General features: G+C 47.9%; 54 protein-coding genes (1 of these 54 running past the window's edge). 20 read left to right on the forward strand and 34 right to left on the reverse strand.

What is annotated here, in order from left to right:
- The 5 genes from B8880_RS02880 to B8880_RS02900 form a co-directional block, all read right to left on the reverse strand.
- Positions 1–244, reverse strand: a 244-nt coding sequence (locus tag B8880_RS02880; RefSeq protein WP_159460710.1) for a helix-turn-helix domain-containing protein, incomplete at its 3' end; no start/stop codon positions are given.
- A gap of 93 nt (positions 245–337) precedes the next feature.
- Positions 338–1,153 carry a 4-hydroxy-tetrahydrodipicolinate reductase gene (gene dapB, locus B8880_RS02885; RefSeq protein ID WP_084255918.1) on the reverse strand — a complete coding sequence of 272 codons (816 nt, stop codon included), beginning with the start codon at positions 1,151–1,153 and terminating at the stop codon, positions 338–340.
- 38 nt (positions 1,154–1,191) lie between these two features.
- Positions 1,192–2,280 carry a 23S rRNA (cytidine(2498)-2'-O)-methyltransferase RlmM gene (gene rlmM / locus B8880_RS02890; RefSeq protein ID WP_084255919.1) on the reverse strand — a complete coding sequence of 363 codons (1,089 nt, stop codon included), beginning with the start codon at positions 2,278–2,280 and terminating at the stop codon, positions 1,192–1,194.
- A 4-nt stretch (positions 2,281–2,284) separates the two neighbouring features.
- Positions 2,285–2,695 carry a DUF423 domain-containing protein gene (locus tag B8880_RS02895; protein WP_084255920.1) on the reverse strand — a complete coding sequence of 137 codons (411 nt, stop codon included), beginning with the start codon at positions 2,693–2,695 and terminating at the stop codon, positions 2,285–2,287.
- A gap of 18 nt (positions 2,696–2,713) precedes the next feature.
- On the reverse strand, positions 2,714–3,601 hold the full coding sequence (locus tag B8880_RS02900) for a transcriptional regulator GcvA (protein ID WP_084255921.1): 888 nt from the start codon (positions 3,599–3,601) through the stop codon (positions 2,714–2,716).
- 360 nt (positions 3,602–3,961) lie between these two features.
- Here B8880_RS02900 and B8880_RS02905 point away from each other — a divergent pair, with 360 nt between their 5' ends.
- From B8880_RS02905 to B8880_RS02920, 4 genes are all read left to right on the forward strand, one after another.
- Positions 3,962–4,390, forward strand: a complete 429-nt coding sequence (locus tag B8880_RS02905; protein WP_084255922.1) for a MarR family winged helix-turn-helix transcriptional regulator — start codon at positions 3,962–3,964, stop codon at positions 4,388–4,390.
- A gap of 79 nt (positions 4,391–4,469) precedes the next feature.
- Positions 4,470–5,489, forward strand: coding sequence for a branched-chain amino acid aminotransferase (locus B8880_RS02910; RefSeq protein WP_084255923.1), 1,020 nt, complete (start codon positions 4,470–4,472; stop codon positions 5,487–5,489).
- 340 nt (positions 5,490–5,829) lie between these two features.
- On the forward strand, positions 5,830–8,472 hold the full coding sequence (gene ppc / locus B8880_RS02915) for a phosphoenolpyruvate carboxylase (protein WP_084255924.1): 2,643 nt from the start codon (positions 5,830–5,832) through the stop codon (positions 8,470–8,472).
- Between the two features lie 179 nt (positions 8,473–8,651).
- Positions 8,652–8,966 (forward strand): HI1450 family dsDNA-mimic protein, encoded by a 315-nt coding sequence (locus tag B8880_RS02920; protein WP_084255925.1) that lies wholly within the window; start codon positions 8,652–8,654, stop codon positions 8,964–8,966.
- Between the two features lie 86 nt (positions 8,967–9,052).
- Here B8880_RS02920 and bioD read toward each other — a convergent pair whose 3' ends face one another.
- Together bioD and B8880_RS02930 are read right to left on the reverse strand one after the other, a co-directional pair.
- A complete protein-coding gene (gene bioD / locus B8880_RS02925; protein WP_084255926.1) occupies positions 9,053–9,778 on the reverse strand; it encodes a dethiobiotin synthase in 726 nt (241 codons plus the stop codon).
- A 126-nt stretch (positions 9,779–9,904) separates the two neighbouring features.
- On the reverse strand, positions 9,905–11,110 hold the full coding sequence (locus B8880_RS02930; RefSeq protein ID WP_084255927.1) for an ROK family protein: 1,206 nt from the start codon (positions 11,108–11,110) through the stop codon (positions 9,905–9,907).
- Positions 11,111–11,370: 260 nt separating this feature from the next.
- Here B8880_RS02930 and asnS point away from each other — a divergent pair, with 260 nt between their 5' ends.
- The 6 genes from asnS (at position 11,371) to yfaE (ending at position 18,177) form a co-directional block, all read left to right on the forward strand.
- A complete protein-coding gene (gene asnS, locus B8880_RS02935) occupies positions 11,371–12,774 on the forward strand; it encodes an asparagine--tRNA ligase (protein WP_084255928.1) in 1,404 nt (467 codons plus the stop codon).
- A 62-nt stretch (positions 12,775–12,836) separates the two neighbouring features.
- A complete protein-coding gene (locus B8880_RS02940) occupies positions 12,837–13,343 on the forward strand; it encodes a DUF2301 domain-containing membrane protein (RefSeq protein ID WP_084255929.1) in 507 nt (168 codons plus the stop codon).
- Between the two features lie 11 nt (positions 13,344–13,354).
- Positions 13,355–14,152 carry an MOSC domain-containing protein gene (locus tag B8880_RS02945; protein ID WP_084255930.1) on the forward strand — a complete coding sequence of 266 codons (798 nt, stop codon included), beginning with the start codon at positions 13,355–13,357 and terminating at the stop codon, positions 14,150–14,152.
- Positions 14,153–14,430: 278 nt separating this feature from the next.
- A complete protein-coding gene (gene nrdA, locus B8880_RS02950; protein WP_084255931.1) occupies positions 14,431–16,701 on the forward strand; it encodes a class 1a ribonucleoside-diphosphate reductase subunit alpha in 2,271 nt (756 codons plus the stop codon).
- A 32-nt stretch (positions 16,702–16,733) separates the two neighbouring features.
- On the forward strand, positions 16,734–17,864 hold the full coding sequence (gene nrdB, locus B8880_RS02955) for a class Ia ribonucleoside-diphosphate reductase subunit beta (RefSeq protein WP_084255932.1): 1,131 nt from the start codon (positions 16,734–16,736) through the stop codon (positions 17,862–17,864).
- Between the two features lie 55 nt (positions 17,865–17,919).
- Positions 17,920–18,177: a class I ribonucleotide reductase maintenance protein YfaE gene (gene yfaE, locus B8880_RS02960; RefSeq protein ID WP_084255933.1), complete on the forward strand. Its 258-nt coding sequence runs from the start codon at positions 17,920–17,922 to the stop codon at positions 18,175–18,177.
- A 16-nt stretch (positions 18,178–18,193) separates the two neighbouring features.
- Here yfaE and B8880_RS02965 read toward each other — a convergent pair whose 3' ends face one another.
- From B8880_RS02965 to B8880_RS02975, 3 genes are all read right to left on the reverse strand, one after another.
- A complete protein-coding gene (locus B8880_RS02965; protein ID WP_084255934.1) occupies positions 18,194–18,850 on the reverse strand; it encodes a fumarylacetoacetate hydrolase family protein in 657 nt (218 codons plus the stop codon).
- A gap of 76 nt (positions 18,851–18,926) precedes the next feature.
- Positions 18,927–19,997: a lytic murein transglycosylase gene (locus tag B8880_RS02970; protein ID WP_084255935.1), complete on the reverse strand. Its 1,071-nt coding sequence runs from the start codon at positions 19,995–19,997 to the stop codon at positions 18,927–18,929.
- Positions 19,998–20,016: 19 nt separating this feature from the next.
- Positions 20,017–20,307 (reverse strand): YcgL domain-containing protein, encoded by a 291-nt coding sequence (locus tag B8880_RS02975; RefSeq protein ID WP_084255983.1) that lies wholly within the window; start codon positions 20,305–20,307, stop codon positions 20,017–20,019.
- Between the two features lie 237 nt (positions 20,308–20,544).
- Between B8880_RS02975 and minC the strand changes: the two genes are divergently transcribed.
- A complete protein-coding gene (gene minC, locus B8880_RS02980) occupies positions 20,545–21,222 on the forward strand; it encodes a septum site-determining protein MinC (protein ID WP_084255936.1) in 678 nt (225 codons plus the stop codon).
- A 70-nt stretch (positions 21,223–21,292) separates the two neighbouring features.
- Here minC and cysB read toward each other — a convergent pair whose 3' ends face one another.
- The 9 genes from cysB to rplY form a co-directional block, all read right to left on the reverse strand.
- Positions 21,293–22,264, reverse strand: coding sequence for an HTH-type transcriptional regulator CysB (gene cysB / locus B8880_RS02985; protein ID WP_084255937.1), 972 nt, complete (start codon positions 22,262–22,264; stop codon positions 21,293–21,295).
- Between the two features lie 36 nt (positions 22,265–22,300).
- On the reverse strand, positions 22,301–23,362 hold the full coding sequence (gene rluB, locus B8880_RS02990) for a 23S rRNA pseudouridine(2605) synthase RluB (RefSeq protein WP_084255938.1): 1,062 nt from the start codon (positions 23,360–23,362) through the stop codon (positions 22,301–22,303).
- An 88-nt stretch (positions 23,363–23,450) separates the two neighbouring features.
- On the reverse strand, positions 23,451–24,071 hold the full coding sequence (locus B8880_RS02995) for an L-threonylcarbamoyladenylate synthase (protein WP_084255939.1): 621 nt from the start codon (positions 24,069–24,071) through the stop codon (positions 23,451–23,453).
- A gap of 189 nt (positions 24,072–24,260) precedes the next feature.
- Positions 24,261–25,121 carry an RNase RNM gene (rnm, locus tag B8880_RS03000; RefSeq protein ID WP_084255940.1) on the reverse strand — a complete coding sequence of 287 codons (861 nt, stop codon included), beginning with the start codon at positions 25,119–25,121 and terminating at the stop codon, positions 24,261–24,263.
- Positions 25,122–25,179: 58 nt separating this feature from the next.
- The gene (locus B8880_RS03005) at positions 25,180–25,707 is read right to left on the reverse strand and encodes a cell division protein ZapC domain-containing protein (protein ID WP_208610882.1); all 528 of its coding nucleotides are present in this window, start codon (positions 25,705–25,707) and stop codon (positions 25,180–25,182) included.
- Between the two features lie 158 nt (positions 25,708–25,865).
- Positions 25,866–27,248: a bifunctional tetrahydrofolate synthase/dihydrofolate synthase gene (gene folC / locus B8880_RS03010; RefSeq protein WP_084255985.1), complete on the reverse strand. Its 1,383-nt coding sequence runs from the start codon at positions 27,246–27,248 to the stop codon at positions 25,866–25,868.
- Between the two features lie 6 nt (positions 27,249–27,254).
- Positions 27,255–28,175 carry an acetyl-CoA carboxylase, carboxyltransferase subunit beta gene (accD, locus tag B8880_RS03015; RefSeq protein ID WP_084255941.1) on the reverse strand — a complete coding sequence of 307 codons (921 nt, stop codon included), beginning with the start codon at positions 28,173–28,175 and terminating at the stop codon, positions 27,255–27,257.
- A 134-nt stretch (positions 28,176–28,309) separates the two neighbouring features.
- The gene (truA, locus tag B8880_RS03020; RefSeq protein ID WP_084255942.1) at positions 28,310–29,095 is read right to left on the reverse strand and encodes a tRNA pseudouridine(38-40) synthase TruA; all 786 of its coding nucleotides are present in this window, start codon (positions 29,093–29,095) and stop codon (positions 28,310–28,312) included.
- Positions 29,096–29,191: 96 nt separating this feature from the next.
- The gene (rplY, locus tag B8880_RS03025) at positions 29,192–29,476 is read right to left on the reverse strand and encodes a 50S ribosomal protein L25 (RefSeq protein ID WP_084255943.1); all 285 of its coding nucleotides are present in this window, start codon (positions 29,474–29,476) and stop codon (positions 29,192–29,194) included.
- 329 nt (positions 29,477–29,805) lie between these two features.
- On the opposite strand from rplY, the gene B8880_RS03030 reads away from it, so the two are divergent.
- Positions 29,806–30,420 carry a DedA family protein gene (locus B8880_RS03030; RefSeq protein WP_115306385.1) on the forward strand — a complete coding sequence of 205 codons (615 nt, stop codon included), beginning with the start codon at positions 29,806–29,808 and terminating at the stop codon, positions 30,418–30,420.
- Between the two features lie 135 nt (positions 30,421–30,555).
- On the opposite strand, the gene B8880_RS03035 is transcribed toward B8880_RS03030, so the two are convergent.
- Together B8880_RS03035 and B8880_RS03040 are read right to left on the reverse strand one after the other, a co-directional pair.
- Positions 30,556–31,017, reverse strand: a complete 462-nt coding sequence (locus tag B8880_RS03035; RefSeq protein WP_084255944.1) for an outer membrane lipoprotein — start codon at positions 31,015–31,017, stop codon at positions 30,556–30,558.
- A 35-nt stretch (positions 31,018–31,052) separates the two neighbouring features.
- The gene (locus tag B8880_RS03040) at positions 31,053–31,646 is read right to left on the reverse strand and encodes a VOC family protein (RefSeq protein ID WP_084255945.1); all 594 of its coding nucleotides are present in this window, start codon (positions 31,644–31,646) and stop codon (positions 31,053–31,055) included.
- Positions 31,647–31,740: 94 nt separating this feature from the next.
- On the opposite strand from B8880_RS03040, the gene argS reads away from it, so the two are divergent.
- Positions 31,741–33,471, forward strand: a complete 1,731-nt coding sequence (gene argS / locus B8880_RS03045) for an arginine--tRNA ligase (protein ID WP_084255987.1) — start codon at positions 31,741–31,743, stop codon at positions 33,469–33,471.
- Between the two features lie 83 nt (positions 33,472–33,554).
- On the opposite strand, the gene grpE is transcribed toward argS, so the two are convergent.
- On the reverse strand, positions 33,555–34,136 hold the full coding sequence (gene grpE / locus B8880_RS03050; RefSeq protein ID WP_084255946.1) for a nucleotide exchange factor GrpE: 582 nt from the start codon (positions 34,134–34,136) through the stop codon (positions 33,555–33,557).
- Positions 34,137–34,316: 180 nt separating this feature from the next.
- Between grpE and B8880_RS03055 the strand changes: the two genes are divergently transcribed.
- The 3 genes from B8880_RS03055 to B8880_RS03065 all read left to right on the forward strand — a co-directional run bounded on the left by B8880_RS03055 (position 34,317) and on the right by B8880_RS03065 (position 38,747).
- On the forward strand, positions 34,317–35,240 hold the full coding sequence (locus B8880_RS03055; RefSeq protein ID WP_084255947.1) for an NAD(+) kinase: 924 nt from the start codon (positions 34,317–34,319) through the stop codon (positions 35,238–35,240).
- A 92-nt stretch (positions 35,241–35,332) separates the two neighbouring features.
- The gene (gene recN / locus B8880_RS03060; RefSeq protein WP_084255948.1) at positions 35,333–37,012 is read left to right on the forward strand and encodes a DNA repair protein RecN; all 1,680 of its coding nucleotides are present in this window, start codon (positions 35,333–35,335) and stop codon (positions 37,010–37,012) included.
- A 76-nt stretch (positions 37,013–37,088) separates the two neighbouring features.
- On the forward strand, positions 37,089–38,747 hold the full coding sequence (locus tag B8880_RS03065) for a bifunctional metallophosphatase/5'-nucleotidase (protein ID WP_084255949.1): 1,659 nt from the start codon (positions 37,089–37,091) through the stop codon (positions 38,745–38,747).
- 87 nt (positions 38,748–38,834) lie between these two features.
- On the opposite strand, the gene B8880_RS03070 is transcribed toward B8880_RS03065, so the two are convergent.
- Positions 38,835–41,543, reverse strand: a complete 2,709-nt coding sequence (locus B8880_RS03070) for a cation transporter (RefSeq protein WP_084255950.1) — start codon at positions 41,541–41,543, stop codon at positions 38,835–38,837.
- 96 nt (positions 41,544–41,639) lie between these two features.
- Between B8880_RS03070 and cueR the strand changes: the two genes are divergently transcribed.
- On the forward strand, positions 41,640–42,044 hold the full coding sequence (cueR, locus tag B8880_RS03075; RefSeq protein WP_084255951.1) for a Cu(I)-responsive transcriptional regulator: 405 nt from the start codon (positions 41,640–41,642) through the stop codon (positions 42,042–42,044).
- A gap of 69 nt (positions 42,045–42,113) precedes the next feature.
- Here cueR and B8880_RS03080 read toward each other — a convergent pair whose 3' ends face one another.
- From B8880_RS03080 to rlmN, 10 genes are all read right to left on the reverse strand, one after another.
- Positions 42,114–42,587, reverse strand: a complete 474-nt coding sequence (locus B8880_RS03080) for a ClpXP protease specificity-enhancing factor (RefSeq protein ID WP_084255952.1) — start codon at positions 42,585–42,587, stop codon at positions 42,114–42,116.
- An 8-nt stretch (positions 42,588–42,595) separates the two neighbouring features.
- Positions 42,596–43,228 carry a glutathione S-transferase N-terminal domain-containing protein gene (locus tag B8880_RS03085; protein WP_084255953.1) on the reverse strand — a complete coding sequence of 211 codons (633 nt, stop codon included), beginning with the start codon at positions 43,226–43,228 and terminating at the stop codon, positions 42,596–42,598.
- A gap of 237 nt (positions 43,229–43,465) precedes the next feature.
- Complete coding sequence (locus B8880_RS03090) at positions 43,466–44,155, reverse strand: hypothetical protein (protein WP_084255954.1); 690 nt, start codon at positions 44,153–44,155, stop codon at positions 43,466–43,468.
- A 244-nt stretch (positions 44,156–44,399) separates the two neighbouring features.
- The gene (gene dapD, locus B8880_RS03095; RefSeq protein ID WP_084255955.1) at positions 44,400–45,227 is read right to left on the reverse strand and encodes a 2,3,4,5-tetrahydropyridine-2,6-dicarboxylate N-succinyltransferase; all 828 of its coding nucleotides are present in this window, start codon (positions 45,225–45,227) and stop codon (positions 44,400–44,402) included.
- A gap of 37 nt (positions 45,228–45,264) precedes the next feature.
- Positions 45,265–45,888, reverse strand: a complete 624-nt coding sequence (locus B8880_RS03100; protein WP_084255956.1) for a YfgM family protein — start codon at positions 45,886–45,888, stop codon at positions 45,265–45,267.
- An 18-nt stretch (positions 45,889–45,906) separates the two neighbouring features.
- Positions 45,907–47,181 carry a histidine--tRNA ligase gene (gene hisS, locus B8880_RS03105; protein WP_084255957.1) on the reverse strand — a complete coding sequence of 425 codons (1,275 nt, stop codon included), beginning with the start codon at positions 47,179–47,181 and terminating at the stop codon, positions 45,907–45,909.
- A gap of 19 nt (positions 47,182–47,200) precedes the next feature.
- Positions 47,201–48,322 (reverse strand): flavodoxin-dependent (E)-4-hydroxy-3-methylbut-2-enyl-diphosphate synthase, encoded by a 1,122-nt coding sequence (gene ispG, locus B8880_RS03110; RefSeq protein WP_084255958.1) that lies wholly within the window; start codon positions 48,320–48,322, stop codon positions 47,201–47,203.
- Positions 48,323–48,340: 18 nt separating this feature from the next.
- Positions 48,341–49,483 carry a RodZ domain-containing protein gene (locus tag B8880_RS03115; RefSeq protein WP_084255959.1) on the reverse strand — a complete coding sequence of 381 codons (1,143 nt, stop codon included), beginning with the start codon at positions 49,481–49,483 and terminating at the stop codon, positions 48,341–48,343.
- A gap of 107 nt (positions 49,484–49,590) precedes the next feature.
- Positions 49,591–50,142 carry a type IV pilus biogenesis/stability protein PilW gene (gene pilW, locus B8880_RS03120; RefSeq protein WP_084255960.1) on the reverse strand — a complete coding sequence of 184 codons (552 nt, stop codon included), beginning with the start codon at positions 50,140–50,142 and terminating at the stop codon, positions 49,591–49,593.
- A 50-nt stretch (positions 50,143–50,192) separates the two neighbouring features.
- Positions 50,193–51,308, reverse strand: a complete 1,116-nt coding sequence (gene rlmN, locus B8880_RS03125; protein ID WP_084255961.1) for a dual-specificity RNA methyltransferase RlmN — start codon at positions 51,306–51,308, stop codon at positions 50,193–50,195.
- 324 nt (positions 51,309–51,632) lie between these two features.
- Between rlmN and htpX the strand changes: the two genes are divergently transcribed.
- Positions 51,633–52,487, forward strand: a complete 855-nt coding sequence (htpX, locus tag B8880_RS03130) for a protease HtpX (RefSeq protein WP_084255962.1) — start codon at positions 51,633–51,635, stop codon at positions 52,485–52,487.
- Positions 52,488–52,559: 72 nt separating this feature from the next.
- On the forward strand, positions 52,560–53,096 hold the full coding sequence (locus B8880_RS03135; RefSeq protein ID WP_084255963.1) for an elongation factor P hydroxylase: 537 nt from the start codon (positions 52,560–52,562) through the stop codon (positions 53,094–53,096).
- Positions 53,097–53,180: 84 nt separating this feature from the next.
- Here the strand turns inward: B8880_RS03135 and B8880_RS03140 are convergent, their stop codons facing one another.
- Positions 53,181–54,590, reverse strand: coding sequence for a cytochrome c peroxidase (locus B8880_RS03140; protein ID WP_084255964.1), 1,410 nt, complete (start codon positions 54,588–54,590; stop codon positions 53,181–53,183).
- Positions 54,591–54,920: 330 nt separating this feature from the next.
- On the opposite strand from B8880_RS03140, the gene B8880_RS03145 reads away from it, so the two are divergent.
- Positions 54,921–57,671: the 5' portion of a S6 family peptidase gene (locus tag B8880_RS03145; protein WP_084255965.1), read on the forward strand. 1,170 nt of this gene lie beyond the right edge of the window; 2,751 of the gene's 3,921 nt are visible here — the first part of the coding sequence; the start codon lies at positions 54,921–54,923; its stop codon lies off the right edge, out of view.

Genomic DNA, 57,671 nt, shown 5'->3' on the forward strand with positions numbered 1-57,671 from the left:
GGTCTAGTGTCAATCGGTTTTGATTGGCGTATTCAATGGCGTTGAGCTTGTCTTGCAATGTATATTTTTGCGTAATATGCAACACGGCCAGACCATTTAAGCCGGAATGCCTGTATTGTAAAACCCATCGGCGGATACAGCTTTCCGGTGTTTGAAAAACGCGTGATGTGTTACTGATAGATTGGGGCTGTTGAAGGTAATATTCAACGACGTGTTGTTTAAATGCTTGGGTATATTTAGTCATAAAAATCTGCACCTTAGTTCGTTGGTTTTGGAGTCCAACTTTTGGGGTGCAGATCATAGCGGAAAACCGCACTTTGACTATGTTGTACTGGAATTAGAGATTATTCAAATCCAACACATCGGTCATATCAAACAAGCCGTTTTGCTTAGTTTGCAGCCATTTGGCGGCACGCACGGCGCCGTTGGCGAAGGTCATGCGGCTGGAGGCTTTGTGGGCGATTTCGACCCGTTCGCCCTCGTCGGCAAACCAGACGCTGTGTTCACCGACCACGTCACCGGCACGAATAGTGGCAAAACCGATTTCATCACGTTTACGTTCGCCGGTGATGCCTTCACGGGCAAACACGCCGTGGGTTTTCAGATCACGCCCTAAGGTTTTGGCGATATGCTCGCCCATTGAAAGTGCGGTACCGGACGGCGCATCGACTTTGTGGCGGTGGTGAGCTTCGATCACTTCGATATCGCAATAGTCGCCCATCACTTTGGCGGCTTTTTCGAGCAGTTTAAACACCAAATTCACGCCGACGCTGTAGTTTGAGGCAAACACAATGCCGATTTTTTCTGCGGCTTGCGCAATCGCTTGCTTGCCGGCGTCGTCAAAACCGGTGGTGCCGATCACCATTTTTTTCTGATGGTCAACACAAAAATCAATGTAACCTAAGCTGGCTTCGGGACGGGTGAAATCAATCAGTAAATCAAATTGATCTTTTACGCTGTCTAAATTGTCGCTGACCGCTACGCCGATGTTACCGATTCCGGCTAACTCGCCTGCGTCTGCGCCGACCAAAGTGGAACCGTTGCGTTCCAACGCCACACCCAAAACGACACCCTCGGCATTATTCACCGCTTGGATTAATTGACGCCCCATGCGCCCACCTGCGCCGGCAACGGCAATGCGTAAATCTGTCATGTTGTACCTCTGTCTATCTCGTTATGCTGTTGATTTAATTACTTGATTCTGACATGAACCGTGATTTCTTCACGATCATGATATAAATGTTTGGCTTGCATTTCAAACCCCAAACCCTGTTTGTTTAAATCGTCACTCAGTTTTTGCAGGCATAACCGCACTTCCTGATACCGTTTTTTCATCGGTAATTTCAGGTTGAAAATCATCTCGCGACACCAACCGTTGACCAGCCATTTACTCATCAGCGCGGTGATCCGCATCGGTTGTTCCACCATATCGCACACCAGCCAGTCAATCTTGGTGCGCTTCGGCGGTTGGAATTTAAAACCGTCTTCCGGACAGTGATCAACCCGTCCGCTATCCATCAGCGACGGCGCAATTTTGCCGTGATCGACCGCATAAACAAACATACCGCGCTTGACTAACTGATAGATCCAACCGCCGGGACACGCGCCCAAATCGGCAGCCTTCATCTGATCGTTCATGCGTTGCTTTTCTTCTTTTTCACTGAGAAAGGTCAAAATCGCCTCTTCCAGTTTTAGGGTTGAACGGCTCGGTGCGTCGTTTGGGAATTTCAGGCGCGGAATGCCCATAAAGTGCGGTGCATGGTTGTTATTGTAGGAATAACCGACATAGCAGCTGTCGTTGCTGATAAATAAAATATGCAAGGTCACGCCGCTGCCGTAAATTTCACGGTAGTTCAAAAAACCGCACTTTTTCAGCTGTTGGCGCAATGGCACGGTGAATTTGCGGCAAAAAGTGGACAGCGATTTGGCTTCGTTGGTGTCGGCGGTTTCAACCCAAAGTTCGGTGCTCTGCTTGAAATCCACCGTACTGTTGTTTTGTTGGTATTTCGCCACAATCGGACTGATACGGTCATCGAGCGGCAAATCGCTTAACAAATCGGAAACCACCATCAGTTGACGGGCAAAGATCAGTTGGCTGAACCGAATCTCTTTTGCCAAACGGTCGGCTTCGTCTGCTTGGTAACACTCAAAAATCACATAGCCGCTGTTTTCCTGCACGCGCGCAAAACCGTACACGCCTAAATCCGCCGCTTTTTCCGTGATTTCCGCCGCCAACTCTTTTTCAAAGCCGATACGGCAATATAACGCTAATTTATTCAAAATATTAATCTCTTGCTTTTAAGCTGCCGGCAATGCTGATAAAGGTCAGCGCGCCCCAGCCGATTAAGAACGCCATGCCGCCGATCGGTGTGATCCACACCAACGTTTTGACGCCGGTTAACGCCAAGCCGTATAAACTGAAAGAAAAACAGAGAATACCGATCGCCCAACTGTAGCCGATCCAGTTTAATGCGCGGTTGCGGCACGCCGGTGCGGGTTGATTGCGGGTAGCGCTGGCAAACAAGCCCAATGCCAGTAACGCCAGCGTGTGAAAAACCTGATATTTTAGCCCTTTATCAATCCAGTCCAATTGTAAAAACGTCAAGTGCGGTTCTAAACCGTGCGCCGCAAAAGCGCCGAACGCCACGCAGAAAAAGCCGCTAATCGCAGCGAAGATCAAAAAACGGTTGCCCATAAGGATTCCTTAAATAAGTCAATGGTGTCGTTGGATATGCTCGATAATCCAATTGATAAAGGAGACGGTTTGCATTTTATCCGAATAATTGGGGTGATACACCACATAAAATGACTTTGGATCGGTCACATCGGTAGAAAACACCTCTTGCAGAGAACCGTCGCTGATATATTGTTGTGCCAGAATTTTATTCGCCAGCACCACGCCCTGCCCGTGCAGCGCCGCCTGCAACGCCATAAAGGTATGGCTGAACACCGCCCCGTGCTGAATATTCAGCTTGTCCAATTGCAAATGCGCCGCCATACGCTGCCAATTTTCCCTCGTATGAATATGCAACAAATTATGCTGCGCCAAATCCGCCAATTGATTCAGCGGTTTTTGGCGCAACAATTTCGGCGAAGCAAAAATCGACAAGCGTCCTTCGAGCAAACGCTGGCTCTTCAGCCCTTTCCAATCGCCTTTGCCGTAGAAAATCGCCACGTCCGCATCAGCCAGAATATCGCTTTCGTCATAATCGAAACCGTGGATATTCACCTCGATTTGCGGATAAAGCCGGTTAAATTCGCTTAACTGCGGCACCAACCACGCCAAACCGAAAGTTTGCGGCACTTTGATGGTCAATTCCAGATCGTGCTGATGGCTACGCAATTGATCGGTGACCTCCGCCAAGCGGCGTAAAATCACTTTAATTTCATGGAAATAGGCACAGCCCTGTTCGGTCAAATCCAAAGCACGGTTTTTACGGATAAAAAGTGCGGTGCCCAAAAACGCTTCCAACAGCTTGATCTGATGGCTGACGGCAGCTTGCGTGACAAACAATTCGTCGGCTGCCTTGGTGAAACTTAAATGACGTGCCGCCGATTCAAAGGCTTTCAGGGCATTTAACGGAGGTAAACGCTTGTGCATGACATATCCTGTCCTGTCGTAAACAAAAATCGCATAACTTTTATTTATGCGAACGATAAAAAAATATAAATTGTTACTCGTGCCGGCAAAACCTAAAATGACTACATTGCTTAAACAATATGGTGTTTTTTAACCCGTTGTTTTTAAGTATGATGTTGTGTTTTATCTAGTTTACTAGATTTGAGTTTACTGGTTAACTTCCTGTATTTTTTAAAACCCGTTTGGTTTACCGGCCACCCAATCCTTGGGTGGCTTTTTTATGCCGCTTATTCTAACATAAACCACCCTGTTTTCGCCTATCTTACAGTCGCTTGTTATGTTAAATTTTATCTAATCCATTTTGGCACGGGAAATTAATCTATGAATTCGGCAAATCAATGTCAATCTCTTATTTGGCAATTAAAAAATCTGACATTAAACATCAATAAATCCCTTGATCAGCTGTTGCAACAAGAAGGATTGACCCTGTCGCAGGCGCGCGTATTGTTATTGCTCTTCAACGAAAACGGGCAAAGCCAAAGCAACCTGATGAAACAGCTACAAATTGAATCCTCATCGATGACCAAAGTGATTGATTTGCTGGAGCGGAAAAATTTTATCGTGCGCAAAGACAACCACCGTGACGCGCGGCGTAAACATATTTTCCTGACCAAACAGGGACAACATAAAGAAGCCGCCATCACCCAATTATTACAACAATTTGAAAACGAACTGCTAAACGGGTTGTCAGTGGCGGAGACGGCACAACTGCGCCGTTTGTTACAAAAAATGCAGCCTGACAACAATTAATGATTGATTTGGGGTAAAAATAGGATAAAAATGTCAGACATTCCGTTTGAATCAAATAAAAAAAGAGTAAGGAAAAATAATGAGTGAAGTTTCATTAGACTGGGAAAATTTAGGCTTCGGCTATATCAAAACCGATTTTCGTTATATTGCGCACTGGAAAGACGGCAAATGGGACGGCGGCAAGCTGACCACCGATAACGTGTTGCATATCAGCGAAGGCTCAACCGCACTTCACTACGGGCAGCAATGTTTTGAAGGCTTAAAAGCCTATCGTTGTAAAGACGGCAGCATTAATCTGTTCCGCCCCGATGAAAACGCCAAACGTATGCAACGCAGCTGCCAACGCTTGTTAATGCCGGAAGTGCCGGTCGAGATGTTCGTCGATGCCTGTAAACAAGTGGTTAAAACCAATGAAAAATTCGTCGGCCCTTACGGCAGCGGCGCAACGCTGTATTTGCGCCCGTTCCTGATCGGGGTCGGTGATAACGTCGGTGTACACGCCGCACCGGAATACATTTTCTCGATTTTTTGCTGCCCGGTCGGTGCTTATTTCAAAGGCGGCATGAAACCGACCAATTTTATCATTTCCGAATACGATCGCGCCGCGCCGCAAGGCACCGGTGCCGCCAAAGTCGGCGGTAACTATGCCGCCAGCCTGCTACCGGGCAAAGAGGCCAAAGCGCGCAATTTCGGCGATTGTATCTATCTTGATCCGAAAACCCATACCAAAATCGAAGAAGTCGGTTCAGCCAATTTCTTCGGCATCACCAAAGACAATCAATTCGTTACGCCGCTCTCGCCGTCGATTTTGCCAAGTATCACCAAATATTCCCTGCTCTATCTGGCAGAACAGCGTTTAGGTTTGAAAGCAATCGAGGGTGATGTCTATATCGACAAACTGGACGAGTTCGTTGAAGCCGGTGCTTGCGGTACGGCGGCGGTGATCACGCCGATCGGCGGCATTCAAAACGGCGATGATTTCCATGTGTTTTATTCGGAAACCGAGGTCGGCCCGGTCACGCAAAAACTCTACGCTGAGTTGACCGGTATTCAATTCGGCGATGTCGCAGCGCCTGAAGGCTGGATTGTGAAGGTTTAATCCGCTTAGCTATCGTTCAACCAATACCGCACTTGGCAATCTATCGCTAAGTGCGGTTTTTTGATCGTTCCCATATTGAATATATTTTTAATTAAAAATTAAACCTCTTATGACTAATATTTATCACACTAAAAACACTTATTTGTTTCAAAGATGTTTAAGAAGATAGCGATTTTCTCACACCATTCGCAGTAAGTTTTATTGATTGTTAAAAAATTTGCAATATTTGGCAAGAAATACCAAATTGGAGTTAATTTCGATTGACCAGCTTTCCTGTTTTTTGTTATATCTATCACAGATTTTAAATTTTCAAATTGACTTTCTGACTAAGGAATAAACTATGATTCAGCAATACAGCGAAATGCGTAACAACATCAGTATGCTAGGCCGTTTCTTGGGGGAAACCATCAGCGATGCGCAAGGCAGCGATATTCTTGATTTAATCGAAAATATTCGCGTGCTGTCGCGCAACTCTCGTGCCGGCAACGACAAAGCACGACAAGAACTGCTCGATACCCTCGCCACCATTTCCAACGATAACATTATTCCGGTGGCGCGCGCTTTCAGCCATTTTCTGAATCTGACCAATATTGCCGAGCAGTACCAAACCATCTCGCGCCACCATGATGACGCAGATTCCAGCCAGCGCTCGATTGGCAGCCTGTTCAGTAAACTCAAACAGCACGGTATCAAACAAGAACAAGTGTTAAGTGCGGTCGATAATCTCTTGATCGAGCTGGTTTTGACCGCGCACCCGACCGAAGTCACCCGCCGCTCCTTAACCCATAAACATGTTGAAATCAATAAATGTTTGAGCAAATTGGAACACTCCGATCTAACCGTGAAAGAACGCACCGCAATCGAGCGCCGTTTGCTGCAACTGATCGCCGAAGCCTGGCACACCAATGAGATCCGCACCCAACGCCCGACCCCGTTTGAAGAGGCGAAATGGGGCTATTCGGTGATCGAAAACAGCCTGTGGAAAGCCGTACCGATGTTCTTGCGCCAACTGAACGACAGCAGTCGCGAGCACCTGAATTTCACCCTGCCGGTGGATTTTACACCGGTCAAATTCTCTTCCTGGATGGGCGGCGACCGTGACGGCAATCCGTTTGTCACCAGTGTGGTTACGCGCAATGTGTTAAATTTAGCGCGCGCTAAAGCTGCCGAGTTGTTTTTGGAAGACATCAAATTGCTGTCCGACGAACTTTCAATGGTCGAAGCCACCGATGAATTCAAAGCCAAATACGGTGAACACCAAGAGCCGTACCGCTATATTGTCAAGGATCTGCGCGCCAAATTAAAACTGACCCAAAATCACTACAATGATTTATTGGCAGACAGACAACCAAGAACCACAACCGAACAAATCATCACCAAAAACGAACAACTGTGGCAACCGCTCTTTGACTGTTACACCTCACTTTCCCAGTGCGGTATGCGTATTATCGCCAACGGCTTATTGCTGGATACGTTGCGCCGTATCCGCTGCTTTGGCGTGACCCTGTCACAGTTAGACATTCGCCAAGAAAGTACCCGCCACGCGATGGCGATTGCCGAAGTGACCCGTTATATCGGCTTAGGCGACTATGCGCAATGGAATGAAGCGGACAAACAAGCCTTTTTGATCCGCGAACTGAACTCACGCCGGCCGTTGATTCCGATTGAGTGGTCGCCTAGCGAAGAAACCAAAGAGATTTTAGATACCTGTAAAGTGGTTGCCGAGCAAAACGAAGGGGTGATTTCCGCTTATGTGATCTCAATGGCAAAATCCGCTTCCGATGTGCTGGCGGTACATTTATTGCTGAAAGAAGCCGGCTGTACTAAGAATATTCCGGTCGTGCCGCTGTTTGAAACGCTGGAAGATTTGGATAATTCCGAAGCGGTGATGGAAGAGCTGTTTAACGTCGGTTGGTATCGTGGCTTTATCAAAAACAAACAAATGGTGATGATCGGCTACTCCGATTCCGCCAAAGACGCCGGTATGATGGCGGCTTCATGGGCGCAATACCGCGCGCAAGAAGCATTGGTCAATCTGTGTGAAAAACTGCATATCGAACTGACGTTGTTCCATGGTCGCGGCGGTACAATCGGACGTGGCGGCGCACCGGCGCACGCGGCGTTATTGTCACAACCGCCAAAATCGCTGAAAAACGGTTTGCGCGTGACCGAACAGGGTGAGATGATCCGCTTTAAACTCGGCTTGCCGCAAGTGGCGGTCAACAGTTTGGAACTGTACGCCAGTGCGATTCTGGAAGCCAATCTGCTGCCGCCGCCGGAACCAAAACAGGAATGGCGCGGTATCATGGACGAGCTGTCACACATTTCTTGCGATATTTATCGCGGAATCGTGCGCGAACAAGCGGATTTCGTCCCCTATTTCCGCTCTGCCACACCGGAACAAGAACTGTCTCGCCTGCCGTTAGGTTCTCGTCCGGCGAAACGTAATCCGAAAGGCGGCGTAGAAAGCCTGCGTGCGATTCCATGGATTTTTGCCTGGATGCAAAACCGTTTGATGTTGCCGGCATGGTTGGGCGCAGGCGCGTCGATTCAAACCTTGCTGAATAACGGCAAAAGTGCGGTTGTAGAAGATATGTGCCAACGCTGGCCGTTCTTCTCTACCCGTATCGGTATGTTGGAAATGGTGTTCAGCAAAACCGACTTGTGGCTGGCGGAATATTACGATCAACGTTTGGTTGAACCGAGTTTATGGAAACTGGGTGAAGACTTGCGCCGACAACTGCAAGCCGATGTCAAAACCCTGCTTGAGTTATCACACAAAGATCAACTGATGGACGATCTGCCTTGGGTTGCGCAATCCATCGCGTTGCGTAACGTGTACACCGATCCGCTGAACCTGTTGCAAGTCGAACTACTGCAACGCCTACGCCAGCAGGCGGAGGAACAGCAAGACTCGCAATTAAACCAAGCCTTGATGATCACCATCACCGGTATCGCCGCCGGTATGCGTAACACCGGTTAGGTTTGTCACTTAACCGCTGCCGGCATAGCCTGCCCTGACAAATAGCCCTGTTGCAACAAATGGTATACAGGGCTGTTTTCGGCTTAAAAGTGCGGTTTGCACCGCTAAAGCATTTGGTTTTGCATGCCGAAAAAGGTATGCTAACCGCACTTTAACTGTTTGTGAGAAAGGAACCCGATATGGTCAATAAACTCGATCCCGATAGCGCCATTGATATTGCTTACGATATTTTTCTGGAAATGGCGGAAGAAAATCTCGATCCGGCGGATATTTTGTTGTTTAACCTGCAATTTGAAGAGCGCGGCGCGGTGGAGATGGTGGAAACGGCGGAGAATTGGGACGAAGAAATCGGCGTATTAATCGATCCGGACGCCTATGCCGAAGTGTGGGTCGGGTTGGTGAATGACAGTGACGAAATGGACGATGTGTTTGCCAAACTGTTGATTTCGCACGATCAGGAAAATCCTGAATATCACATTGTTTGGAAAGAATAGGTTTGGAAAGAATAGACTTGGAAGGAATGGGTTAATTCCGAAAGAGGATAAAAACAGGACGGAAAACCGTCCTTGCTTTATCGGATTTACCGGATAGTCTGCAAATAGCTCAAACGGTCAATATTACTCATAAAACCGGATAAATCCTGCTTTTCCGGATGATACAAATACGGAATCTGCCCCAATAACGGCGCTTCAATTTTACTGCTTAGCAACTCAATAATCGCAGTATAATTATTCAATCCCGGGTTGATTCGATTGGCAACCCAACCGATCAACGGCACACCGCTCTTTTCAACCGCCTGCACGGTCAACAGCGCATGGTTGATACAGCCCTCTTTAATGCCGACCACCAACACTACCGGCATTTTATGCTCAGCAACCCAGTCGGAAAAATCCAAAGTGCGGTTAATCGGTGTCAACCAGCCGAATGTGCCTTCAACCAACACGGACTGATAATGGTTGGATAAGCGTTTTAAATCATGATTCAGCCGTTCGATCTTAATCACCTGCGGCTGTTCCAGAAACTCATTCAAGCCCGGTTCTTGTTCCAGCGGCATGGTATAACTGTTAATGTCTTGATATTGAAGCGGTTCGCCGCTACTTTCCAATAACGTCAAGACATCAATATTTTGCTGGCTTTGTTGCTCCGGCGCAGATTCCAAATAGGGATGATACCCACCATCACCGCAGGCGATCGGTTTGTAACCGACAATTTGGCAGCCTTGTTTGCGCAAAGCCTGAATAATGGCTCTGCTGGCGACGGTTTTACCGACGCCGGTATCGGTGCCGGTGACAAAAAAACAACTCATAATCTTCCCTCTACATATAAACTGCACAATATGAAACTGTACAGGGAGGATTCTAAGTAAAAACGACAATCAATTTATTGAGCTAACACAAGTTTTTATCAATTAAACCAATAATTAGCAGAGATATCAGCGAATATGGTGGCGAAATAACGCACCGTTATACAATTGCTGTTTGATTGCAGACGACGCAATCGTCGGATCGTTCCAACTGAATTTGGAAGTAATAATCTCCACCTGTTGCTCATCCGACAGTAACGCATCTTGTAATTTCAATGCCAAACGCTGCAAAAACAGGTCTTTAACCGACAACAATCGAGTATTGATCATGATTTTTTCCGACGCAAAAATATTGGTCAAATACATCAACAAATAAGACACATTGTCTGCCAAATGGTGAATGATCTTAATTGCCGCCGGATTTTCAAGTTGTGCCTGATCGCATAAAAATTGAATTTTGTTTTCATCGTTGGGCAAATCATTCGGCAACAGCAAATCAACCAGTTGGTAGATCGCTTTATTGCTCACTTGATTATACAAATAGTGACGTTCCAGCTCCGGCACGTCTTGTGCGATTTTATCACTCAATTCGCTCAGTTTCGGCAAGGTGACGTTGTCAATGTTCATGCGCTTTTGTTTTTCGTTCTTGATCATCTTGCCTTCGCTTAACACGCTGATATTAATCGCATCGTCAAACTGCAGGAAAATCACATTATCACTGTTAATCGCATTGCCCAAATGGCTTTCGGCAAAGGTCCACATCGCAAAATGCTCTGCAACGATAATCGGAAATTTGAAATCGGCCTGTAGGATCTCCTGCAATTCAGGGTTCAATTCTTCCGCTCCCAGATAAACCCGTTTTTCAAACTTATCAATCCGCCCCAAAATACACAAGGAACAAGCCAAAATATGGTTGGTGATCTCATGGTGTTGCGCCAGAAAATCACTGATGACCCGACTGATAAACGCCTCCAGCGCCACCGTTTTGTCCAGTGTATAAAGCTGTTGTTGCACCTGTTTACCGTTAAGCTCGCACAAACTGATGTCCAAACTCTTTTCGCTCAGCGTAACCGCCAAATAGTGCCAATAAAACGGCGACAGGCAAATGCCGACAGCCGGCCGGCCGCGCACGATGGTGTTTTGCACCGCTCTTTCGATCACAAAATGCGAGTTGATCAGCTCTCTGGTCAGATTGGTGATACTCGCCGGCGCAAATCCTGAAATTTTAGACAGATCAATCCGTGAGATGAGTTCAAATTGTTCAATCAAGCGATAAACTGCGCCCAAGTGCTGTAGATTTACGCGGTTTGAACCGTCATGTTTTATTTTTGGCATAATTTCTTCTTCTTTTTACAAATTTATTGTCAAATAACCGTTTAGCGATAGGCTTCTTTATACGCATTTATTTATTTAATTACAATAAGATAATCTAAATTATGCTAATCAGCTCACGATTCTGAAATAATTTCATGCAAAATAAATATTATCTAACCCATCGGGCTCAAGATCGCTTATTTCTGCTCAAATCGTTGTATTTTAGGCAGGAATCAGTAAACTAGAGCGCACTTTTTATATTTGTTTAATTTGAGGAAAAAATGGCTAAAATCTCATCAATTAACGATGTTTTGCAAGGCAAAATCGCCGTTGGCGAAACGATCACCGTGCGTGGCTGGATCAGAACCCGCCGTGATTCCAAAGCCGGCTTCTCTTTTTTGGCGGTGTATGACGGTTCTTGCTTCGATCCGATTCAAGCGGTGGTCGGCAACGGGGTTGCGAATTATCAAGATGAAGTGCTGAATTTAACCACAGGCTGCTCGGTGATCGTCACCGGTAAAGTGGTGGCATCGCAAGGACAAGGACAAGCGGTTGAACTGCAAGCCGACGATGTGGTCATCACCGGCTGGGTAGAGGATCCGGAAACCTATCCGATGGCGGCAAAGCGCCACAGTGTCGAATATCTGCGTGAAGTGGCGCATCTTCGCCCGCGCACCAACTTAATCGGTGCGGTTGCCCGTGTGCGCCACTGCTTGGCGCAAGCGATTCACCGTTTCTTCCATGAGCAAGGGTTTTATTGGGTTGCCACGCCGGTGATCACCGCCTCCGACACCGAAGGTGCCGGCGAAATGTTCCGTGTTTCGACACTGGATTTGGAAAATCTACCGCGCGGCGACAACGGTTTGGTCGATTTCAAACAAGACTTTTTCGGTAAAGAAGCCTTTCTGACGGTTTCCGGTCAGTTAAACGGCGAAACCTATGCTTGCGCGTTAAGCAAAATCTATACTTTCGGACCGACTTTCCGCGCCGAAAATTCCAACACCACGCGCCATTTGGCCGAATTCTGGATGGTCGAGCCGGAAGTGGCGTTTGCCGATTTAGCCGACAATGCCGCGCTAGCCGAAGCGATGTTGAAATATGTGTTTAAAGCGGTGTTGGAAGAGCGCGCCGATGATCTGAAATTCTTTGCAGAGCGCGTGGATAAAGATGTGATCAACCGTCTGCAAAAATTCATCGCCTCTGATTTCGCTCAAATCGACTATACCGATGCGATCGACGTGTTGCTGAAATCCGGTAAACAGTTTGAATTCCCTGTGGAATGGGGCATTGATTTATCCTCTGAACACGAACGTTATTTGGCAGAAGAGTATTTCAACTCGCCGGTGGTGGTGAAAAACTATCCGAAAGACATCAAAGCGTTTTATATGCGCCTGAACGACGACGGCAAAACCGTGGCTGCGATGGACGTGTTGGCTCCGGGCATCGGTGAAATCATCGGCGGTTCGCAACGGGAAGAGCGTTTAGAGGTATTGGATCAGCGCTTGGCCGAAATGGGCTTGAATAAAGAAGATTACAGCTGGTATCGCGATTTGCGCCGCTACGGCAGCGTACCGCACGCCGGCTTCGGGTTGGGCTTCGAACGTTTGATCGTCTACGTCACCGGCGTACAAAATATCCGTGACGTAATTCCTTTCCCACGCTATCCGCGCAACGCGTCATTCTAATTTTTGCTTTTCAATCCCTGCCGCGGCAGGGATTATTTTTATCTACTCAAGACGAGGTGGTTATGGCTGATCCGCATATTCAATCCCCCATGGATTTTTGGGACTATTTAACCGTAATACTGTATCGCAGTGGTTTTGTGCTTGCCGTGCCGTCGGTCGCCCTGCTGCCCTATCAGCCCGAATGGGCGGCAAAAGGCGTGCTGTTGGCGGCGGTGCTGTGCGCTTCTTCCTTACACATTTATCTGAAACATTTCCGCTTGCTGCTACAATTTGCGACTTGGGTGGCCGCACTTTGCTTTGTCTACGGCTCGCCGTTAATCGGGCTGGGCGCGGCGTTTTTCACGTTGGGCGGCTTATGCTTTAAAGAATATTTCTGTTTTCGGGTGATCGGCTTGAATTTGCAACCGCTCTTTTTTGCGCTGTTCTGGTTTGCGTTAGCTTTTCAGGCAACGTTCGTCAGTCAGATTTTTGCCTTGATCATCGCCTTGCTGTTAGCGGTGTTAAGTGTTAAAAAATGGCTGATGCCGCTGCATTTTGATATCGGCGATAAAACAAAATATCAGATTTAAAAGGAGACAATGTGACACAAGGCAGCCTTCAACAAATTCATCTTTACCCGATCAAATCGACCCAAGAGGTCAGCGTTGGCAAAGCGCTGGTGCAGCCTTACGGCTTGGAGTTTGACCGCACTTTTATGTTGAGCGAAGCGGACGGCACGTTTATCAGCGCGCGCAAAGACGGCGAATTGTTTGCCTTTAGCGCCCTGCCAACGGCGCAAGGGTTATGGGTACAACATGCCGACGGCAGCACGCTTGACGTGCGCTACACCGACTTCCGCCGGCAACACAGTTGCGAAGTCTGGGGCAACCATTTTGCTTCATTGATTGCCGATGAGGACACCAACCGCTGGTTCAGCGACAAACTGCAAAGAGCGGTGCAGCTGCGTTGGCTCGGTTTTCAATCACAACGGCGGATTAAACGTTATCCGCAACAAGCACTGTCTTTTGCCGACGGCTATCCGCTGCTGCTGACCAATTTGCAATCCTTCGCCGCTGTGCAGCAGCAATGTCCGACGGCAATCGAGATGGCGCAATTCCGTGCCAATCTGGTGATCGACCATGCGCCGGCGTTCAGTGAAAACCGGTGGAAACAAATTCAAATCGGTGAAGTGCGGTTTATCAACGCCAAACCTTGTATCCGCTGCGTGTTAACCGCCCGCAATGCGCAAACCGCCGAACTGCACGCCAAAATGGAACCGTTCCGCACCTTAAAAAAACACTTTGCCGACGACAACGGGCAGCCGGTTTTCGGCACGAATTTAGTCCCGTTGAACAGCGGCATTATCAAAGTCGGCGATCCCTTGTTGGTGTTGGAATAAACCCATTTAAAGTGCGGTTTGCCAACCGCACTTGATATTTTTCTGTGCGCCTTTTCACAAAACCGACAATAAATTTTTTTCGCCTGAACTTGTCCGATCCGCTCAGCGCAAAGCCGGCTTGATATTGTGTGCTGTCAATACTTTTTAATGAAAATTTTATACTTGATATTTCTTCTCAAGCACATTATCTTGTAGTTCGTTTTTAACTGAATACCATATATAGTGTTCAAATAATCATCTTCAACTCCACTCCAACATGGTTGGATATAGGTAATCAAATGAATAAAGCATTGATGGTGACTAAGCGTGACGGGCGTTTGGAACCGATTGATTTAGATAAAATTCACCGCGTTATTACATGGGCTGCCGAAGGGCTGGATAATGTTTCCGTTTCCCAAGTCGAATTGCGTTCGCACATTCAATTCTATGAAGGGATCCGCACATCGGATATTCATGAAACCATCATTAAAGCCGCCGCCGACTTAATCACCAAAGACTCGCCGGATTACCAATATTTAGCTGCCCGTTTGGCGGTGTTCCACTTGCGTAAAAAAGCCTACGGGCATTTTGATCCGCCGCGTTTATACGACCATGTGAAAAAACTGGTGCGCATGGGCAAATATGACGAAGCGTTGCTGACCGATTACAGTCGCGAAGAGTGGGACGAAATGGACGGTTTCCTCGATCACTGGCGCGATATGAACTTCTCTTATGCCGCCGTGAAACAGCTAGAAGGCAAATATTTGGTGCAAAACCGCGTCACCGGTGAGATTTACGAATCGGCGCAGTTTTTGTATCTGTTGGTTGCCGCCTGTTTATTCAGCCAATATCCGCAAGAAACCCGTCTGGATTTTGTCCGCCGTTTCTATGATGCGACTTCAACGTTTAAAATTTCATTGCCGACCCCGATCATGTCCGGCGTACGCACCCCGACCCGTCAATTCAGCTCTTGCGTGTTGATCGAGTGCGGTGACAGCTTGGATTCGATCAACGCTACCGCCGCCTCTATCGTTAAATACGTTTCGCAGCGTGCCGGAATCGGCATCAACGCCGGTGCAATCCGAGCGCTGGGCAGCCCGATTCGCGGCGGCGAGGCGTTCCATACCGGTTGTATTCCGTTCTATAAACATTTCCAAACCGCGGTCAAATCCTGCTCGCAAGGCGGCGTGCGCGGCGGTGCGGCAACGGTGTATTATCCATTCTGGCATTTGGAAGTGGAAAGCCTGTTGGTATTGAAAAACAACCGCGGTGTGGAAGACAACCGCGTGCGTCATATGGATTACGGCGTGCAGTTGAACAAACTGATGTATCAACGTTTAATCAAAAACGGCAATATCACCCTGTTCAGCCCTTCGGACGTGCCGGGCTTGTACGAAGCGTTTTTTGCCGATCAGGACCGTTTTGACGCGCTGTATGAAAAATACGAAGCCGACGAATCGATTCGCAAACGTACGGTGAAAGCCAGCGAACTGTTCTCGCTGCTGATGCAGGAACGGGCGTCTACCGGTCGGATTTACATTCAAAACGTCGATCACTGCAACACGCATTCGCCGTTTGATCCGGCGGTGGCGCCGGTGCGCCAGTCCAATCTGTGCTTGGAAATTGCCTTGCCGACCAAACCGTTAGAACATTTCCATGATGAAAACGGCGAAATCGCACTCTGTACCCTTTCCGCCTTTAACTTGGGCAAAATCGACGATTTGGACGAATTGGAAGATCTGGCGGAGCTGGCGGTGCGGGCGTTAGACGCGCTGTTGGATTATCAGGATTATCCGATCAAAGCCGCCGAAATCGGCTCAATGGGACGGCGTTCGTTGGGAATCGGCGTGATCAACTACGCCTATTATCTGGCGAAAAACGGCGTGCGCTACTCCGACGGCAGCGCCAATGACCTGACGCACCGCACTTTTGAAGCGATTCAATACTATTTGTTAAAAGCCTCGAATAAACTGGCGCAAGAGTTGGGGCCGTGCAATTACTTCCACGAAACCACCTATGCGCAAGGCATTCTGCCGATCGATACCTATAAAAAAGATATCGACGGTTTGACCAAAGAGCCGCTGCATTACGACTGGGAAAGCTTGCGCGAAGCGATCAAAGAGTCCGGCTTGCGCAACTCCACCCTGACCGCCCTGATGCCGTCGGAAACCTCGTCGCAAATTTCCAATGCCACCAACGGCATCGAACCGCCGCGCGGCCATGTCAGCATCAAGGCATCGAAAGACGGAATCTTGCGCCAAGTCGTGCCGGATTATGAAAATTTAAGTGAAAATTACGAATTATTGTGGGATATTCCAAGCAACGACGGGTATTTGCAATTAGTCGGCATTATGCAGAAATTCGTGGATCAAGCGATTTCCGCCAATACCAACTACGACCCGAAACGCTTTGGAGACGGAAAAGTGCCGATGAAACGTTTGTTGGGCGATTTGCTGACGGCATACAAATATGGATTAAAAACCTTGTATTATCAAAACACCCGTGACGGTGCCGACGATAATCAAGAAGATATTGACGACGGCTGCTCCGGCGGCGCGTGCAAGATTTAATCCGGTATAACTTTAATAATTAGAGGCTAAAAATGGCATACACCACTTTCTCTCAAAACAAAAACGACCAATTGAAAGAACCGATGTTTTTCGGGCAAAACGTCAACGTGGCGCGTTACGATCAACAAAAATACGAAACCTTTGAAAAGCTGATCGAAAAACAATTGTCCTTTTTCTGGCGGCCGGAAGAGATCGACGTGTCGCAAGACCGTATCGACTATCAGGCCCTGCCGGAGCATGAAAAACATATTTTCATCAGTAACTTGAAATATCAAACCTTACTGGACTCGATCCAAGGCCGCAGCCCGAACGTGGCGCTGCTGCCGGTGGTGTCGCTGCCGGAACTGGAAACTTGGATTGAGACTTGGACGTTTTCGGAAACCATTCACTCGCGCTCTTATACGCATATTATCCGTAATATCGTCAACGATCCGTCGGTGGTGTTCGATGACATCGTCACCAATGAGGAAATTATCAAACGGGCAAAAGATATTTCAATCTACTACGATGATTTTATCCGTGATACCCAGCTTTACACCTTATACGGCGCCGGCACTTACACCGTGGACGGCAAAGAGTGCGAGGTCAGCCTGCGCAGCTTGAAAAAGCAACTGTATCTGTGCCTGATGAGCGTCAATGCGTTGGAAGCGATCCGTTTTTATGTGTCGTTTGCCTGCTCTTTCGCCTTTGCCGAGCGCAATCTGATGGAAGGTAACGCCAAAATCATCAAATTTATCGCCCGTGACGAAGCGCTGCATTTAACTGGAACCCAGCATATCCTGAATATCATGGCATCGGGACAGGACGATCCGGAAATGGGCGAAATTATCGAAGAGTGCAAACAAGAAGCCTACGATCTGTTTGTCGCCGCGGCGGAACAAGAGAAAGAGTGGGCGGATTACCTGTTTAAAGACGGTTCGATGATCGGTCTGAACAAAGATATTTTGTGTCAATATGTGGAATACATCACCAATATCCGTATGCAGGCGGTCGGTTTACCGTTGCCGTTCCAAGCCCGTTCCAATCCGATTCCGTGGATCAATGCGTGGTTGGTTTCCGACAACGTACAGGTTGCGCCGCAAGAGGTGGAAGTCAGCTCCTATTTGGTCGGTCAGATCGACTCAAAAATCGATGCTGACGATTTCGGCGACTTCAACCTGTAATCCGCACACCATACCGCTCTTTTATTGAGAAACCGAAAGAGCGGTCTTATTTCCCATGAAAATCTATAAAGTCAGCCTGCCGCAGTGCCAATGCAGCGTCGAACACGACAACCGCACTTCGCTGTTGGAAACCTTGGAAAATCACGGCATTTCGCATGAATACCAATGCCGCAGCGGCTATTGCGGATCCTGCCGAGTCAAACTGTTAACCGGTAACGTGAGTTACCGCGAAACACCGCTGGCATTTTTACAACCCGGTGAAATTCTGCTCTGCTGCTGCACGGTGGAAAGCGATTTGGAGATTGAGTTTTAGGCGGTTGTTACTGAATTTAAATCACCACCGTCTTCACCCGATAGTCCTCCAAGGTCAGTTCTAAGCGATCGCCCTCTTGCAGTGATGAAACGCCCTGTGGCGTGCCGGTTAGAACGACGTCGCCTTTTTGCAGGGTGAAAAAACGGCTGGCGTAACTGATTAATTGGACGATCGGCGTCATCATTTGCGCCGATTTGCCTTTTTGCCGCAGTTCGCCGTTTACGCTGAGACTGAAGCGGATTTTGTCCCAATCCGGAAATTGCGCGGCAGGGATAAAATGGGAGATCGGACAGGAATTATCAAAGCCTTTGGCTTTTGCCCACGGCCAGCCTTTTTCCTTGCACTCCTGCTGCATATCGCGCAACGTCAAATCCAAGGCAACCGCAAAACCAACAACTGCACTTTTCACCTGCCCGGGCGAAGCGTTGGACAGGGTTGAGCCGATCAATACGGCGATTTCCAGTTCATGATCCACCCTGCCCCATTTTTTCGGAATATCTAACGGTTTGTGTAACGGACAAAGTGCGGTATTCGGCTTGAGAAACAGCAACGGTTCTTGAATCACAGGGTTGTTCATTTCCTTGATGTGCCCGACATAATTGCGCCCGACGCAAACCACTTTATTGACCGGTAGATCCAAGGTGCTGCCTTTAATATCCCGATGCTGATACATACTCGCCTCCTTCCGTCGCTAACGCTCCATTTGTAACATATTCCTATTTCAAAAGATAGAATGAATTCCTGACTTTTTATTGATTTACACGTTGTGCAATACGGTCGGCGAACATACCGATGCTGATGGCAAAATAGTTGGAATTGTTCCAATTGAGTAAAGTGCGGTAGTTATTAGTGACTAAAAACACTCTGCCGACCTCTTTATTCGGCCGCACCAGCCATAAATCCGCGCCGGAAAGCTGTTGCCGGCGTTGTAAATCGGCACTGCCGCCATTTTTCAAACGCACGCCCATCGCCTGCCACGTTGCCAACGAGCGCTTTTTATCGTTGTCGATACCGGCAAGATCCAAAGACATTGGTGTATCCAATACCACTTCCGCACCCCACGGCAAATTTTTGTCCCAACCGACCGTCGCAAGGTAGTTGGCAATCGAAGCAAACACATCGTTTTGGTTTTTCCAAATATCTTTATTGCCGTCACCGTCGGCATCAACCGCATAACTTAAAAACGAACTCGGCATAAATTGCGACTGCCCCATAGCGCCGGCCCAAGAGCCTTTCATGCGTTCGCGCGAAATCACATTTTGCTGCAAAATTTTCAGCGCATTGATATATTCCTGACTGAACAAGGTTTCGCGCCGGCCGTCAAACGCCAACGTTGCCAGTACCGACAGCACATCGTAATTGCCTTGATAGTAGCCAAAGCTGCTCTCCATGCCCCACAACGCCATAATATAGTGATTCGGCACGCCGTATTTTTTGCTGGCTTGGTTCAACGCCGGCAGTTGCTGCCAATAGCGCTGTTCAGCGATGTTGACTTTCTGTTCGGTCAACACCCGATTAAGGTAATTGGTCACACCGTTCGGGTTCGGCGTCGGCGGCAGATGACGGTTGCGTTGCGCCCGTTCCGCTTGGCTGTTATCCAGCTCCACCGCTTTCGGAATATAACGGACGTTTTGCGCTTTTTGTTGAATGGTGCGCGCACTCACGCCCTCCGCAACCGCTCTTTGCGCTAAATAGCCGACATAATCGTTAAAATAATTTAACGTTCTCGGTTTATCAAACGGCTGGCCGTGATAAGTGCTTTGATTCGCGCTACAGCCGGTTAACGCCAGCGCAGCGATAAATACGGTTTTCTTAAACATTTGCTTTCCTATCGATTAATCAAATTGTAGCTGACGTTGTCACCTGAAGTTGTGACTTAAACAGTTCCAATAAATTCTCTTCTTGCTGGGGCATTTGCAGATAAAATCCCTGCGCTTCAATCTGTTGCCGCACCACATGATTCTCCGCCAATGCCAACGGTTTTTCGCCGTTCAAATTGAATAACATCAATAATTGCGGCTGTCCGAAACGCTGCAACAAGGCTTGCGGCACCGATGAAAAATCATCGCGCTTGGCAACATACAAATACATGCCAACATGTCGCTGCGTTTTATAAATGGCGCATAACATAAATTGCATTCTCCTGATAAATTCATTCAATTATTAGGGGTTGCTGATGTTTGTTTATATTTCAAACATAACCCGTAGGGCTATGATGATTTTTTGCCAATACAAGGCAGAAAACAATCCATAGCTCAAATTATAAACAAACATCAGCAGACCCTATTATTTTAATTAAAACATTATACGAAATTTATACTATAATCAGAACACTAAATTCACTCTAAACCACGACTCCCGCGCATTATGGCAAATGATATTATTGAGTTACATACCGGACAGTTCTCTTCTGTTTTGATTACCATTAATAGCTCCAGTTTGGTGGCGATTAAAAAAGCCTTGACCAATAAAGTCAAAAAATCGCCGTTGTTTTTCCAAAATGTGCCGGTGATTGTGCAATTCAATCCGTTTTTACAAAAAATGGATCTGCTCAAATTGCAACAACTGTTGGCGGAATTCGGTATTAATCTGATCGGGGTCAGCAATTGGCAGAATAATCTGGAAAAAGAGTTGGTGTTGAGCTACAACCTGCCGGCGTTGGGCAAAAGCACCAGTTTAGATGAAATCATGACCCAATTTCGTTATGTGCCGCCCAAAATCGTGCGTGAAAATGTCACCGCCGGACAAGTCATCTATGCCAAAAACTGCGATTTGATTATTCACGGCGATGTGGCGCAAGGGGCGGAAGTCGCCGCCGACGGTAATATTCACATCTACGGCAAATTGCAGGGACGGGCGATGGCGGGCGTCAATGCCGACAGTGCCGGCAGTAGCGAATGTGCGGTTTATACCCAATATTTGGACGCCGAATTTCTTTCGGTCTGTAAGCGCTTTGTCTATAAATCTCAAATTCCAATCGACTATCTGTTACAAGCCGTGCGGATCGAGGCGCAAAACAATGCGCTGGCTTACCAGTATATTTAAGCGCCGACAGCCAAAATAAAGGCGGAAAACTATCCGCCTCTGATACCGCTTGATGGTGATTTTCCTGCGTTCAACGCATTTCCAATTCAATATCGCTGAATAATTTTTGGATCGCATTGTTATTCGGCATTTTTTCCGCCTGTTCGACCATCGGACGGGTCAGGTGATCCGAAAAATAATTGATGAAATCATACATATAATGGCGCAAGAAAGAGCCGCGTTTAAAGGCAATCTGCGTGCTGCTCGGTTTAAACAGATGCGAAGCGTCAATCGCCACCAAATCGGTGTCTTCATGGGTGTGTGCCATGGATGCCATAATCCCGACCCCCAAGCCCAAGCGGACGTAGGTTTTGATCACATCGGCATCAGTGGCGGTGAACACGATATTCGGCAGAATGCCGCTGCTGTTAAACGCCTGCGACAAATCGGACGCACCGGTGAAACCAAAGGTGTAAGTCACCAACGGATATTTGCCCAGCTCTTCAATCGTAATGTTTTTACAATTAACCAACGGGTGATCGCGTTTCACGATTACCGAACGGTTCCAGTTATAACACGGCAACAACACCACGCCTTCGAACAAATATTGCGCTTCGGTGGTGATCGCCAGATCGACTTCGCCCGACAGCAGCGCATCATAAATCTGTGTCGGCGAGCCTTGGTGAATCTGTAAACTGACATCGGGATAGCGGGTTAAAAAGCGCTCGACCACTTTCGGCAGCACATAACGTGCCTGCGTATTGGTGGTGGCAATGCGCAAAATGCCGTGATCGGGACGGGTATATTCATCGGCAATCGCTTTGATACTTTGCGTTTTGGCTAATAATTCGCGCGCAATGGCGATAATTTTGCGCCCTTCGGCAGTGATGCTTTTGATATGTTTGCCGTTGCGCTCAAAAATTTCCAGTCCCAACTCCTGCTCCAGCAACCGCACTTGTTTGCTGATCCCCGGCTGCGAAGTATATAACGACTCGGCAGCATCGGTAATGTTCAGGTTTTGATTGGCAATCTCAATGATATAGCGTAACTGTTGAATCTTCATCTCACATTCCTTTTATCGGCCCTTTTCTCGATCCGGTTAGCGATCATTATTGCGCTGGCGGCGGGTCGCGGTTTGTCCGGAAAAACGTTTGACCGCTTTACGGATTTTGGCGGTTTTCATGCGGCGGCGCTGGGTATGCTGTTCAATTTTGCTTTCCGTTTCCGGCGGCAAACCGACCAATTCACGCAGATAATTTACTTCGGTCAACGCCATTTCCTGCCAACCGCCGCGCGGAAGCTGTTTCGACAGACTGATATTGCCGTAACGGATACGGATCAAACGGCTGACCTGAATGCCCTGCGACTCCCACAAACGGCGGACTTCACGATTACGCCCCTCGGTCAATGTCACGTCAAACCATTGGTTGATGCCTTGGCCGCCACCGCTCTTGATGGATTTAAACTGTGCCGGACCGTCCTCCAGCTGCACGCCCTTACGCAAGCGGAATAACATCGCTTCGTTCACCTCGCCGAACACGCGCACGGAATATTCACGCTCGATTTCACGGCTCGGGTGCATTAAACGATTGGCTAACTCGCCGTCGGTCGTGAACAACATCAGGCCGGAGGTATTAATGTCCAAACGTCCGACCGCGATCCAACGCGAACCGTTCAAACGCGGCAGTCGGTCAAACACCGTAGCCCGTCCTTCCGGATCGTGACGGGTGCACAGCTCCCCTTCCGGTTTGTAATACATCAGCACTCGACAAACCTGTTTTTGTACGGCGGTTAAATTGATCAGATTGCCGTCAATACGGATTTTGGTATCGCTGCGCAGCTCAATGCGATCGCCCAAGGTCGCGATTTGTCCGTTCACACTAACCCGGTTTTGCGCAATAATCGCTTCGATTTCGCGGCGTGACCCTTGTCCGGCTCGAGCCAGAATCTTTTGCAACTTCTCGCCGCTGACTCTCTTTTTATTCGTTGCTTCCGTTGTATTGTCAGCGGTTTTAACCGGCTTCGGCGCTTGCGGTTTTTGGCCGGCATCACGTGTGGTATTTGGCGAATGCGGCGCACGGTTTTTTGCCGCCGTTGCCGCGTTGTTTGCTTGTTTGCCAAGCCGTTTGCCCGCTTGTGCAGGTTTGTTGATTGCTTTCATGTGTTCCTCTGTGTCACCCTCACGGGTGTCAATAATTGATAATTTAAACGGCGTAGTTATTATTCAAGTAGTTCTTCTCAAGTAGTGACTACTCAAAAGGTGCTGTTGAACCGTTGCCGATCCGGATAATTTGCGGTGTGTCGTCGGTCAAATCCACGACGGTCGTCGGTTTTTGTCCCAAATAACCGCCGTTGATGATTAAATCCACCTGTTTTTCCAGACGATCGCGAATCTCCTCCGGATCATATTGTGTTTCTTCTTCCCCGGGTAAAATCAGGGAGCAGGATAAAATCGGTTCGCCCAGCTCTGACAACAAACTGAGTGCGATTTTATTATCCGGCACGCGAATGCCGATGGTTTTGCGTTTCGATGTCATCAAACGGCGCGGCAGCTCTTTGGTTGCGGTCAGAATAAAGGTATAGTGCCCCGGCGTATTATTTTTAATTAAACGATACGCCACATTGCTGACAATCGAATAATTGGACAGTTCGGACAAATCGCTGCAAACCAACGTAAAATTATGTCCTTCCGGCAACTGCCGCAGCTCGACAATGCGATCCATCGCGTGCTTCTCGCCAATCATGCAACCCAACGCATAGCCGGAATCGGTCGGATAGACAATGACGCCGCCGCTACGCAAAATTTCAACAGCCTGTTTGATTAAACGGGGCTGCGGGTTATCGGGATGGATATAAAAAAACTGGCTCATCGACTTCTCTCTATCTACTATTACTGGCAATTGATATGACAAAATTTACGCGTGGAATTATACGCTATATAACCAAAAACAATAAGCGATTTCTATTTACGGCGGATATTTTATTAACACGGCAAACCGCACTTCCGCCTAATTTGGCTGAGGTGGCAAAGTGCGGTGCGACAGAGTGGGAGACGGTTGCTAATATTGAAAATGCGGCATTTGCCAAATCGGTTTCGACACTGTCGGCAACCAAAGGTTTTTGCCCAGTTCAATCCAACCGCAGGGATAATGAAAATCCGAACCGGCCGATGCCAACAAGCCCATTTCATCGACCAGTTTGGCTAAATTATGCCGTTGATCCGGCGATTGTCCACTGTGCGCCACTTCCACCGCATCGCCGCCCCACTGCTGAAAATCGCTTAATAAGCGCTGCAACCATTTGCGTGTCAGCGGATAGCGCAACGGGTGGGCGCAAACCGCCAAACCGCCGGCTTGGTGAATCACCCGATTGGCAGTTTCGATATCGCACCATTGTGCATTGACATACGCCGGTTTGCCTTGCCCCAGATAGCGTTTAAAGGCTTGGGTTTCGTTTTTTACTTTACCGATCTGCACCAAATAACGCGCATAGTGTGCGCGGGTCACTTCACCTTCAGCCAGCGATTTTGCGCCGGCGTAGGCCTGTTCGACACCGCACTTTTCCAATTTGTTACCGATTTCAAGCGCCCGTTGTTGCCGCAATTGCGCTTGTTGCGCCAAAAGTGCGGTCATCGCCGGATGTTTATGATCAAATCCCAAACCGACAATATGAATGCCGCGATTATTCCACAACGTTGAAATTTCCACACCGTTAATCAAACGGATATTGTGTTGCTGCGCCGCAAACCGCGCCTCATCTAAGCCGTCCACCGTATCGTGATCCGTCAGTGCCAACAGTTGAATGCCTTTTTCCGCCGCTCTGGCGACCACGTCGTTCGGCGGCAATACGCCGTCGGATATATTGCTGTGACAATGTAAATCAATCGTAGAATTGGAAACGGTTAACTGTTGTTGCTGCATGAATATTCTCAACTAAAGGGTTAATGATGGGGCTGGTAATGGGTTGATACGTTGCAAATCAAGCGTACTGTTGCTGCCATAACCGCTCGGATTGTACGGCGATTGCCGACGGCTGCAAGCGGTTATTGAAAATCCGCAACGGTTGCCCGAATTGCAAGCGCAAACCAGGCAGCTCCAATTGCGCTTCCAGTAACAGGCAATCGACCACATCCCCGTCACCGCCCACGGCAAGCAAGGTAATAGGCTGCTGATTTTGTTTGATGGTAGTCTGCACAAAAGCCGGCATATCGTTTAGCCAGTCACTCTCCGCCGATTGATTCTGTGGCTGAGAGTGCGGGGCGAATTCAAAAAACCAGCTTTTCGGCTGAATCGGCAATAAAAACAAACGGGCGGCTACGGCGGTATACGCAATAAATTCCAATTGAGACGGCGTAATCAAATCGCTGTACTCAATCAGGTCTATAATTTGACTATAAAACAGAAAATCTTCGGTTTCGCAATCGCAACGGCTTAACGCCTGCTGACAGAGCATTTCGCCTTTCAACGCCGTACGGATTTTTCGTTGGGTCGCGTCAGAACACAGCATCAGACAATCTGCTGCTTGATCATACTCCCAATAAAAAAATCCATTCATCTGCATTATTTTGCCACCGTCCGTTCACCCTAAGATTATCCTACCTGTTTTCGTTTTATACGGCTACTTTTTTATCCGAATTCACAACCTAAACCGCACTTTTTAGCCTGCTAAACGGCTTTACGCTTCACATTTTGCTCCGCAAGCAAGGCTAAAAATTCGGCAACGGTGAAAAAAGAACCGAAAATCAGCAACAATTCATCTTGCTGCATTTCCGACAGTGCGGTTTTAACCGCCAAAGTCACACTGGAAGCAGTTTTTGCGGTTTGTTGCTGCGGCGGCGTTAAATAATCCGCGACCGCACTTTGCAACTGTTCGCCGCGCTGCCCACGATAGCAATCCAAGGTTGCAAAGTGCCATTGATCGATCAAACCTGCCAACGGTTCGACCACATGGCCGGCATCTTTGTCTTTCAACATCGCAAAGACCGCCGTCACTTTAAGGTGACGCTGTAACTTGCCAGCTTGCGTTTTCAGCTGTCGTAATTTTTGCGCTAAATAGCGTGCCGCATGCGGATTATGCCCGACATCAACGATCACCTGCGGAAACTTGGCGAGCGGTAACTGCCAGCGCGCCGCCAAAATTTGTAATTGTGACGGTTGAATCGTTTGGAACCGCCCGCTTAATTCGACTTCGGTCAAGGTTTTCAGCACAGTGTCAGCACTGATCCGAAACGGCAAACATGCGCACACCGCCAATGCGGTTGCGGCGTTGGCCAGCGGAATTTGCGGCAGCGGCAAATGTTGCCAGACCGCACTTTTATCGATATTTTTCTCGCTATGGCTTTGCCACTGCCAGCTTTGCGCCTGCTCGGAATATGACCACTCTTTGTCACGCCGGAACAGTTCGCAGCCGATTTGTGCCGCATGCTCGATCACCGAAAGCGGGAGATCCGGCTCACCGATTACCGCACGTTTACCGGCGCGAAAAATACCGGCTTTTTCATAGCCGATTTGCTCGCGGTTGTCGCCCAGATAATCGACATGATCAATATCGATCGAGGTGATTACGCTGATATCGCTGTCGACGATATTAGTGGCGTCCAACCGTCCGCCCAGCCCCACTTCCAGAATCACCACGTCCAGCTGCGCCTGTTTGAATAGATACAGCGCCGATAAGGTGCTGAATTCAAAATAGCTCAAGGATTCGCTTTTATGCTGATCGAGAAAATAAAAAGCGGCGCTGTGTGCCGAATCGGGCAATTCCTGATTTTGGATTCGAACCCGTTCGTTATAGCGCAGCAAGTGCGGTGAAGAATAGACCCCGACACGATAACCGGCGTTTAACAGCAGCATTTCCAACAGGCGGCAAGTCGTGCCTTTGCCGTTGGTGCCGCCGACCGTGATCACAAAAGGCGCGGGCTGCAACAGCGCCAACTCGGCGGCAACCCGTTTGACCCGCTCCAATCCCATATCAATGATTTTGCCGTGGCTCTGCTCAATATAGCAAAGCCACTTCTCCAGCGGAGAGGTGGCTTGTAAAGATGTCGTCATAACCATTTAGCTTTGGCTGTCGTTTTCTTGCGGTTGTCCATTGTCTTCAACCAATTCCACTTCTTTGAACGGGGAAGGTTGAGCACACAGTTTGGATAAAATACTGGCTAAGGTTTTGCGCATTTCCAAACGATTGACAATCATATCAATCGCGCCTTTTTCCAATAAAAATTCGCTGCGTTGGAAGCCTTCCGGCAGTTTTTCGCGCACGGTCTGCTCGATCACGCGTGGACCAGCAAAACCGATCAACGCTTTCGGTTCGGCAATATTAATGTCGCCCAGCATGGCAAAACTGGCTGACACCCCACCCATGGTCGGATCGGTCAACACCGAAATATACGGCACGCCGGCTTCTTTCATTTTCGCCAACACCGCACTGGTTTTCGCCATTTGCATTAAGGAAAACAGCGCTTCCTGCATGCGTGCGCCGCCGCTGGCGGAAAAACAGATTAACGGCCAGCCGTTTTCCAGCGCCGTTTCCGCCGCTTTGACGAATTTGCCGCCGACCACCGAACCCATCGAGCCGCCCATAAAATTAAAGTTAAATGCCGCAACCACCACCGGTAAATCGTAGATTTTGCCTTGCATCACAATCAGCGCATCTTTTTCACCGGTCTGCTTTTGCGCCGCACTGATACGGTCTTTATAGCGTTTTAAATCTTTGAACTTTAAAACATCTTCCGGTTCAAATTCCGCCGCCAGCTCTTGTGCGCTGTTTTCGTCCAAGAGTTGCAATAAACGTGTTCTCGGATCAATCCGCATATGATGACCACACTTTGGACACACTTCCAAATTGCGCACCACTTCATCACGATATAAAACCTGCTCGCATGAGGTGCACTTGGTCCAAATCCCTTCCGGCACGTTGGCTTTTTGGCTACTGCTGCTTACCGAGGTTTTGCTAAAAATTCTTTCAATCCAGCTCATTGGTTAACCTTTTTGATGATTTCTTTAATTGATGGTTGCTCAATTAATATGGGTTATTAATAAATGTCGATAAATTTGGCTTATTACACCATATTTATCCTTTTTTTTATACCGTTTTTCCAACTTTAAGCGAACTAATCTGCCAAAAAGAGCGGTCCGAGCGGCGTTTTCGGCAGCGCAAAATGCGGCGGATAACGTACGTCCACCAAATATAACCCTTCTGCTTTGGCGGTCGCCGCCGCCAATGTGCGGTCTTTCTGTTGCTGTAACCATGCTATCCATTCGGGCGGCTGATTGCCGTTACCCACTTCAATCAAACTGCCGACGATATTTCTCACCATATGATGCACAAAAGCGTTCGCTTGAATATCGACGATAACAAACTGCCCCAAACGGCTGACATTCAAATGGTGAACATTGCGCCAAGGGGAGCGGGATTGACACTGTGCCGCACGAAACGAGCTGAAATCCAATTCGCCGAGCAATGCCTGTCCGGCTCGCTGCATTTTCTCCTGATCCAGCGGCAAGTGGTAATGGGTTAAACCGTTGGCTAAAATCGCCGGCCGCAAAGGGTGATTGAAAATAACATAGCGGTAACGACGGGCGGTTGCGCTGAAACGGGCGTGAAAGTCCTCTTCCACCGTCTGCACCCATTTGACTTTAATATCGCTCGGCAAATTGGCATTCACCCCCAAACTCCAAGCCTGCGGCTGACGAATCGCATCGGTTTCAAAATGCACCACTTGTCCGGTGGCGTGCACGCCTGAATCGGTGCGTCCGGCGCAAAAAACGGAGACTTCATGAGCAGCCACCTTGCTAAGTGCGGTTTCTAAGGTGTGTTGTACGCTTTTCACCGCTTGCTGGCGCTGCCAGCCGAAGTAGCGGCTGCCGTCATATTCAATACCTAAGGCAATTTTCATTTTTTTCCTGCCGTTTTTCTCTTGAAAGGCTTCGGATAATAAAAAACACCAGACAATCATAGACTGTTGGTGTTTTTATCACGAATAATTAAAAAATTAAACGCGTTTGAAGTCCAAGTGAGCCAATTTTGGCTTGAACGGGTGACGTTGTACCGCTTGGATTTTAACAGCAACTTCTTTGCCGTCGATAACTAAGGTGATCACTTCGCTGTAGAAACTGTCATGAGCTTGAGCATTGTTCAACTCATCATGGTTTAAAGTGATTGAAACCGGCGCTTCGTTACCACCGTACACGATGGCAGGAATTAAACCGGCATGGCGCAGACGGCGGCTCGCACCCGTACCTTGCGCTTGACGAACTTCAGCATTAAATTTGTACATTTTGCATTTCTCAAAATAAGTGAAACAACCTGAATACAGTGTTTCTCAATGAATATTTAAAGGATTGCAGGCGACCCAGCAATCCTCAACAATGTTGCTTAAGCATTAACTTAAGGGCGGCTATTCTAGTCAATTTTTATCGTCGGCGCAAATGAAATCACCGCACTTTGCGCATTTTATGGCGAAATTCTTAGCAGTACGGTTTTATTCGGCAGATTTCTTGTTTTTGTTATGGTAATTACCCCCAAAAAAAGGCACAATACCGCCCAGTTCCTGTGATTTCAACACAAGAAATTGAACCTATATTAACTACATATAACGGATTGATCGTGCAATTTTTTATTGATTTTTTCACTAATTATGGCTACTTCGCCGTCTTCTTCGTTTTACTTTTGTGTGGCATGGGTGTGCCGATTCCGGAAGACATCACGTTGGTTTCCGGAGGGATTATTTCCGGGCTGGGTTATGCCAATCCGCATTGGATGGTCGTGGTCGGTATGATCGGCGTGTTGTTCGGCGATTGCTTGATGTATATGCTCGGCCGTTTTTATGGTGTGAAAATTTTACGCTTCCGCTTGATTAAACGTTTTATTACTTTCAAACGTTTGAAAATGGTGAAAGACAAATTCGATCGTTACGGCAACCGTTTGCTGTTTTTCGCCCGTTTTCTGCCGGGTTTGAGAACACCGGTTTATATTATTTCCGGTATCACCCGTCGTGTCGGTTTCGTGCGTTTTTTGCTGATTGACTTTTTTGCTGCGATTATCTCCGTTCCGATTTGGGTCTATCTAGGCCATCACGGCGCTGAAAATATCGACTGGATTAAAGCGCAAATGCGCCACGGGCAGATGGGGATTTACCTGATTCTAGCCGTCATTATTGTGGCTGTCGGCATAACCTATTGGAAGCGCAAGCGCAAACAATTGGAAGAAAATCAGGAATAGCAGCGGCATTACGATTAAACGATAACTTAAACCATAACTTAAACGATAACAAAGAGCGGTTGAGGACAATGATCCCCAACCGCTCTTTTACTTTATTGAAAGTATACTATTTCATCTTTATTTAGATAAAATAAATTACAGCGCAGAAACGTTTAGCGTCGAACCGCCAACGATTCTCACCCGCGCACCCGGCACTAAAGTGGAATCGTATTTTTGCACAACGACGATCTCTTTGCCGTCATCTTTTTTAATCACCAGTTCCAGAGAATCGACTTGGCTGGCTTTCTGCTCAATCACACTGCCGGCAACCGCACCGGCAACTGCGCCGACAGCAGTGGCGATCGCTTGTCCGGAACCGCCGCCGACGGTAGAACCTAAAATCCCACCGATAGCGCCGCCGCCGACCGTGCCGATCACGCCTTGATTAGGCGCTTGGATCGCCACTTCACGACTGGAAACAATAGTACCGTAGCTGATTGAACGGGCTTCTTTGGCTTGGTCGCCGGTGTAAACATTGCCACTGTAAACATCTTTGTTGGCACAACCTACCACCGCTAATCCCATCATCACGCTCACAGCTAACATCGATTTTTTCATACTGTTTTTTTCCTCAAATTAAGTGAGATTGACGCTCACTGTTCTTGTTTAACAATATCCATAATAGAATACGGATGAAATTTGATACAAGTTAAATTTTCAACATTGTCAATAAATGTCATTGCAATTGAAGGATTGCAAAGTCTTTCCCCTGCAACTTTCGGTTCGTCCACTTTGACTCGCAACTGCGGGTTTTCGTTCAAACTAAATTGTCGAATCACCCGTTCAAGCCATTCGTTTGGCGATTCTTTCGCCAAAAACGGCATCACCACTTCGATATGTTCCCAGCCCTGTTGCAGGTAGCGCTTATTTTTCGGTAGCGGCAATTCGATGATCGACACCGCTTGTCCGGCAAAAAAGAGCGGTTGTGACAAAGTCACCAAATAGATCGGTCTGCCGTTAACCGTATTCTCACTGAGCAGCCGACCGCACTTTAGCAACGCAGCGAGCCATTTTTCACCCTGTTCAAAGGTGTTGACCCGCAGCGCCAAATGATCGATTTCGCTTACGGCGAGATCCAAGCCGATCGCGCCTGCTAATTGCACGATACTCTGTTCAAAGCGCTTAAAACTGTTGCCAAGTGCGGTTTCTTGCCGCAATAGCGGGTGGGGCTGGGTTAAATTTGTCATTTTTCGGTGCTCTGTCTTTCCTCAATCCGGATAAAACGGTATGATAGCCGCCAATTTATTTCATATTATTCAATCTAAAAAGGCTACAATTTCAGTGAATATTCAGCACATTTTATCGCAAAAAATCAAACAAGCAATGATTGCCGCCGGCGCAGAACAGCATTGCGATGCCCTTGTCCGCCAATCCGGTAAACCACAGTTTGGCGACTATCAGGCAAACGGCATTATGGCGGCGGCTAAAAAATTGGCTATGCCGCCGCGCGACTTGGCGCAACAGGTGATTAACCAACTGGATTTGGGCGATTTGATCGAAAAAGTGGAAATTGCCGGCCCGGGTTTTATCAATATCTTTCTGAAAAACAGTTGGTTGGCACAACAAAGTCGACAGCTGCTGCAACAACCGCACTTATTGGATAAAACCACCCGACCACAAACAATCGTCGCCGACTACTCTGCGCCGAACGTTGCCAAACAAATGCACGTCGGCCATTTGCGTTCGACCATTATCGGCGATGCCGTGGTGCGCGTGCTGCAATATTTGGGGCATAACGTGATCCGTGCCAACCACGTCGGCGACTGGGGCACGCAATTCGGTATGCTGATTGCCTATCTGGAAAAAGTGGAAAACGAACACGCCGAAGATTTAGCCTTGAGCGATTTGGAAGCCTTTTACCGTGCGGCGAAACAGAGTTATGACAGCGATGCCGAATTTGCCGAGAAATCACGCAATTATGTGGTGAAATTGCAGGGCGGCGATCAATATTGCCTGACCATGTGGCGCAAACTGGTGGACATTACCATGCAACAAAATCAGCAGACTTATGATCGCTTAAACGTGACCTTGAGTAACGATGATGTGATGGGCGAAAGCCTGTATAACCCGATGTTGCCGGGCATTGTCGCTGATCTGAAAGCCAAAGGTATTGCGGTGGAAGATCAAGGTGCGGTTGTGGTGTTTTTAGATGAATTTAAAAATAAAGACGGCGAAGCGATGGGTGTGATTATACAAAAAAGCGACGGCGGTTTTCTCTACACTACCACCGATATTGCCGCCGCCAAATATCGTCATGACGTGCTGCACGCCGACCGTGCGCTCTATTTTACCGACAGCCGCCAGAGCCAACATTTGCAGCAGGCGTGGACAATCGTGCGTAAAGCCGGCTACATTCCCGACAGCATGAGTCTGGAACATTTTAACTTCGGTATGATGTTGGGCAAAGACAATAAGCCGTTCAAAACCCGTTCCGGCGACACCGTGAAATTAACCGACTTGCTGGACGAAGCGATTGAACGGGCAGAACAATTGATTCGTGCCAAAAATCCCGATTTGAGCGAACAAGCATTGCAACAAGTGGTGGAAGCGGTTGCGATCGGCGCGGTGAAATATGCCGATCTGTCCAAAAACCGTACGACGGATTATGTGTTTGACTGGGATAACATGCTGAGTTTCGAAGGCAACACCGCACCTTATATGCAATATGCCTACACCCGTATCCATTCCATTTTCAGCCGCAGTGGAATCAATCCTGATTCGTTACAGGGTAACATCAGTTTGAGTGAAGAGAAAGAACGCACACTGGCAATTAAATTACTGCAATTTGAAGAAGCGGTGCAAACCGTTGCCAAAGACGGCACGCCGCATGTGTTATGTGCTTATTTATATGAATTGGCAGGGATTTTCTCCAGCTTCTACGAACACTGCCCGATTTTGAATGCCGACGATCAAGCCTTGAAAGACAGCCGTTTGCAGTTGGCTGCACTCACGCAGAATACGTTGCAGCAAGGTTTGGATTTATTGGGTATTAAAACCGTCGCCAAAATGTAATTTACTGAACCTTGCGCTAAAAAAATCGCCATTTTGCATACCCAAAATGGCGATTTTCTTTTGATGGTACAATTGACCGGCTTCTAGGCAGCAACCATCACCATCGCCGGACGAATCACACGCCCGTTCAGCAGATAGCCTTTTTGCAATACCTGTGTAATCTGATTGGTGCTGAAACCCTCGCTCGGCTGCATCGAAATCGCCTGATGTAATTCTGGATTAAACGCCTCGCCAACTGCACCGACCGCTTCAATCCCAAACTTGTTGACTGTTGCGATCAGCGATTTGTGGGTCAGTTCCACGCCGTCAAAAATGGCTTTGCTCGCCTCGTCTTCGGCGGTTTGCGTTTTCAACGCTAACGCACGCTCTAAATTATCGATCACTTCCAATAATTCTTTGGCGAATTTTTCCAAGGCGAAATTATGCGCTTTTTCAATATCCTGTGCCGCACGACGACGGATATTTTCCACTTCGGCATGACTTCTCAACTGAATATCCTGCACCCGTTTATTGCTCTCTTCCAGTTGTTCTTCTAACTCCTGCACTCGTGCAATCGCCTCTTCCAGCGGATCACCGACCGCTTCCATTTCATGCGCTTGCATATCGACATTTTCTGCTGTGGCTTCTGCTGCTTCTACTTTTTTTTCTTCAGATAAGTCTGACATTTTCCTCTCCGTCTGTCTGCTGAAATCAATCAAGTTGCCTATTCTAGCGAAAAACCGCGCTATCCGTAAGCCCGATTCGCTCAATAGTGCTTTCAATTACCCCTCTTTTTGTTAATATAGGGTTCAAAATTCCTATTTCAAGCAATAGCTGACTTTTATTGTTTTTTATGAGCAAAATAAATGAGTGATTACTCTTCTTTGACACCCAATGCTGCTAAAGGCAAACGTAAGTTTCACACCATTGGCTTGGTCGGACGGCCAAGAAACAATAATGCCCTGCAAATGCATAAAAACATTTACCACTGGTTAAGCGAACGCCATTACGAAGTTTTGGTTGAAGAAAACATCGGCAAAGATCTCTCCATTGCAGAAAGCCACACCGCCTCGATCGAACAAATCGGCGAAAGAGCCGATCTGGCAATTGTAATCGGCGGCGACGGCAATATGCTCGGCACGGCACGCATTTTGGCGCGTTACGATATCGCCGTAATCGGTATCAACCGCGGGCATTTGGGATTTTTAACCGATATTGATCCCAAGCATGCCTACTCCCAATTGCACTCTTGCTTGGAAGAGGGCGAATATTTTATCGAAGAGCGTTTTTTGCTGGAAGCGACGGTCGAACGCGGCAACGAATTAATCAACTTAAACAATGCCGTCAACGAAGTGGTGATTCATCCGGCAAAAATTGCGCATATGATCGATTTTCAAGTCTATATTGATGATAAATTTGCCTTTTCCCAACGTTCCGACGGCTTGATTATTTCGACCCCGACCGGTTCGACCGCCTACTCGTTATCCGCCGGCGGTCCGATTTTAACCCCGCAATTAAATGCCATCGCCCTCGTGCCGATGTTTCCGCACACCCTGTCCTCCAGACCGTTGGTAATCGACGGCAACAGCGTTATTTCGCTACGCTTTGCGCAATACACCGTGCGCCAACTGGAAATCAGCTGCGACAGCCAAGTGGCTCATGCTTTTTCGCCGGACGATAAAATTATCGTGCGTAAAAGCAAGGACACCTTGCGCTTGCTGCATTTGAACGACTATAACTACTTTAACGTGCTCAGCGCCAAACTGGGCTGGCTGCAAAAACTTTTCTAATTAATTTTGAGAAAAGTCACAAAAACCGCTTTACTGGATAAAAAAACAGTATATTATATTTACTGTATAAATAACCAGTATTGAGGTTTGCTATGTTAGTCCAGCTGAATATCAATAATTTTGCTATCGTCAACCAACTTGATCTGGCGTTAAACGCCGGTATGAGCGTGATTACCGGAGAAACCGGCGCCGGAAAATCCATCGCAATCGATGCGCTCGGTTTATGTTTGGGTGATCGTGCGGAAAGCAGCATGATTCGCCACGGGCAAGAGCGCGGCGAAGTGCGGGCAACCTTTCAAATCGGTAACAACTCGCCTGCTTTGGCTTGGCTGCAACAATATGAGCTGGAAGATGTCGATACGCCGAGCCATTGCACTTTACGCCGTGTGATCCGCAATGACGGGCGCTCCAAAGCCTTTATCAACAACTGCCCCGTTCCGGTGGCGCAATTGCGTGAATTAGGTGCTTTACTGATTCAAATTAACGGGCAACACAGCTCGCAGCGCCTGTTGAAAAGCGAAGAACAACTGATTTTATTGGATCAGTTTTGCCACAACCAACCGCACTTACAACATATGGCACAGGCCTATCAAAACTGGAAGCAGGCTAAACAGCAGCTTAAACAGTTTCAACAGCAGCTGGCAGAAAACGAAGCGAAAAAACAGTTGCTGCAATACCAAGTGGAAGAGCTGAACGAGTTTAATCTGCAAGCCGATGAATATCTGCAATTAGAACAGCAACAACGCTGTTTAGCCAACGCCGAGCAGATTACCCAGCTTTCGCAATCGATCAGTATGCTGCTAAATGAGAACGAATCGGTCAATATCGAAGCGATGCTAAATAAAGCGGAACGCTATTGCACCGAGCTGTCACAAATGAGCGGGCAATACGATAATCTGATGAATCTGTTGCAAGAGGCTCTGATTCAAGTGCAGGAAGCCGCTTCCGAGCTGCAAACGCTCTCCTCCGGCATTGAGCAAGATCCTTATCTGCTGGCGGAAGTCGAACAGCGTTTAGGTATGGCATTGCAGCTTGCTAAGAAGCACCATGTCAGTCCAGAGCAACTACACCTGCACCACCGCGAATTAAAACGACAACTGGCGGCATTGATTGATATCAGCGAAGGCGAAGAACAACTACGTCGACAGCTCGAAAGTGCGGTCGCGGAGTTGCAGCAGATCAGTAATACCTTATATCAATCCCGCTTACAAGGCGCTCAAAAACTGTCTTTGCAGATCACCACTTTAATCAAACAGTTGGCGATGGAAAATGCTGAGTTTGAAATTGTGGTCAAACACAATCCGGAGGCTATCGGCATACAGGGCGCCGATGAAATCACCTTTATGCTGCGCAGCAACTTAGGACAATTGTCGCAACCGCTCGCCAAAATCGCGTCCGGCGGCGAGCTTTCACGGATAGCATTGGCGATTCAAGTGCTGACAGCAGATAAACTGGCGACCCCGACTTTGATTTTTGATGAAGTCGATGTCGGCATCAGTGGCGCAACCGCAACGGTTGTCGGCAAACTGATGCAGCAGCTGGCGCAAAAATGCCAGATTTTATGTGTGACCCATCTGCCGCAAGTCGCCGCTTACGGTCATCAACACTTTAGTGTGCAAAAATTCACTCAAGACGGCGCAACCGTAACCGAAATGACCGCACTTGATAAAAAAGAGCGGATCTATGCACTGTCACGTTTGCTCAGCGGCAGCGAAGTCACCAACACCACGTTGGCCAATGCCAAAGAGTTGTTAAAGCAGGCAACGCCGTAAAATTACATTGCATGACTTACTCTTAATAAAAAATCGGTTAAGATAGATATAATTTTATCAAGTGGGAATTCAACTTATGCACAAAATGCTTGCTGCACTATTTATCTTATCTGCGGTTAGTGGCGCAGTTGCCAAAGAGGTCAATATTAAATTTTTAGGTACGTCCGACGTGCACGGCAGGATTGTTCCGTGGAGTTACGGTGCGGATATGGAAGATCGATCCGGTTCCTACGCTCAAATTGCCACTTATGTAAAACAGATCCGTAACGAGCACCCAAACGTGGTGCTCGTGGATATCGGCGATGCCATTCAGGATAATCAAGTGGAAGTGTTTGCAAAAACCGCAGAATACTATCAAGATAATCCCGTGCCGAAAGTGCTAAATGCCATGAATTACGATATTTTCGTACTGGGCAACCACGAATTTAACTTCGGTATGCCCGCGTTGGACGCTATTCTGCACGATATCAACGCACAAAAACTGACCGCCAATTTCTATTATCAAAACGGCAGAAGATACCTTGAGCCGACGACGATCATCGAAAAAGAGGGGATTAAGCTGGGCATTATCGGTTTAACCACGCCAATGTCGCAAATCTTTGAAAAAGACAGCGGACATTTGGATCAGATGAAATTCAGCTCGCCTATCGAAGAAACCAAACAACAAATCAGCAAACTGAAAACACAGGGTGTCGATGCGATTGTGGTGCTTGCGCACATGGGGATCGAAAATGAAAATAATATTGCCGACACCGGTGTCGCCGATTTAATTAACGCCGTCGAGGGGATCGACGTGATTATTGCCGGTCATATGCATAAAGATATTCCGAGCGAAACCATTAACAACACGCTGATTACCGAGCCGCACCGCTACGGCACGGTGATATCGGAAGTTGATTTGACGTTTGATATCAATGCGCAAAAAGAGGTGTCATTACTGGCTAAAACTGCCAAAACCGTGCCGGTCAGCCAACTTGAAGCCGATGCTGAAATTGTGAAAATCTATCAGCCGTACCACGATGAATTGCGACGTTTAAACAACGTTGAAATCGGGCAAACGGCAAACGATCTGATCCCGCAAGGAAAAAATCACGGTGTTTCAATCGCTTTCTCGCAAGATACCGGACTGTCCTCATTGATTCACGATGTGCAGCAACACTACAGCAACGCCGATGTGGTCTCCTTTGCATTCGATCACGAAAGCGTGCGTTTGGATAAAGGCGCAATCAAGAAAAAAGATATTGTTTATAACTACCGCTATGCCGGCGGCGATGTCACCGTGTATGAACTGAGCGGAAAACAATTAAAACAGTATATGGAATGGTCGGCGGACTATTTCAATACGATTCAAACCGGTGACAGTAACTACCGTTACGATGAGGTGCGCGGCAAATCAAAATATGTGACGTTCGATCTCTTTGGCGGCGTTAGCTATCACATTGATTTGAGAAAACAGAGCGGTGATAAAATCGTCGATTTAGCACTGGCAAACGGCACTAAGATCACGGACGAGATGAAACTCAAAGTCGGCATGAACTCCTACCGCTTCGGGCAACTAAGCAAAAAGGGCGGTATTTTCGCCGATCAGCAAATTCCCGTGCTTTGGGAATCCAAAGTGGCGTTAGGTACTGAAGCCGGTACGATCCAAAATATGATGATCGACTACATCAGCAATGTGAAACAAGGCAAAATCGACGGTTTGTCCCACAACCGTTGGCAAATCATCGGGTTATAAACTGATGTAAAACCGCCTCTCTGCGGTCAGATCAAGATTGACCGAGTTGAGGGCGGTTTGCTCAAGATTGGCAAAAAGTGCGGTTTACTACTTTGCCGCTTCACGCTGTGAAACGTTATCGGTTTTAAAACGCAGCAATCGGTTGGCATTAGTCACCACCGTAATCGACGACAGTGCCATCGCCACACCGGCAAAAACCGGATTAAGCAGAATGCCGAAGAACGGATACAACACACCGGCAGCAATCGGAATACCCAGCGTGTTATAAATAAATGCGCCCAACAGGTTTTGTTTGATATTGGCAATGCTGGCTTTGGACAGTGCCAACACATCGGAAACCGCATCAATGCTGTGGCGCATCAAGGTCAAATCGGCGGTTTCGATCGCAACGTCGCTGCCGCTGGCAATCGCAATACTGACATCAGCTAGAGCCAGCGCCGGTGCGTCATTAATGCCGTCGCCCACCATCGCCACCTTATCGCCTTGCTGCTGCAATGCACGGATCACATCGACTTTGCCTTGCGGCAACACACCGGCAATTACTTGATCAATTCCAAGCTGCTTGGCGACCGCCTCAGCAGTTTGCTGTTGATCACCGCTCAGCATAACCGTTCGATAGCCGCTGCGCTGCAACTGCCGTACCGCACTTTTGCTCTCTTGCCGCAATTGATCTTTAACCACGACAAAACCAATAAGCTGTGTGGCATTCGCCAGATAAATCACTGTGCCGCCGGCTTGGCTTTCTTGGTCTGCCTGCGCAGCCAGCGCGGTCGGAATCATAATATTCCGCTCGGCGATTAAGCGTGCGTTGCCTAGATAGAAAGATTGCTCCGCTATTTTTCCGCCAACGCCCATGCCTTTATAGGTGACAAATTCGCTGACATCAGAAAGTGCGGTCGCATCAATTTGATCCGATTCCAATAACGCTTTCGCCAACGGATGATTCGCCTGTTGCTCCAAACTTGCCGCCCAATGCAGCAACTCGACCGCACTTTGCCCTTGCGCCGGATAAAGCGCGGTCAATTTCGGCTTGCCTTCGGTCAACGTACCGGTTTTATCGAACACCACCACCTTGACGTGAGCGGCTTTTTGCAGGGCATCGGCATCACGCACTAAAATGCCCAATTCCGCCGCACGGGAGACGGAAGCGATCACCGACATCGGTGTCGCCAGCCCCAATGCGCATGGGCAGGCAATAATCAATACCGTGGTCAGCACCACCAACGCATGCGCCGCTTTCGGCTCTGGGCCAAACAGCGCCCAGATTACCGCCGCCAAGATCGCAATCACGACTACAATCGGCACAAAAACCGCCGCCACTTTATCCACCAACAGCGCAATTTTCGGTTTACTGCTCTGCGCTTGGCGCACCAGTTTGATGATATTTGCCAAAACGGTCTGTTCGCCGACTTGGGTCGTTTCAATCCGCAAACTGCCGTTATCGACAATCGTACCGGCTTTAACCAAATCGCCGCTTTTTTTACTCACCGCCAACGGCTCGCCGCTCAACATCGACTCGTCCAGCCAAGCCTCGCCGCTGACGACAATGCCGTCCACCGCCACCCGATCGCCGGTTTTCAGCGCCAACAACATACCGCACTTCACCTGTTGCAACGGCAGCTTCTTCACTTGATTATCGGCAATCACATTCACACTGGCGGGCGTGAGATCGAGCAATTTCTGCAACGCATTGGAAGAGCGCTGCTTGGCTTTGGTTTCCAGCATTTTGCCTAAATTGACCAAACCGATAATCATCATACCGGCCTCAAAGTAGAGGTGGCGGGCGTTTTCAGGAAAAAAGTGCGGAAACAGCACAATCGCCATCGAAAACAGCCAAGCCACACCTGTGCCGAGCGCCACCAGCGTATCCATCGTGGCATTGCCGTGCAGCAAATTGCGCCATGCGCTGATAAAAAAGTGTCCGCCGCTAAATGCCATCACCAGCGCACTGGCGATCCCGACCAGCAGCCAAAGCCCTTGCGACTCGGCGGTGACACGCATGCCGAACGCCATTCCCCACAGCATTAACCCGAAGCCGAACAGCAACGCCACGCTCGCCTGCCGTTTACGTTGTCGAATCTCTTTTTCACTATTATGCCGCTGCTTTTCCCGCCGCAAATGCTGATCCTCGACAATTTCCGCCGCATAACCGGCACGCTCAACCGCACTTAGCAACTCATTCGGCGCCGCCTGTCCGTAAACTATCGCGCTGTTATCCGCCAAATTGACATTGACTTTGGCAACCTGCGGCACTGCCGCCAGCGCTTTTTCCACTTTCAACACACAACTGGCGCACGTCATGCCGCTCAAGAGCAGTTGGGTCGCCGGCAGATTCTGATCGGGTTGGGTTGTTTGCGCTGCGGTCTTCGGCTCAGTTTTTGGGAAGGCGTCGCTCTCCCCCACCGTAGTCAATTGCGCTTGATAACCGGCTTTTTCCACCACCGCAATCAGCGCACTCGGTTCACAATCGGCATAAACGTTCAATTCGTTCAGGCTCAATTGATAAATTAAATTCGGATCAAATGCCGTTAAGGCCTTGTCCAACGACTGCACGCAATGCCGGCAAGACAACCCGTGCAGTGCCAAATTAAATTTTGCCACTGGTTCGGTTTGCGCCTGATAGCCTGCTTCGATCACCGCTTGCACCAAATCGGCAGCGGCTGCACTGCCCTCGATTTGTGCATAATGCAAATTGACCTTAACACTTTCCACGCCGTCTACTTGTTGCAGCGCTTCCCTGACATGGCGCACACAGTTTTGGCAGGACAGCTGCGCCAATCCCAAAATGGTTGACATAAATGCTCCTTTTTTGTCGGTTTCAATCGATTGAATCTTGCTGTAAACAGGATTAGAATAAACCTTCCTCTAACTGTAAGGTCAAGCCGTTTTTTTATGAATATCAAACAAGTTGCCGAACTGACCGGTTTAAGCGATAAAACGATTCGTTTTTATGAGCAAAAAGCGATGATCACGCCGCCGCAACGCGCTGACAACGGCTATCGCCAATATCACGCGCGCCACGTTGACGAGTTGAATTTTTTGCAGCGCACACGCAGCGTCGGTTTTTCCCTGCCGGAATCAAAAGAATTGCTCGATCTCTACCTCGATCCGCTGCGCCACAGCCGCGAAATCAAACAACGCACATTGGATAAAATCGCCCATATCGAACAGCAGATTATCAAACTGCAAACAATGAAACGGCAACTGGAAACACTTGCCGCCGCCTGTCCGGGCGACGAACAGAGTGCTTGCCCGATTATTGATTCTTTAAGCGGAAAATCCGGCTGCCATAAATAACAAAACCGCACTTTTGCTTAAAAAGTGCGGTTAATCAGAATTGAGCTGATTGCAATCCCTGCGCAGCGCCTATTTTATTATCTTCAAATGCGCTGCCGAGCGTTTTGTTTTGCTTTTTTCGCTTTTGCTTATGGTTTTCGGTTTATCGACGATTTCGCTAAAGCTGGACGGTTGCTCAACCAAATCGCCCAGACTGCGCTCAATTTCACGTTCGTAAACCGCTTCCGGCTCAAACATCACGCCGTCGCCGTTTTCACGGGCGTAAATCGCCACGACAGCGCCCATCGGCACCACGATATCTCGCGGAATCCCTTTAAAACGGGCATTGAACAGGATTCTATCATTACCAAGTTGCAAATTGCCGCAGGCATTCGGCGAAATATTTAAGACGATTTGCCCCTCTTTGACGAAATCATCAGGCACGGTAGTATTCGGGTAAAATGCGTCCACCACCAAATAAGGCGTCAAATCGTTATCCAGCAGCCAATCGTAATAGGCTCGCAGCAGATAAGGCCGTTTTGCAGTTGTCGTTAACGCTGTCATGTTACAACCTATTTTTCCGCAATCACTTTTTGCGGCGCATTTTTTAACGATGTGACGAAGCACGGGCGCTCGAACACCAAATCCATATAGTTTTTAATTGCCTTGCTGCCGGCGCCGGTAAATTTGATGTCATAACTTTGCAGACGATAGAGGATCGGCGCGATATAGCAATCCACCAAGCTGAACGCTTCACTTAAGAAATACGGTTTTTGCGCAAAAATCGGACCGAAAGACAACAATTCGTCTTTTAACTCATTCAACATTTTCAGTTTTTCGCTTTCTGCCAATCGTTCCGCCTGTTCAATCACCGAAAACCAGTCTTGTTCGATGCGCTGCATCAGCAGACGGGATTTGGCACGATCAACCGGATAAACCGGCATTAACGGCGGGTGGGGAAAACGTTCGTCCAGATATTCCAAAATAATACGCGGTTTGAACAGCACCAAATCGCGATCAACCAATGTCGGTAATTCGCCGTTGGTGCCTAATTCCAAAAAGTCTTCGTTGATAATATCCGGTTGGATCAATTCTTGTTCGTGAGGCACTTCTTTTTCGGCCAAAACCATTCTGACCTGATGTGACCCCAAACTGGATTCATCATAAAAAAGCGTAATAATCGAACGTTTGTTAGCTGCTATCATTCTTGTTCTCCGCACTGGTTTTCCGCTAAATCGGTTTGTGCATTATATTTGTTCATTACTGTTTGCATTGTATTTGCGCTTAGCGCTACGCAATTAAAATTTAAGGCGGTTATTATAGCATAAACACGGATAAAATTTCTAAAAAAACCTGAATCCTATTGATAACCCTTTGAATATAAAAATAAAAAACCTCTATTCATCGAATAGAGGCTTCAATTTTATACGTTTAAGCGTAAATTATTTGGCAGCTTCGCTGTTGCCCATCAATTTATTGATATCGCTTTGCGCTTCTGCTGCTTTATCAGCAACAGCTGCTTTCGCTTCGCTTGCAGCTTCTGCTACGCTTTCTTTGGCGGCAGCCGCTTTTTCGGCAATAGCGTCTTTTGCGTCAGTTGCAACTGCGGCAGCACTCTCTTGTGCGGCTGTGGCTTGTTGCGTTGCAGACTCAACTGCTTGGCTGGTTGCTTGTTGTGCGCTGTCTTGCGCATCAGCAACAGCTTGCGCTGCTTCGGCTTGCGTTTTTTCTACGGATTCGGTTGCGTTGGCAACTGTGTTGTCGATTGAATCTTTCGCTTCAGCCACTTTCTCATTAACGGCATCTTTTGCTTCTGTCGCAGTTGAGGTGATGGCTTCTTTCGCTTGGCTTGCTTTATCCGCTACGGCGTCTTTAACTTCAGCGGCTTTATCCGCTACCGCATCTTTAACCTCTGCGGCTTTTTCAACCACAGCGTCTTTGGCTTCGGTTGCCTTTTCAACTACGGCGTCTTTTACTTCAGTCGCTTTTTCAACGACAGTGTCTTTTGCTTCTGTTGCCGTCGCTACCGCAGCATCTTTAGCTTCTGTCGCTGCATTTTTCGCATCGTCACAACCCATTACGGTTAACGCTGTAGCACCTAAAAGTGCGGTAGTTAATAGTAACTTTTTCATTTAAAACTCCTCTATTTATTGATCAGCCAATTCTCACTTAACTCAAGTGTGATTGGTTAATTTGTTCACATTATGAAAATATTTATTTACATAACTGACACATATTTCAGCGAGGGGAAGTTTCCAACATTTTTCCCCCCAGTACAACTATTTTTTATCAAAATGACTAAATAATAAGCATTATAACGCAAAAACACCCTAATATTTACAATCAGGGTGTCTTTTTTAAGCGAAAATTGCTCTTTTATTCATCAATCGTTCTTAATAATTCATTGATGCCGACTTTACCACGCGTTTTAGCATCGACTTTTTTCACGATAACCGCAGCATACAGGCTATATTTACCGCACTTGGACGGCAAACTGCCGGAAACAACCACCGAACCGGCGGGTACGCGTCCGTAGTGGATTTCGCCGGTTTCGCGATCATAAATTTTGGTGCTTTGCCCGATAAACACGCCCATTGAGATCACCGAGCCTTCTTCGACGATCACGCCTTCCACCACTTCGGAGCGGGCGCCAATAAAGCAGTTGTCTTCAATGATAGTCGGATTGGCTTGCAATGGCTCTAACACGCCGCCGATCCCGACACCGCCGGACAGATGCACGTTTTTACCGATTTGCGCGCAAGAACCGACTGTCGCCCAAGTATCGACCATCGTGCCTTCATCAACATAAGCGCCGAGATTGACATAAGACGGCATTAACACGGTATTGCGTGCGATAAATGCCCCTTGCCGCACTGCCGCAGGCGGAACGACACGGAAACCCTCTTTTTCGAAGCGGGCTTGATCATAACCGGCAAATTTCATCGGCACTTTATCAAAATATTTGGTTTCCGAACCTTCCATTAACTGATTGTCATTAATACGGAAAGAGAGTAACACTGCTTTTTTCAACCATTGGTGCGTCACCCATTCGCCGTTGATTTTTTCTGCAACACGCCATTTTCCGCTGTCTAAACCGGCAATGACTTCTTCGATTGCGGCTTTGGTTGTCGCATCAACACTTTTCGGAGTGATTTCTGCACGATTTTCAAATGCGTTCTCAATAATGGTTTGTAATTCAGACATTGTTTTTCCTCTTGTATAATAAAATTTGATCAACTGGTTATTCTGATAAACTGTCAACTTTCAATTGCAGCAGCTGTCTATCCAAATTATTTAAATTTTCACTGCTTAACGCCTGCCGGTAGGCTTGACGGGCTGCATTTTTGTCGCCTTTTGCCAGTAAAATATCGCCCGACAACTGCTGTTGACTACTTTCCCAAGCCTTGTCGGTAACACTTTTCAGGCTGATTTCCGCTTGATCGTATTGCTGTTGCTGCACCTGCAATTCAGCCAGCCTAAGCGCAGAAATAGATTTCAGTTCATCATTAGCGCTTAGTTGCAACGCCTGTTGCAGGCTGCTCTCCGCCAATGGCAAATTGTTCTGCTCTACCGCACTTTTCGCCTGCGTGAACAGCGCTAGCACAGCATAGCTGGAGTTTTTATTGTCATCGACAAATTTTTGCAGCAGTTCGGCATTCGCCTGCGGATTTTGCAAATAGGCTTGGGTCACTTGCTCATAGCTGTTTGAGGTCGCCATTTGGCTGCTGATTTGGTGCGTCTGCCAATAGCGCCAACCCAATACGCCGGCAACAACCAAAATAAAGGTGGTGATAATCACCTTGCTGTTTTCTTTCCACCAGCTTTTCAGTTCTTCGACTTGTTGTTCTTCGGTAATATAAGACACTGATTTTACTCCCTAAAGTTATACATTTTGCGCCAAAAAACGGATAGCTTCCGCTGTCGGCAACGTTTGTTGTTGTGTGCGGCCCAATAAATCTTTCACGACCAATTGTCCGTTTTGTACTTCTTCTTCGCCGATCACCACGGCAAATACCGCACCGCTCTTATCGGCACGCTTAAATTGTTTTTTGAAATTACCACCGCTGCAATGCAGCATCACATTTTTCTGCGGACAAACCGCGCGTAACTGCTCTGCCACGTTAAAGGCTTGCAACGTCGCTTGTTCGCCGCTGTGTACCACATAAATATCCACTGCCGCCGGCAAACTCAGGCTTTGGTTCACTTCTTGTACCAGCAAAATCAAACGCTCGACGCCCATCGCAAAACCAACGCCGCTGGTGGCATGTCCGCCCAATTGTTCGACCAAACCGTCATAGCGACCGCCGCCGCATACCGTACCTTGTGCGCCAAGTGCGGTCGTCACCCACTCGAAGACGGTTTTGTTATAATAATCCAAACCGCGTACCAGTTTTTGATTGATTTCATAGGTAATTCCCATTTGATCCAAAATCGCACATAAACGGGCAAAATGCTGTTTGGAATCGTCATCCAAATAGTCATGCAGTTTCGGCGCGTCATTTAAAACGGCTTGAATTTGCGCGTTTTTGGTATCCAAAATCCGCAGCGGGTTGGTGGTTAAACGGCGTTTGCAATCGTCATCTAAAATCGCCAGATGATTCTGGAGGAAATCAACCAACGCTTGGCGATAATTATGACGTGCCTCTAACGAACCGATAGAATTGAGTTGTAAACTGACATGATCGGCAATCCCCAGTGCTTTCCACAAACGGGCGGTCAACAGGATTAGCTCGGCATCAATCTCTGCCTGTGCAATACCGAACACTTCCACTCCGATTTGGTGAAACTGACGGTAACGCCCTTTTTGCGGCCGTTCATAACGGAACATCGGCCCCATATACCATAAACGTTGCTCTTGGTTATACAACAAACCGTGCTCAATACCGGCACGCACACAGCCCGCCGTGCCTTCCGGACGTAGGGTAAGGCTTTCGTTGTCGCGGTCATCGAAAGTAAACATCTCTTTTTCGACCACATCGGTCACTTCGCCGATCGCGCGTTTGAACAACGGTGTCGATTCGACAATCGGCATTCTGATTTCACTGTAGCCGTAACTGGTCAGTACCCGTCTGACTACGGCTTCCAGCCATTGCCATAACGGCGTGTCTTGCGGAAGACAGTCATTCATTCCACGAATTGCTTGAATGGTTTTTGCCACGTCTATTTATTCCTTGTTATTATTCATGAGTAGTAAGCAGATCAATGCGCTGTGACGGATCTTGCATGGCGATTTTGGCACGGATTCTGGCTTCCAGCTGATCGATCAGATTGTCATTGTCGAACCGCTCTTTTTGCCGCACACCGTCCAGATAGAAGCCGCTCTTATTATTGCCGCCGGTCACGCCCAAATCGGAAACCAAGGCTTCGCCAGGCCCGTTGACCACACAACCGATAATAGACACGTCCATCGGCGTGACAATATCTTCCAAACGCTGCTCTAGTGCGTTCACCGTGCCGATCACGTCAAACTCCTGACGGGAGCAGGTCGGGCAGGCGATAAAGTTAATACCGCGTGATCGGATTCGCAATGATTTTAAAATATCAAAGCCGACTTTGATCTCTTCGACCGGATCTGCAGCCAGCGAAACACGCAAGGTATCGCCGATCCCTTCCGACAACAACAGCCCCAGTCCGACGGCGGATTTTACCGCTCCGGCTCTGGCACCGCCGGCTTCGGTGATGCCCAGATGCAACGGCTGTTTAATCGCTTTTGCCAATAAGCGGTAAGATTCCACCGCCAAAAATACATCGGAAGCTTTAACACTGACTTTAAATTGATCGAAATTAAGCCGATCTAAAATATCCACATGGCGCAAGGCAGATTCCAACAGCGCTTGCGGGGTCGGTTCACCGTATTTTTCCTGAATATCCCGTTCCAAAGAGCCGGCATTAACGCCGATCCGAATCGGAATATTGTTGTCTCTGGCGCAATCGACTACCGCACGGATTCGATCTTCCCGTCCGATATTGCCCGGATTAATCCGCAAGCAATCGACACCGTATTCCGCTACTTTCAGCGCAATACGGTAGTCAAAATGGATATCCGCCACCAACGGCACGGAAACTTGCTGTTTAATCAATTTAAAGGCTTCGGCGGCGTCCATCGTCGGTACCGAAACACGCACGATATCCGCCCCGACTTTTTCCAACGCTCTAATTTGCGCCACGGTGGCTTCCACATCGGTGGTGCGGGTGTTGGTCATCGACTGCACTGCAATCGGCGCATCACCGCCAATCGGTACGTTGCCCACATAAATTTTTGTCGATTCACGACGCTTGATCGGAGTTTCTTTTAACATATCCTATCTCTATTGCGATTAGTTAGGCAATTTAATCCGCGCAACACGGCCGTCAATCGTCAACGGCACTTCTTGCCCTTGGAACGTAATCCGCACATTTTGCGGTGCGCCGATCACCAACGAATACGGTTCGCCGTCAGCAAAGTTCAGAACTTCGCCTTGCTTATACTCTTTTTGCGCCAACACTTTGCGATTTGCATCACGCACGCTCAGCCAACAGCTATTGCCGATAATTTCGATTGTCAGCCCGTTGCCTGCAATCGCCGCGATATTATCACCTACCGCACTTTGATCGCCGTTTTCGGCATTTGCGGTTGCGCTGCCGCCGTCTAATTGTTCCATTGCATTGCTGAGTACTTGCCCTGAAGTTTGCCCTTGGTAGGCTTGCCCCTGATAAGTCACCGCACTTTCATTCTGCATGCCGTTATCGGCCAGCGGTGTTAACACCACATTGGCTTCGGACGCCGTTAGCGCGCTTAATGTGCCGCTTTGCCCGATAGCCGAATTATCTGCATTAGCGGCATTTAAACCGACACTTGCAGATCCTGCCCCACTATCAACCGTTTCCGTTCCGAGTGCGTCGGGTGCGGTATTATTTTCCATAGCCGTCGGCGTGGGTAAAAGCACACTATCCGCGCTTGAATTTGAGGCCGATACCGCACTTTCACTTTGCGAATTGTTTAAAAAACTCTCGACCAAATTGGTTCTTTCATCTTGTGATTGCTGATAATTTTGCCACCACCAATACGCGGTCATACCCACCATAATCAGCGCAATCACCCACGTTAACCGCCCGATCCAGTTGGAATAAGAAGCATAATGATTGACCCTGTGATTATTGCGCATATTTTTCTGCAGATCATTTTGGATCGGCTCACCATAAGAGATCGCCGGATTATTCCAAACGGACTCCGGCAATTTCAAAAATTTGGCATAATTGCGCACATAGCCTTTCATAAACGTTGGCGGACAGTTAGGCTGAATTAATTCGTTATTTTCAATCTGATGAATAATCGCGGTTTTAAGATGTGTTTTTTGTACAACTTCTTCAACGCTCAAACCCAATTGCTGACGTTTTTGGCGTAAGGTTTCGCCAAGATTAAATTCATTGGCGTTAAATTCATTTTGCTGTTGTTGCTTATGTTGTTGCTTATTTTCCATGAGATTACCATAAAATTAAGTTCAAGCGCAGAGTTTAAAATTGTCATTCCGCTTTTGCAACAGTTAATCATCAATCTGCAACATTAATACACAAAAATAGCGCTTGTTTATTTCAATAAATGACTCAATTGTGCAGCTTGCTGCGGATCGATATTCGCCAATTTTTGCAGGGCTTCTTTTTGGCGTTGCCGATCGCCGGCTTGATGGGCGCAAAGTGCAGTATTTTCATAGGTTTGCGCCAAGCGGTAATAATCCGGACTGTCGAGTGCGGCGGCAAAATGGTCGAAAGCCTGACTGAATCTGCCCTGCTGACACAAAAATGCCGCATAGTTGTTGTGGCTGTCGCCCTGCTGCGCATCTTTTTGCAGTGCCGTCAGATAGTGGTTTTCCGCCTGCGCATTGTTGCCGATCAGCTGGTAATAGTGCGCCAATACCAGATAAGGCAGGTAATAATCCGCGCTATGCTGCAACGCCTTATCCAAACTCTGCTTCGCCGCTTCGTATTGGTTCTGCTGCAAATAGCCCAGCGCCACTTGCACACGCGCATAAGCCGCACGTTGGTTTTCACTTGTCTGCTTACTGGTCGTGTTGCAAGCGCTTAACAAAAGAAGGAACAATAGCGGAAAAATAAAACGGCGTTTAATTTGATGCAATCCCATGATGTTTCTCCTCTTATTGTCTGCCTTTGTTTACGCAGTTATTTTGGCGCTTACGCCTGTTTTATCGCAATCGCCTCGCCAAACGCTTTTTTATGCAGTGTGCGCTTGGTACGGTCGATCACTTCTCCGGCAAGCTGTCCGCAGGCGGCGTCAATATCGTCACCGCGCGTTTTGCGCACGATCACGGTCAAACCGTACTCCATCAACACTTTTTGGAAGCGGTCGATTCGAGTGTTGGAACTCTTGTTATACGGCGCTTCGGGGAACGGATTCCACGGAATCAAATTCACTTTGCACGGAATATTTTCCAGCACTTTCGCCAGTTGGTGGGCGTGTTCCGTGCCGTCATTAATGTGATCGAGCATCACATATTCAATCGTCACTTTGCCATGATTGGCTTTGGAAACCGCAAGATAACGGCTGACCGAATCCATCAGCATTTTAATGTTATACTTCTTGTTGATCGGCACGATTTCATCGCGCAGTTCGTCGTTCGGCGCATGCAGCGACACCGCCAACGCCACGTCAATCATTTCCGGCAATTTATCCAACGCCGGCACCACGCCGGAAGTCGACAGCGTAACCCGTCTTTTTGACAAGCCGTAACCGAAATCGTCCAGCATGATTTCCATTGCCGGCACGACATTGCTGACATTCAGCAACGGTTCGCCCATGCCCATCATCACCACATTGGTAATCGGGCGCTCGCCGCTCACGCCGTGCGGTCCTAACACTTTCGCCGCGCGCCAAACCTGACCGATAATTTCCGCGACGGTCAAATTACGGTTAAAGCCCTGTTGTGCGGTCGAACAAAAGGTACACGCCAAGGCACAACCCACTTGCGATGACACGCACAAGGTCGCACGGTCATTTTCCGGAATATACACGGTTTCGACCTGCTGATCGCCCACCTGCATCGCCCATTTGATCGTGCCGTCGGCAGAGCGCTGCTCCTCCGCAACTTCCGGCGCTTTGATCTCGGCAACGGTTTTTAATTTTTCACGCAACACTTTGTTGATATTGGTCATATTATCAAAGTTGTCTTCGCCGAAGTGGTAGATCCACTTCATCAGTTGATCAGCTCGGAACGGTTTTTCGCCCAAACCTTGCAACAGTTCACGCAATGCTTTGCGATTTAGATCGAGTAAATTCGTTTTATTTGTCATGATGATTCACGCCTCGTTATTACACATTACGGCTTGTCGGCAGGATACCGAAAAGGTGGTGTTGAAGAAGTCGGCGATTTTACTGATTTAAACGCAATTAATCTAGTCTTTTTCGCGCTCATCGGCTATTCGAGGCAACGCTTTTTTCGATCCGGATCGCAAAAACAGACCGCACTTTAGCCTATTATTTTAAAAAGTTCTGATAGTATTCGCAGAATAATTGTCTTAAACTGAGTGGCAAGACTTGAAATTAACATTTTGATAACCATTTATTGCTTCAATCTTATTCTTACTTATTCTTATTTTTCACGGGAGTGTTTCATTATGATGCGAATTATTCTGTTCTTGTTGACCAACATGGCAGTGTTGTTTGTTTTTAATATTATTTTGACCTTAACCGGTATTCAATCGCAAGATGCCGCCGGCTTGCTGATTCTTGCGGCGCTATTCGGTTTCGGCGGCTCGTTGGTGTCGCTGTTTATGTCCAAATCAATGGCAAAAAGAGCGGTCGGCGCGCAGGTGATCACCCAACCGCGCAACGAACAGGAGCAATGGCTGCTTTACACCGTGCAGGCGCAAGCGCGCAAAGCCGGTTTGCCGATGCCGGAAGTGGCGATTTATCACTCCAGTGATGTCAACGCTTTTGCCACCGGCGCCAGCAAAAAGAATTCATTGGTTGCGGTCAGCACCGGATTGTTAAACACCATGACCCGTGACGAAGCCGAAGCCGTATTGGCGCACGAAGTCAGCCACATCGCCAACGGCGATATGGTGACGATGACGTTGCTGCAAGGAGTGTTGAATACCTTCGTGATTTTCGTGTCGCGCATGATCGCCAAAGTGGTTGCCAGCAACCGTGACGGCGAAACCAGCAGCGGGATGTATTTCATGGTGGCAATGGTGCTGGAAGTGGTATTCGGTTTCCTCGCCAGCATTATCGCCATGTGGTTCTCCCGCTACCGCGAGTTCCACGCCGATGCCGGTTCCGCACAATTGGTCGGCAAACAAAAAATGATCGCCGCATTAAAACGTTTGCAAACCTTGCACGAACCGCAACAGCTGGAAGGTGAACTGGCGGCGTTTGCGATTAACGGTAAACGCGGCACGCCGTTGGCGGCACTGTTTATGAGCCACCCGCCGTTAGAAAAACGGATTGAAGCGCTGCAAAAACTCAATTAAGATAATGCGCAACCGCACTTTATCATTTTCGGGGCTGATTTCAGCCCCTTCTTTATTTGGACAGAAATCATAATGGAACACGACTATCACGATCTGATCGCAATCTTCAACGCCTGTTTTTACCAAGAATACAACACCAAATTAGAAAAAGGCGGTGATGAACCAATTTACTTACCAGCCAATGAAAACCACACTTATAACGCCATTCGCTTTGCTCACGGTTACTACAGCAGCGCCCTGCATGAAATCGCGCATTGGTTGGTGGCGGGACGTTCGCGTTGGCATTTGGAAGATTTCGGGTATTGGTACGAACCGGACGGCCGCAGCGAAGAACAGCAACGGTTATTCGAAAAAGTAGAAGTGAAACCGCAGGCAATCGAATGGATTCTGTCCACTGCCGCCGGCAAACGATTTTTCACCAGTGCGGATAATCTCAACGGACAAGCCGGCGACAGCCGCCCGTTTAAAAGTGCGGTTTATGCCCAAGTATGCCACTATGCCGAACACGGCTTACCGAAACGTGCCGAAACCCTACGCCAAGCCTTATCTCAGTTTTACGGCACGGAAAACCGGATTGATTTGACGTTATTCGATCCGAATGCGATCTGAGATTAAATCAATATAAAAAAATAAGGGCGGATTCACCTCCGCCCTCGTCTTTACATCTGTGCTGTCAACGCTAACTTAGGTAACTCACTGTTTTTCGTTGACTAAGATTTTGCCTTCAAATTCCCCCGTCAGGCTGTGCAGGAATTCCACCATATCGCTCACATCTTGTTCCGGCAAGGTCACGCCGCTTTGGTATTTCAACATCAACTCGACCGCTTGTTGCAGGTTTTCCGCTTGTGCGTCATGGAAATAAGGTCCGGTTAAGGCAATATTTCTTAAGCCCGGCACTTTGAAACGATATTTATCGCGCGGATCTTGGGTTTGTGCGAAGCGACCGTTGTCGTCCGCCGTCAACGGCGTGCCGCGCTCGGCGAAGTAATCGGCTTTGGTTCCCATCAACTCATAAGAAGTTCCGCCCATATTTACACCGCTGTGGCAGGTGTCGCATTTGTATTGTTGGAACAGCTCGTAACCGTGCTGCTGATTGGCGCTCAATGCGGTTTGATCGCCTTTCAGATAGCGGTCAAAGGCACTGTTCGGCGTGATCAGGGTTTTCTCAAATTCGGCAATCGCATCGGTGATGTTGTCACCGCTGAAACCGTCCGGATACACCTGTAAAAACGCCGCTTTCAGCTCACTGTCTTGATCCAGTTTGGCGATCACTTCGTCCCAGTCTTTCGACCCCATTTCCACCGGATTAAACGGCGGACCACCGGCTTGCTCGGCTAACGTCGACGCCCGTCCGTCCCAGAACTGAACGAAGTTAAATGCCGCATTGTAAACTGTCGGCGCATTGATTCCGCCTTTTTGCCCGTGAATACCGGTTGAGGTGGCTAAATTATCCACGCCGCCGGTATTCAAGCCGTGGCAACTGGCGCAAGAAACAGTGCCATCACCGGAAAGTGCGGTACTGTGGAACAGAATATTCCCCAACGCTACTTTCGCCGGATCGGTTGGCAAACGATCAGGAATCGGTTGAATAAAACGGGCTTCCGACACGCCTGCCGTATCTTCCGGTAACTGATGATCTTTGCGTTGTTGACGAACCCAATCCAACAAGATTTTTTGTTCATCGGCATTCAGTGAAGAGCCCCAGTGCAGATGAATAAAGGACTTGGTCGGCATTTCGTCGTTGATCACCACCCGTTCCAATTTGGCCAGTGCGGTGGCGGAAATCGCTTGCGGGTTATCCAGATGATCGACAATTTCGCTCAACAGAAAATGATCAAGCGCTTTATTGATGTCGTCTTGCATAATGCCGTTGACGATTGGCAAATGAATATAAAACGGCACTTCAGCGTTCGGCGTATGGCAATATTGGCATTGATTGTCGTAAAGCACCTGCTCGACCAATTTTGCCGACGGCGTTTGCATCGCACTTTGCGCCAACAGTTTTTCTTTTTGTTGGTTGTCAAAGTGATTAATATAGGCTACTGTGGCAAAAAAGCCCGCAATCCCCAGCCCAACAAGGGAAAAGAGTAATTTTTTCTTCATAAAACAGTGTTCCTTATCAAAGAAATGAAATAACGTAAGACCATGCGTAAGACCTTAGATAGTGTGCGGGATTTGTCATTTCGTTTTATTGATTAATATCAATAGTTTTAATTTGTATAACCTATTGCTTCAATAGGCATAATTTTTATATGGATTTACACCCTAATCGACTGTTTTTTGCTGCACAACACCATTTTAATGTTATAATCCGCACAATTTTGAGTGATACTAAAAACCACTCGCCACCGCTTGAACGCCTTAAACCGCACTTTCGTTTAGTTCAGTGTTTAGTTCTCCGTTAACCACTTGATATTCATAGGTATAATAGCCATGTCATTTAAACTGAATCCGCTTTCAGCGATTATCATCGCCTGCTTTGTCAACGCCCACGCGCTAGCTTCTGTGGTGCGCTCCGATATTCCTTACCAAACCTATCGCGATTTCGGCGAAAACAAAGGGCAATTTGTCGTCGGAGCAACCAATTTGCCGATTTACGGCAAAAACGGCGAACTGATCGGCACGCTGGACAAAGCGCCGATGGTGGATTTCAGCTCGGCCAGCACCGACGGCGTCGGAACTTTGGTTGCGCCGCAATATTCGGGCAGTGTGAAGCACAATACCGGCTATGGTTCACTGCGATTCGGCGGTACCGGCAATAATCCGGATTACCTGCGCCATACTTATCTGATGGTCGATCGCAATAATACCGAAAATAATTTTGACTACCATGCACCACGCCTGCATAAATACGTTACTGAAGTCGCACCGGCAAATCTCCTTGGCTTAAATTATATTGCCTACACCGATAAAAACCGCTTTACTGCGTTATATCGCACCGGCAGCGGCACACAATATCTGCGCGATCCGGAATGGAACGTCACTTTTCTTTCCGCCCCCTATAACTATTTAACCGGTGGTACAGTTACCCCACTTTACCGACTAGGCAATCTTGATACGGTTTGGGCGGATAACGGCGGATTATATGATAATACCGATGTCAGTCCGTTAACTTCTTATGCCGGAGCAGGCGATAGCGGTTCTCCGCTTTATGCCTGGGACACACAAACCAAACAATGGATTTTAGTCGGTTTTCAAATCGGCGGTATGGCTAACAATGCGACTCCGGGCAATATATTTTCTGCATGGGCGGCTTATCTGCCGAATTTTAACCAAGCGCGTTATGCTGAAGATACTGATCCTTTCGTAGAAAACAGTTCGGATTTAATTTGGGCAAAAACCAACGATGGTAAAACAGCCACCTTTGCCCAAGCCGATAAAAGCTGGACATCTCATATCAAAGATGAAACTGTGAGCGATACCTATAGCGGCGGTTATAACAATGCCATGAACGCCGGCAAGAACATTACCCTTAACGGCAGCGGCGGGACAATTACCTTACAAGACAGCATTAACCAAGGTGCAGGCGGTTTAACCTTCCATAACGATTACACCGTGCAACCACAAGATAACCAAACTTGGCAAGGGGCAGGTTTAATTATTGGCAAAGACAGCACCGTCACTTGGAAAATCAATGGTGTTGAAAATGATTTTTTGCATAAAATCGGTGAAGGTACGTTAAAAATCGAAGCCAAAGGTAAAAACTTGGGCAGCTTAAGTGCAGGCGACGGCACAACAATTCTCGCACAACAAGCCGACGAGAAAGGCGAAGTGCAAGCGTTTGACAAAGTGCGGTTAGCCAGCGGTCGCCCGACGGTGGTATTGGGCGACAATAAGCAAGTTAATCCTGATAATATCTACTTCGGCTTTCGCGGCGGACGTTTGGATATTAACGGCAATGATCTCACCTTCGAACGTATTCATAACGTGGATAACGGGGCGCAAATCGTCAACCATAACGGCACACAAGCGGCAAATATCCGTGTAGTCGGTGATACAAATTATACTATCTATAATTGGAGCGCACCATATCAAGGCATTGTCGGCACAATTTATCAATATCCGCAACGTGACGGCAGTATTCAATATTTCCGCTTAAAAACCCCGAATTATTGGTATTTCCCGAATGCCGCCAGCAATGATCGCTGGGAATATTTAGGTACGGACAGAGATAAAGCCGTCAGTATTTATCTGGAAGCAAAAAACAAAGCGATGTACCAAGGTATTTTAGGTGAAACCGACAGTGCAAAAACCAATGGCGAGCTCAACTTCACCTATAGTGCACCGACAAGTTCATCCATTTACACTCTCTCCGGCGGCAGTAACCTAAACGGTGAAATCAAAGTCGATAACGGTACGCTATTGTTATCAGGATACCCTACTTTACATGCAGAGGATACCTTAAATCAAAGAGATGTGGTGATTGACAATGATTGGGTCACTGCCGATTTTAAAGCCGACACCTTTAAAGCCGAATCCGGCGCCACCTTACAGTTAGGCAACTATGCCAATCTTGAGGGCAATATCGTTGCCGACGCCGACAGCAAAATCAGTTTAGGCTACAGCAAAGGCGCAAATGATTGGGACAACAACTGGAAATGTACCCGCAGCGACAGCAGCGGTGTCGTCAGTTGCAACCAAACCGCACTTAGTGACGCCCTGTACAGCGATCTGCCTTATGCCCAAGTGAAAGGCAATATTACCCTTGCCGAAAATGCCAATCTGAATCTGGGCAAAACCCAATATCAAGGCGCAATTCAAGGGGCAGCCACCAGCCGCACTCATTTAATGCACGATGCAATCTGGACGATGGCCGCCGACAGCACGCTCGGTCATTTAAGCACCGATTCAGGGGCAACCGTCAAGCTGAATGGTGACTCGCAAAGCGGTAATTTTAACACCTTAATCGTCAATGGGAATTTGAGCGGTGACGGGCGTTTTGAGCTGAACAGCTCCTTTGCCGATATGAAAAGTGACAGGGTTATCGTCAACGGTTTGGCAAGTGGGAATTATCTGCTGGCACTGCAAGACAGCGGCAAAACCAGCGGCAATAATGTAAATCGTCTGCCGCTATTAACATTAAACAATCCAACCCAAGATTGGAATAAAATCAACGCTAGCCTGCAAAACGGTCATCTTGATTTCGGTGCGTTTCGTTACACGTTAGAACACGACAACGACAGC

The sequence above is a fragment of the Pasteurella testudinis DSM 23072 genome (genome assembly GCF_900176075.1).
GTDB classification, from domain to species: domain Bacteria; phylum Pseudomonadota; class Gammaproteobacteria; order Enterobacterales; family Pasteurellaceae; genus Chelonobacter; species Chelonobacter testudinis.

Excerpts from the sequence above, each read along its gene's own strand:
- dapB (WP_084255918.1), bottom strand. The coding sequence starts at position 1,153 with ATGACAGATTTACGCATTGCCGTTGCCGGCGCAGGTGGGCGCATGGGG.
- B8880_RS02895 (WP_084255920.1), bottom strand. The coding sequence starts at position 2,695 with ATGGGCAACCGTTTTTTGATCTTCGCTGCGATTAGCGGCTTTTTCTGC.
- B8880_RS02900 (WP_084255921.1), bottom strand. The coding sequence starts at position 3,601 with ATGCACAAGCGTTTACCTCCGTTAAATGCCCTGAAAGCCTTTGAATCG.
- B8880_RS02905 (WP_084255922.1), top strand. The coding sequence starts at position 3,962 with ATGAATTCGGCAAATCAATGTCAATCTCTTATTTGGCAATTAAAAAAT.
- B8880_RS02910 (WP_084255923.1), top strand. The coding sequence starts at position 4,470 with ATGAGTGAAGTTTCATTAGACTGGGAAAATTTAGGCTTCGGCTATATC.
- ppc (WP_084255924.1), top strand. The coding sequence starts at position 5,830 with ATGATTCAGCAATACAGCGAAATGCGTAACAACATCAGTATGCTAGGC.
- B8880_RS02920 (WP_084255925.1), top strand. The coding sequence starts at position 8,652 with ATGGTCAATAAACTCGATCCCGATAGCGCCATTGATATTGCTTACGAT.
- bioD (WP_084255926.1), bottom strand. The coding sequence starts at position 9,778 with ATGAGTTGTTTTTTTGTCACCGGCACCGATACCGGCGTCGGTAAAACC.
- B8880_RS02930 (WP_084255927.1), bottom strand. The coding sequence starts at position 11,110 with ATGCCAAAAATAAAACATGACGGTTCAAACCGCGTAAATCTACAGCAC.
- asnS (WP_084255928.1), top strand. The coding sequence starts at position 11,371 with ATGGCTAAAATCTCATCAATTAACGATGTTTTGCAAGGCAAAATCGCC.
- B8880_RS02940 (WP_084255929.1), top strand. The coding sequence starts at position 12,837 with ATGGCTGATCCGCATATTCAATCCCCCATGGATTTTTGGGACTATTTA.
- nrdA (WP_084255931.1), top strand. The coding sequence starts at position 14,431 with ATGAATAAAGCATTGATGGTGACTAAGCGTGACGGGCGTTTGGAACCG.
- nrdB (WP_084255932.1), top strand. The coding sequence starts at position 16,734 with ATGGCATACACCACTTTCTCTCAAAACAAAAACGACCAATTGAAAGAA.
- yfaE (WP_084255933.1), top strand. The coding sequence starts at position 17,920 with ATGAAAATCTATAAAGTCAGCCTGCCGCAGTGCCAATGCAGCGTCGAA.
- B8880_RS02965 (WP_084255934.1), bottom strand. The coding sequence starts at position 18,850 with ATGTATCAGCATCGGGATATTAAAGGCAGCACCTTGGATCTACCGGTC.
- B8880_RS02970 (WP_084255935.1), bottom strand. The coding sequence starts at position 19,997 with ATGTTTAAGAAAACCGTATTTATCGCTGCGCTGGCGTTAACCGGCTGT.
- B8880_RS02975 (WP_084255983.1), bottom strand. The coding sequence starts at position 20,307 with ATGTTATGCGCCATTTATAAAACGCAGCGACATGTTGGCATGTATTTG.
- minC (WP_084255936.1), top strand. The coding sequence starts at position 20,545 with ATGGCAAATGATATTATTGAGTTACATACCGGACAGTTCTCTTCTGTT.
- cysB (WP_084255937.1), bottom strand. The coding sequence starts at position 22,264 with ATGAAGATTCAACAGTTACGCTATATCATTGAGATTGCCAATCAAAAC.
- rluB (WP_084255938.1), bottom strand. The coding sequence starts at position 23,362 with ATGAAAGCAATCAACAAACCTGCACAAGCGGGCAAACGGCTTGGCAAA.
- B8880_RS02995 (WP_084255939.1), bottom strand. The coding sequence starts at position 24,071 with ATGAGCCAGTTTTTTTATATCCATCCCGATAACCCGCAGCCCCGTTTA.
- rnm (WP_084255940.1), bottom strand. The coding sequence starts at position 25,121 with ATGCAGCAACAACAGTTAACCGTTTCCAATTCTACGATTGATTTACAT.
- B8880_RS03005 (WP_208610882.1), bottom strand. The coding sequence starts at position 25,707 with ATGCTGTGTTCTGACGCGACCCAACGAAAAATCCGTACGGCGTTGAAA.
- folC (WP_084255985.1), bottom strand. The coding sequence starts at position 27,248 with ATGACGACATCTTTACAAGCCACCTCTCCGCTGGAGAAGTGGCTTTGC.
- accD (WP_084255941.1), bottom strand. The coding sequence starts at position 28,175 with ATGAGCTGGATTGAAAGAATTTTTAGCAAAACCTCGGTAAGCAGCAGT.
- truA (WP_084255942.1), bottom strand. The coding sequence starts at position 29,095 with ATGAAAATTGCCTTAGGTATTGAATATGACGGCAGCCGCTACTTCGGC.
- rplY (WP_084255943.1), bottom strand. The coding sequence starts at position 29,476 with ATGTACAAATTTAATGCTGAAGTTCGTCAAGCGCAAGGTACGGGTGCG.
- B8880_RS03035 (WP_084255944.1), bottom strand. The coding sequence starts at position 31,017 with ATGAAAAAATCGATGTTAGCTGTGAGCGTGATGATGGGATTAGCGGTG.
- B8880_RS03040 (WP_084255945.1), bottom strand. The coding sequence starts at position 31,646 with ATGACAAATTTAACCCAGCCCCACCCGCTATTGCGGCAAGAAACCGCA.
- grpE (WP_084255946.1), bottom strand. The coding sequence starts at position 34,136 with ATGTCAGACTTATCTGAAGAAAAAAAAGTAGAAGCAGCAGAAGCCACA.
- B8880_RS03055 (WP_084255947.1), top strand. The coding sequence starts at position 34,317 with ATGAGTGATTACTCTTCTTTGACACCCAATGCTGCTAAAGGCAAACGT.
- recN (WP_084255948.1), top strand. The coding sequence starts at position 35,333 with ATGTTAGTCCAGCTGAATATCAATAATTTTGCTATCGTCAACCAACTT.
- B8880_RS03065 (WP_084255949.1), top strand. The coding sequence starts at position 37,089 with ATGCACAAAATGCTTGCTGCACTATTTATCTTATCTGCGGTTAGTGGC.
- B8880_RS03070 (WP_084255950.1), bottom strand. The coding sequence starts at position 41,543 with ATGTCAACCATTTTGGGATTGGCGCAGCTGTCCTGCCAAAACTGTGTG.
- cueR (WP_084255951.1), top strand. The coding sequence starts at position 41,640 with ATGAATATCAAACAAGTTGCCGAACTGACCGGTTTAAGCGATAAAACG.
- B8880_RS03080 (WP_084255952.1), bottom strand. The coding sequence starts at position 42,587 with ATGACAGCGTTAACGACAACTGCAAAACGGCCTTATCTGCTGCGAGCC.
- B8880_RS03085 (WP_084255953.1), bottom strand. The coding sequence starts at position 43,228 with ATGATAGCAGCTAACAAACGTTCGATTATTACGCTTTTTTATGATGAA.
- B8880_RS03090 (WP_084255954.1), bottom strand. The coding sequence starts at position 44,155 with ATGAAAAAGTTACTATTAACTACCGCACTTTTAGGTGCTACAGCGTTA.
- dapD (WP_084255955.1), bottom strand. The coding sequence starts at position 45,227 with ATGTCTGAATTACAAACCATTATTGAGAACGCATTTGAAAATCGTGCA.
- ispG (WP_084255958.1), bottom strand. The coding sequence starts at position 48,322 with ATGTTAAAAGAAACTCCGATCAAGCGTCGTGAATCGACAAAAATTTAT.
- B8880_RS03115 (WP_084255959.1), bottom strand. The coding sequence starts at position 49,483 with ATGGAAAATAAGCAACAACATAAGCAACAACAGCAAAATGAATTTAAC.
- pilW (WP_084255960.1), bottom strand. The coding sequence starts at position 50,142 with ATGGGATTGCATCAAATTAAACGCCGTTTTATTTTTCCGCTATTGTTC.
- rlmN (WP_084255961.1), bottom strand. The coding sequence starts at position 51,308 with ATGACAAATAAAACGAATTTACTCGATCTAAATCGCAAAGCATTGCGT.
- htpX (WP_084255962.1), top strand. The coding sequence starts at position 51,633 with ATGATGCGAATTATTCTGTTCTTGTTGACCAACATGGCAGTGTTGTTT.
- B8880_RS03135 (WP_084255963.1), top strand. The coding sequence starts at position 52,560 with ATGGAACACGACTATCACGATCTGATCGCAATCTTCAACGCCTGTTTT.
- B8880_RS03140 (WP_084255964.1), bottom strand. The coding sequence starts at position 54,590 with ATGAAGAAAAAATTACTCTTTTCCCTTGTTGGGCTGGGGATTGCGGGC.